This window comes from Sulfitobacter sp. AS59, assembly GCF_038899995.1.
In the GTDB taxonomy this organism is placed as follows: Bacteria; Pseudomonadota; Alphaproteobacteria; order Rhodobacterales; family Rhodobacteraceae; genus Sulfitobacter.
Genome location: NZ_JBBMQK010000007.1, coordinates 114,858 through 162,951 on the forward strand (window position 1 = coordinate 114,858; position 48,094 = coordinate 162,951).

The window sequence follows — 48,094 nt, forward strand, 5'->3', positions numbered from 1 at the left end:
CCCGACAAACGGTGCCGTCGACCCGACGGTTGCCAACACGGGCAAGCCCTTTTGCAGTTTTTCCGCCTCCTTGGCGATGGCCACATCCATCGACCGGTCAATGCGCGCCGTGGCACCGGGGATCAGATCACCATCATCACGATGCGACCTGCGCCATTCCGTCATACCTGCGGCAAAAATCTTTTCCGCCGCACCGTCCGGATCAGGCCCGATTGTGTCGTACAGACCATCCAAAGGCTCGCCCGACCAGAACGCCCGATCAAAGGCATCGGCCTCGGCCCTGAACCTGCGATATTGAAGAATTTTCTGAACAATGATCGACCACGACCAGAAGGATGCAACCAGCAAACTGATCATGACTAATTTCACGGTGAATGTCGCGCGCAGGAATAACCCCAAGAGCGAGAAATCAATCTCGCTCGCCGCCGCCAGCGTCTCTGCTTCCATCGGTTCTGCTCTTTACTAAAGGCCCCTTCCGGGGCTGTTCCGCCTCAACGGCCCTGTTTTCCAAGGCGCTATTTGGCACAAGCTTAGCCGAGTGCAATGTCGATTGCTAGGATTATGGCATCAAACCGCGTGTCACAGCGGCAGTGAGCGGAGTTTCGCTGGCAATCTACAGGGTTTCCCGCTGGCGGCGATGCAGACAATCGTGACGGCGGCACGAAACAGCAACGTGTCACCGCGCCAGACCTCTTGGGCCATTTCCATACGTGCAGGTCCAATGGATGTCGCCCATGTGCGCACCTCAAGCAGATCGTCAAAAACCGCTGGCGCGATATAATCCGCCTCGACCCTGCGCACGGCGAAAACCACGCCGTCTGCTTTCATCTCAAGCTGGTCGATCCCGATCTCGCGCACCCAGTCGCTGCGCGCCCGTTCAATATAGCGCAGATAATTTGCGTAATAGACGATGCCCGCCATATCGGTGTCTTCATAATAAACGCGAATGGGCAGGACATGGGTCATTGGGGTTTGTTTAACCTCGCGAAAAGGCGCAGCGCATGGGATGCGTCCTGTGCAACAGGCGGCAGCACCGGATCATAAGCGGCCCGCAAAAGTGCTGCAACATCAGGCCGCAGGATCGTCGTGCCCTCTGCCACGGCCAAGGGCGATTTATCTTTAAATGCCGCATCGGACCAAAGCAGAAAGGACTGCACAATCTGGCTCAGCGCCAAGGTTTGTGCAGGAACTGCGCTTAGATGCTCGTCCATGCGCAGGAAGACAAAACAGGCTTTGATCGCGCCATCCTCGTCAAAACGGAACAAACGGTACTGATTTGCATCCACCGCCTTCAGTTTCTGGACCAAAGGTGCCATATCGGGCACCAGACGATCAAGCCCCGGCACCTCCGGCAGCTCGTCCCATTCCTTGAAAAAGAACATCATCAGGTTGCTGCCCAATTCCGGATCGGTCTCGGCAATCTTGTGACCAGACAGCACGCAAACCGCCTCAAGCGCGCCTTTGATGACAGACAACGTCGCATCATCCACCCCGAACACAACCGGGGACACAGGCCGCCCCCAGCGTGCAAATGCAAAACCGCCGCTACCCCGTGTGAACAGTTTCTCGATATCTTGTGGTGTCATCAGGTCTTCCAAATGGTCTAAAATCCTCGCCGAAGGCTGCGCTGCGTCAGCCAAACAGATCTGCCCGTGGTTTTGGCGGTGCCATCCCCAAATGGGTCCACGCCTTTTGCGCCAGCATCCGCCCACGTGGCGTGCGCTGGATCAACCCTTGCTGCAGCAAAAACGGCTCGATCACTTCTTCCAGCGCATCGCGCGACTCTGACAGGGCAGCGGACATTGTTTCAATGCCAACCGGCCCGCCTTGGTAATTCTCGGCGATCAGCCGCAGATACCGGCGGTCAGCACTGTCCAGCCCCAGCCGGTCTACGCCCAGCCGCGTCAGCGCCATGTCGGCCAACTCCTGCGTCACGCGACCGTTGCCTTCGACAACTGCAAAATCTACGACGCGGCGCAACAGACGCCCTGCAATCCGCGGCGTGCCACGGGCGCGTTTTGCGATCTCGCGTGCGCCCCCTTCATCTGCGGGTGCACCCAGCTTGCGGGCATTGCGGTCCACGATGATGAACAGCTCGTCCTCGGTATAAAATTCCAGCCGCGTAGGGATGCCAAAGCGGTCGCGCAGGGGCGTGGTCAGCAGGCCCATGCGTGTCGTGGCACCCACCAGCGTAAAGGGCTGTAGCTCGATACGCACGGTCCGCGCGGCGGGGCCCTCGCCGATCACCAAATCCAGCTCGAAATCTTCAAGCGCGGGATACAGCACTTCTTCGACAGCGGGGTTCAGACGGTGGATTTCGTCAATGAACAACACATCGCGTGCTTCAAGGTTGGTGAGGATCGCGGCCAGGTCGCCAGCCTTGGCCAACACCGGCCCAGAGGTCATGCGAAAGCCCACGCCCAATTCACGCGCCATAATCTGCGCAAGCGTCGTCTTGCCCAAACCGGGGGGGCCATGAAACAACGTGTGATCCATCGCCTCTTCGCGTTGCTTGGCGGATTGGATGAACACCTTGAGGTTCGAACGCGCCTCGGCTTGGCCCACGAATTCATCCAGCATCTGCGGTCGCAGCGCACGATCAAAATCCTCTGGCAGCGGGTCGGGCCGCAGGGTGGGGTCGCTATCGATCATTCAATTTCCAAAACTCTGGGGCGGTCGTTTGCCAATGGCCCCACTCTACCCTTTGGGCGCAAGAAGTTTCAACGCCGCGCGGATCAAGGCCGGCGTTTCCGCATCAGGGTTTTCACCAGCGGCTTGCGCCACCGCCCCTGCGGCATCGCCGGGGCCGTATCCCAGATTGCCAAGCGCCGAAAGTGCCTCTGCCTGCGCGGATTGGTTCGCCGATGGTTTGGATCTGCTTCTCGGTGCGGATGGCTCGATCACTTGTGCGGCTTCAACCTCGCCGTGGGCTTCGGCCAGCGTGCCTGTCATTGCCATGACACCCGGTGCTTTGTCTTTGAGGTCCAGAACCACGCGCTGTGCGATTTTCGGGCCGACACCTTTGGCCGCTTTGACGGCATTCCAATCCCCCAATGCAATGGCGCGGCTGACACCGTCAGGGCCAAGGGCCCCCAAGATCGCCAATGACGCTTTGGCCCCGACCCCTTGGACGGACGTCAGCAAGCGGTGCCATTCCTTTTCCACAAGGGTCTGGAAGCCGAACAATTGCATCAGGTCTTCGCGCACAACCAGATCGGTGAACAGGGCAACCGCCTCTCCCACACCGGGAAGGGCGGCCAATGTACGGTCAGAACAATACACCAGATATCCAACGCCGCGCACATCGATCAGCACGTGATCAGGGGCGCGGTAATCGATACGGCCTGTAATCTTGCCAATCATGCGCTTGCCCTCGCCACGGCTTGCGCCAGCGTACTGGCCCCACCGTGATGGGCGTGACAGATCGCAATCGCCAGCGCATCGGCGGCATCCGGGCCTGCGATTTCGATGCCCGGCAGTTGCATGCGCACCATATGCATCACCTGCCCCTTATCTGCATGGCCCACGCCCACAACTGTCTTTTTTACGGTATTGGGCGCGTATTCCCCGACCGTCAGACCCGCTTGGGCAGGGACCAGCATCGCGATCCCCCGTGCTTGCCCCAGTTTAAGCGTGCCTGCACCGTCCTTGTTGACGAATGTCTGCTCAACGGCGGCGGTTTGTGGACGATAGGTAACCATTATTCTGGTAAGCTGGGCATGCAGCGACAATAGACGCGACCCAAGATCGGGGCCCTCGGACACACAAACACCATTTGCGACATGGCTGATCCGGCTGCCGGCGACATCGATGACACCCCACCCCATGTTGCGCAGCCCCGGATCGATGCCAATTACCCGTATCATGTGCTTATTTACCTCAGTTTTTACTTATTTTGAGAACTAGCACAAAACACGAACATCCACCAAGGTTTTTCCGACATGCCTTGAAAACGCCGCAATTGCCCACACTTGCGGCAAAAACAGCGCAAAAGCGACACTCGGCACGCTGTGCGCGTCGCCAGCACCTGTCGCAGATTTACCATATTTTATTAGAGGTTTCGGATTTATGCTGCCATGCAGAAAACGCAGATCACACATGCAAGTCTGGGTGTTGTCGGAAGTTTTCAAATTGCCTAGTTGCCGAGCATAACGATGCAACTATCAGCTTTTTGAAATCCAAGGATGACGACAATGTCTATGTTCTACACACCTACAACCAACTACGCGACGGCTTCCACAGTCAACCGCGCATTCTCCCACCTGGGCGACATCATCGCCAGCGTTATTGCCTGGAACGATGCTCGCGTCACACGCAACGCTTTGTCTTCTCTGACAGACCGTGAACTGGACGATATCGGCCTGACACGCGGCGATATTGAAAACGTCGCGCTGAACCACTTCGTTCGCTAACGCGCTATGCCAGACCCAAGCCCCAAGGGCAGTCCGGTGGACAGAAAATAGCCACGCTTACCAACCGGTAGCGTGGCTTATTTTTTGGGGTGTTCGGGTTTGGATGGGGAGTTTCGGGGGCGCAGGTGACGTTTCCTAATGTCAGGTTCGAGCCCAGATTAATCAATGCGGCATCATCGACGAAGGTTCGGTTAACTCAGATTTTCGTGTCAACATGATGCACCACGATATTGAATCCTTCCTCTGATGAAGGAGCGACGAAGTGTTTCGAAATCTGTCGAAATTGCGCTTCGGTTGCCGCAAACGGATGATCACCTTGCTCATTACGAGCATGAAGCCGTGCGATACAGACTTCATCAGGGACATCTAAAAGGTGAAGTTTGTGTGCAGCCTGCGTCTGTTCCAAGATGGCCCGCATCCATTCACGCGAAGAAATCGTGTTTGCTTGGAAGTCCAAAACGACTGAAATTCCCTTATTTAACAATGAGACGACGTGTGGTCCCATGACCTCGCGAAACTTTGACATGCATCGCATGTAGTCCGAAATCGACGACATTTCTTCAGAATAAAGACCATTCAGCCACTCATCTTCAGCAATCACAATAGTTCCAGCCGTGCGACTAAGTTGGGCAGTCAGAGTGGATTTTCCAGAAGCAATTTTTCCGCACAACAAGTGCAGAGTTGGTGTTGTCGAGGACATATGAATAACCTTGTTCAGCGCGGCGTGCGCAGTTGACGTTCAAATACGAGTTAGCCCGGCCCGGTTTTCAGACCGGGAGGGTAATTCGATTTTGGTCCTGACGACCAAAGTTCTGAACGAAGGTTTTCATTCACCTATAGTGACACGTGGGGATCCTAATGTCTATCGGTGGAGCGGACCTTAGCGCAGTTGCAGCGAAAGTTAACAAAGTCCCGCTCAGCGGACCAACGCAATATGCAGCCCCACAAATTTTTAACACTCAAACGATAAGTATCTTAAAACTTCACACTCATGCAGCTAAAGCCGCGCCGTCCCATTGCCAAATACCAGCCCAACCTTGTTCGACAGCGCCTGTGTCACTGGATCGACCTGCAAGAACCACGCGCCTGCACGCTCAACCAAGGTACCGTCGCTCAGGGAATTGAGCCGACTTTGATAGGTTCCCGCCCCGGCGGTTGCCAGCACCAATGCCTTGAAGATGAAAAACAGAATCACCAGCGCTAGAAAGTATTTAAGCGGCGCGCCTCTATCGCGGCGGCGTGGGTGCGCGATGACAAGCCCATCGTTGCGAATGGTGGTGTAATACCCGTTTGCCAAAGCTTTGCGCTGACGATCCAATTGATCAATGCGCGTTCCGAATGGTTGATTAATATCGGCCATAATCGCCTCAAATTGCTGTAGGTCCCCACCTTTAGCGATTCAGACAATACAACAGGAATGTGGCTTTTTCTACAAAATTAGATCAATTAAGTCATAAAAAGACGGTCAATTATGGCATCTTTTGGACGGTAAGTGTTGTCCAGTCGCCAATCATCTCTCTGTTCAATAGATTGATGCCAGATTGTGCATAAACCTCAATCACGTCATCCGCCTGCTCGTTCAGGATGCCTGACAGAATCGCTTTGCCGTTTGGGGCCAGCGCGGTTGCCATGTCAGGGGCCAGTGCCACCAAGGGGCCTTTGAGAATGTTGGCAAAGATTAAATCAAAGGGTGCCTTGGCCGCCAGATCGGGATGGTCAAAGCCCGCTGCCTCTACGCAGATCAACCGGTCGCTCAACCCGTTTGCAGCCGCATTCGCGCGCGCCACGTCAACGGCGACCTCGTCAATATCACTGGCCAAAACGGGGTTGGGCCAAATACGCGCGGCGGCCATCGCCAGCACCGCAGTCCCGCAGCCGATATCCGCAACGCTTTGCCCGACCATGCCGTCATTGGCCAAGCGGTCCAGCGCCCGCAGACAGCCCAGCGTTGTGCCGTGGTGCCCCGTGCCAAATGCCATCGCGGCCTCGATCAGCAGCGGTTCGCAGCCTTCGGGCACCTTATCCGCATCATGGCTGCCATAAACAAAGAACCGCCCGGCCTCGACGGGGGAAAGCTCACGGCGCACATGGGCCACCCAGTCGGTTTCTGGCAGTTCTGAAACGACAAAATCCTTTGCGCCCATCGTCGTCGCCAAAATCGCCAAAGCGGTCTGGTCGGGGGCTTCCTCGAAATAACCGCCTACTTCCCACAGGCCTGATCCGTCTTCCATCTCGAACACCCCCACACCTGTCGGCTCTGGGGTCAGCCGTTCCATCGCCTCGCCCAAGGCATAGGCGGGTTTGCGTCCTTCAAGAGTGGTCAGGGCTGTGAATGTCGGCATAACGCTCTCCGCAGTGTTGTTAACGCGGCCTACGCAGGCGCGCCAATCGGGTCAAGGGTGGGCTACTGCGCGGCCACGGGCAGCGGGCGCGCAAAAATCGTCTCGTGGCCCGGCATCGGGTGGCGCGGGATCATCAAGGACAGTGCCAATGATATACCCGCCATCGCCGCCGCCAGAACAAATACCGCCACGGGCGATATCAGCCACAGCAGCCCCAGACCGACGGGCAAAAACACAGCCGCGATGTGGTTGATGGTAAAGGCCACAGCAGCAGTTGGCGCGATATCACCCGGGTCCGCAATCTTCTGGAAATAGGTTTTCAACGCCAGCGCCAATGCAAAGAACATGTGATCGATCACATAAAGCGTCGCCGCGACGACAACGCCCCAGCCCAGATAATACACACCGCCATAGGCCAAAAACACGATGATCAACCCCAGATACTCAATCGCCAACGTACGGCGCTCGCCGAAATATCCGACGGCCCGGCCCAACAGCGGCGCAAATAGCATGTTCGCGATCAGGTTGATCAAATACAACATCGTGATTTCGTGCACGTCAAAGCCGAAGCGTTCAACCATCATGAAACCAGCGAAAACCACAAAGATTTGCCGCCGGGCACCCGACATGAATTGAAGCGCATAATACAGCCAGTACCGCTTGCGCAGCACCATCTTTTTGATCTGCGGATGCGGTGCCTCAAACTGGGGATAGGCAAACAGCGCGAACAGCGCGATCACCACAGTGACACTGCCCCCGATCATGTAAACGATATTATACGACAGCGACAGCGTGTCCCACAGCGCCATAATCGCCAGATAAGCCACAAGGGTCGCAGCCGACCCCGCGGCCATCAGCCAACCGATCATGCGCGGCGCATCTTCGATCTTGAGCCATTGCAATTGCAGCGACTGGTTGACCGTCTCGTAATAATGAAACCCGATCGAGCTGAGCATGGTGATCGTCAAAATCCCGCCCATCGACGGGAACCAAGCCGTAACCGCCGTGGCCGCGCCAAGCAGCACAAGCGACACCAATCCCAAAACCTGCTCGCGCACAAAGATGATAATCGCGATGACGCCAACCGCCAAAAACCCCGGAATTTCGCGCACGGTATGCAGCAAACCGATGTCAGAGCCGTCAAAATGCGCGACCTCAATGACAAAGTTATTCAGCAGCGCCGACCACGTATTAAACGCAATCGGCATGGCCAAGGCCATCAGGAACAACAGCGCTACAGGGCGGCGCCAAAACGGTTGATGCTTGGCATCCTCAAGGGTCACATATTGGGTCATACTTCACCCTTTACGCCCCAATCCAAACCTTGACGAGGTCAAATAAACGGATCCCGCGCAAAAGCAGCACAAGGGCCTATATTCCAAATGGAAACAAATCCTCGCCGAAGGCATGTTTTGCCGATCAGGCAAAACCAATAAAGACTCAGTAAAAGCTCTGCGGATCAATATCGACGGCAATCCGCATATCACCCTTTAGCCGCAGCTGCCCGACCCATTTCGCCAGCGCCTCTTGCAGGGGCACCGACTTATCCGCCTTGACCAGCAACCGCACGCGGTGCCGCCCGCGTACCCGCGCAATGGGGGCAGGGGCGGGTCCGTACACTTGTGCCCCCACAGCCCGCAACGGAGCGTCTTGGCGCGCCAGTTGATTGCCCGCGTCGAAAATCGCCGCCACATCCGGCCCGCTTAAAATGATACCGGCCATGCGGCCATAGGGCGGGACACCGGCCTGTCGACGCTCACCTGCTTCGGCCTTCCAAAACATCTCTTCCTCGCCCGCAAGAATGGCGCGGATCACCGGATGGTCCGGCTGATAAGTCTGCAACAACGCCGCACCCGGTGCCTCTGCACGCCCTGCCCGCCCCGCAACCTGCCGCATCAATTGAAAGGTCCGTTCGGCCGCGCGCAGGTCCGATCCCATCAGCCCAAGGTCGGCATCTATCACCCCCACCAATGTCAGGTTGGGAAAATTATGGCCCTTGGCCACCAGTTGCGTGCCGATAATGATATCTGCGGCCCCGTCAGCGATGCCTGCGATCTCGGCCTTCAGCGCGCGCGCCGATCCGTACATGTCCGAGCTTAACGTGGCGACCCGCGCGTCGGGCCACAATGCGGCTGCTTCTTCCCCCAAGCGTTCAACCCCGGGGCCAACAGCGGCCAGCTTCCCCTCAGCCTCACAAGACGGGCAGGCATCCGGCATCGGTTTACTCTCCCCGCATTGATGGCAGACCAAACGTTTGAGGAAACGGTGTTCCACCATGCGCGCGTCGCAGTGGTCGCAACCGATCTGGTGGCCACAGGCCCGGCACAAGGTCACAGGTGCATAACCACGGCGGTTGATGAACAGCATCGCCTGCTCGCCGCGCTCCAGCCGCTTGTCGACTTCCGCCCGCAAGGTCAGCGATACCCATTTGTCGCTGGGCAACCCTTCGCCGCGCATATCAATCGCGCCCATTTCCGGCATCACTGCTGGCCCGAACCGCGAGGTTAGCTCAACCCGCGTGTATTTCCCTGCCTCGGCATTGGCCCAGCTTTCCAAGCTTGGCGTGGCCGAGGCCAGCACCACCTGCGCACCGCAGATCGACGCGCGCAACACTGCCATGTCGCGGGCATTATACAGCACACCTTCTTCTTGTTTGTAGGACGTGTCGTGCTCTTCATCCACGACGATCAGACCTAAGTTCTGAAATGGCAAGAACAGCGCCGATCGCGCCCCGATCACCACTTGCGCCTGACCTTGGCCAACCATGCGCCAAATGCGGCGGCGTTCGGTCATGGTCGCCCCTGAATGCCATTCCGCAGGCTTAGCGCCAAAACGCGCCTCGACCCGGTGCAGGAATTGTTCGGTCAACGCGATCTCGGGCAACAGTACCAGCGCCTGACGTCCGGCGTTCAACGCGGCGGCAACGGCCTCAAGGTACACTTCGGTTTTGCCCGATCCCGTCACACCGCGCAGCAGGGTTGTGCCATATTTTCCCGACTGCACCCCTTGGGCCAGCAGCGCCGATGCATCTGCCTGATCTTTCGTCAGCTCCTTGCTGGGCAGGCTTGGGTCCATCCGCAAAAACGGCAGATCACGCGGGCTGTCTTGTTCAACGACGGCACCTTGGGCCACCAACCCTTTGATCACGGATGATGTAACCCCAGCCATCTCGGCCAGCTCTTTGAGGGTAAAGGACAGATCACCATATTCCGCCAAGGTTTCCAGCACCCTACGCCGCGCGTCGGTCATGCGGTCCGGCTCTGACATCCCGCGCCGGTAAATCTTGCGCATGGAGGGCGGATCACCCAGCCCCGGCGCGCGGGTGGCCAGTCGCAACATGGCAGGCATGGGCGTCAGCGTATAGGCGGCAGCTTTGCTTAGGAAGGTTCTCAGCTCCTCGCGCATGGGGGCGGCGTCCATCACGCGTATTACGGAGCGGATTTTCGACAGCTCGTAATCGCCCTGCCCAGCGCCCCAAACGACGCCCAGCACCTTGCGCGGGCCCAGCGGCACCTCAACGAAAGCACCCAGATGGCAGCCGCCTTCGGGTGCTTTGTAATCCAGCGCCCGACCCAAGGGTTGGGTCGTCAGAACCGCGACCAAGTCACCTTGGTGAAAAAACTCTTGCGATGTCACCAACTGCTCCGGCCTTGGGTTGCGGGAATTAGGGTTTAAGCAGCGCCGCTCATGCGCTAAAGCCATTGCCAACAGACATAGCCATTCGACAACCCTATTCCAACCGGAAGGAAGTAATATGAAATTCTTTGTAGATACTGCTGAAATCGACGCGATTGCGGAACTGAACGATCTGGGCATGGTCGATGGCGTCACCACCAACCCATCGCTGATTCTGAAATCGGGCCGCAACATTCTCGAAGTCACCAAAGAGATTTGCGATCTGGTTGAAGGCCCTGTCTCGGCCGAGGTTGTTGCCCTTAAGGCAGATGACATGATCGCCGAAGGCCGCAAGCTGGCCGAGATTGCTGACAACATCGTCGTTAAGCTGCCCCTGACTTGGGATGGCCTCAAGGCGTGTAAGGTGCTGTCGGGCGAAGGCAAAATGGTCAACGTAACCTTGTGCTTCTCCGCCAACCAAGCATTGATCGCCGCCAAAGCTGGCGCGACATTCATTTCGCCCTTCATCGGCCGCCTGGACGACATCAACATCGATGGCATGGATCTGATCCAAGACATTCGCGTCATCTATGACAACTACGGGTTCGAAACCCAAATTCTGGCCGCGTCGATCCGCACGGTTAACCATGTGCTGGAAGCCGCACGCATTGGTTCCGACGTGATGACCGCCCCACCAGAGGTGATCAAAAAGCTGGCCTCGCACCCGCTGACGGACAAAGGTCTTGAGCAGTTCATGGCGGACTGGGCGAAAACCGGTCAAAATATCCTGTAAGACATCTTTGCGTGCGCGGCTTGACCCTGCGCACGCAACATTTCCGGGCCGCGTAGGTTTTAATTAAGACGCTGAAGGCCGGCGGTTGCGCACCGAATAACCGCTCTATTCAGTCCCCTCTAAAAACCTGCCTGCCCCTTAACGCCCCCCATCCAGCACGAATTTTGGCAGAAAACTGCCGCAGTCCCATCAAAAAGTTGCAGATTTCGGGCTGCGCTCGTGTTATTGCGTATAAAAATAAAAATGAGACGAGCATGAGCAGCAACCACAAAATCGAAGATTCTCTTCGCGAAGCGATCATTTCGCAGCCTGATGTCATCCTTGACGATAATGATGTGATGCAGGCCCTCATCGCGGCCAATGAACGCGCGATGGGCGGCAATATCGTCGACCTGCGCGGCATCGCGATGGACCGTTTGGAAACCCGGTTGGACCGGCTAGAGGACACGCACCGCAGTGTCATTGCCGCAGCCTATGAAAACCTTGCTGGCACCAACCAAATTCACCGCGCAATCTTGCGGATGCTGGACCCTGTTGAGTTCGAAACATTCCTGCGCGATCTGGGCGGCGATGTCGCGCAAATCATGCGGGTGGATGTTGTTAAGCTGGTTCTAGAATCCGTCCAAAGCGATAATGACCCTGCTGTAAAGCGTCTTGGTGATGTGCTCAGCGTGGCTGATCCCGGCTTTATTGACGAATATCTGACATCCGGGCGCGGCGGGAATGTGCGGCAGGTCACTTTGCGCGGCGTTCAGGACAGCCCGGCAAGCGTTTATGGTGACAAGGCCGAATGGATCAGATCAGAGGCCTGCCTGAAACTGGACTTTGGCGATGGCCGTCTGCCCGGCTTGTTGATCCTAGGATCAGAAGACCCGCATATGTTTGGCCCCCAACAAGGCACCGATTTGCTGGGCTTTTTCACCGGTGTATTCGAGCGTGCCATGCGCCGTTGGCTGTCTTGAACGCGAGCGCAAATTCGCTTTTGATCAGCCCGGCCGCACGGGATGCGTTGCAAACGTGGCTCGATCATCAACGCGCCTTAAAAGGGGCCGCAGAAAATACGATCACGGCCTATCAGGGCGACGTGATCGATTTTCTGGCCTTTATGACCGTACATAAAGGCGACAGTCAGGGATTGGGCGCGCTGGTCAAGCTGACGATTTCCGACATGCGCAGTTGGATGGCCAATACACGCGGGCCGGATGTCGGCTCCCGGTCTTTGGCGCGCAAACTGTCATCGGTCAAAGCATTCTATCGGTGGCTGGCCGAACGTGAAGGGTTTGAACCCACGGCCGTTTTATCAACACGTTCGCCGAAATTCTCGAAAAAGCTGCCGCGCCCCTTGGCCGTGGATGCCGCCAAAGCGATGATTGATTGCGTCGAGCTGCAGTCGCGCCATGCATGGGTCGCTGCGCGCGATGTCGCGGTACTGACCCTGCTCTGGGGCTGCGGGCTGCGTATCTCAGAGGCGCTAGGCCTCAAGGGCGCAGATGCCCCTTTGGCCGATGTTTTGCGCATTGTCGGCAAGGGTGGAAAAGAACGCGTGGTTCCGGTGCTGCCCGCAGCGAAAGACGCTGTTGAGGCCTATCTGCGGGTCTGTCCCTTCCCCCAAGAACGCGATGCTCCGCTGTTCAAAGCGGTACGCGGTGGCCCCTTGGCGGCGCGGTCGATTTCGCAAGTCATGATGGATGCACGCATGCAACTGGGGTTGCCCGCGACCGCGACACCACATGCCATGCGCCACAGCTTTGCGACACATCTGCTGGACGCGGGTGGCGATCTGCGTGCCATTCAGGAACTGTTGGGCCACGCGTCACTTTCCACTACGCAAGCCTATACGGCGGTGGATACCGCGCGCTTGATGGAGGTCTATAACAGCGCCCATCCCAAGGCTGCTCGCTGACCCTCACACCAGCGCCCGTAGCCGGTTTTTTTCAAAAAAATCGTTCCGGAATTTTTCAAAAATTCCGCCGCGATCCTAGCGGTCCAGCTGCTTCACAAAATCCTGCGCAGCCTTCGTCGGGTCTTCTAACCCCTGTGCCACGCGGTCACCCAATGTCTTTAGCGCGGCTTTGGCCTTGGGCGCGTCGAGCTGCGCCAACAGCTCGTGTTTCACCGATTGCTCGAACCAGTACCGAGCTTGGGCCGCTCGGGTGCGCTCCCAAAATCCTTCGGCCCTACGCCAATCGGTCAAGGTCTGAATTTCGCTCCAAGCCTCAGATAAACCGTTCTCCTCCAGCGCTGACACCATCATTGCCTTGGGAAACCCGTCAGGATCTTGCGGCCGTTTGCGCAGCAACCGCAACGCGCCAGCATAGTCGGCACATGTCCGCGATGCCGCCGGTTTTAAATCGCCATCGGCTTTATTGACCACAATGATGTCGGCCATTTCCATGATACCGCGCTTGACCCCTTGCAATTCGTCTCCGCCAGCGGGGGCTAACAGCAACAAAAACATATCAGACATTTCGGCCACAACGGTTTCAGACTGACCAACCCCTACGGTTTCGATCAACACGACGTCAAAGCCCGCTGCCTCGCACAAGGTGACCGCCTCGCGGGTGCGGCGGGCCACGCCGCCCAGATGGGTCTGGCTGGGCGACGGACGAATAAACGCGGCCTTTTCGCGCGACAGCAAATCCATGCGGGTTTTGTCACCTAAAATGGACCCGCCCGAACGCGACGAGGATGGATCAATCGCCAACACCGCCACGCGCAACCCGCGCTGGATCAGCATCATGCCAAAGCTTTCGATAAAGGTCGATTTACCGACCCCCGGCGTGCCAGACAGGCCGATCCGCAGGGCCTCGCGGTCTTTAGGCAGCGCGGCCAAAAGGGCTGTGGCCTGAGCGCGGTGATCCTCGCGCGAGGATTCAATCAGTGTGATCCCCCGCGCCAACGCCCGGCGTTCGCCTGCAACAATTCCCTTGGCCAATTCATCGATATTCATGCGCCGCCCCCATGCCTTGGCCTGCATCTTTCAAGCGATGCGGCACAAATGTCCAGACCAACGCAAGGGTTGGCGGCGCAGGCCATTTGTCCCATAAGCTGCGTCATGGCCTATGACCTTCCTATTGATGATGTGATGCCGCAGGTGATTGACGCCCTGCGCGCGTCTGGCCGTGTGGTTTTGCAAGCGCCCCCGGGGGCCGGTAAAACCACGCGCGTTCCGTTGGCGATGCTGGATGCGGGCCTGACCAAGGGCAAGATCATCATGCTGGAACCCCGACGCCTTGCCGCACGGGCCGCCGCTGAACGGATGTCGGCGACCTTGGGGCAGGATGTCGGGCAGACCGTCGGTTTTCGCGTGCGCGGGGCATCGGCCATTAGCGCACAGACACGTATCGAGGTCGTGACCGAAGGCATTCTGACCCGCATGTTGCAGCGCGACCCTGACTTGCCCGGCGTCGGTGCCGTGATCTTTGACGAATTCCACGAACGATCGCTTAACGCCGATCTGGGGCTGGCTCTGTGTCTTGAGGTCGCCAGCGCATTGCGGAACGATCTGATGCTGGTGGCCATGTCAGCCACCTTGGACGCGGGCCCCGTTGCTGATTTGATGGACGCGCCCATCGTCACATCGCAAGGCCGTAGCTTTCCGGTGGTGCCCCATTGGCTGGATCGCCCCATTGGCAAGCAAAGGTTCGAACAGGCCGTTGCTGATTTAGTGGTCCATGCATTGAACACCTCCCCGGGTTCGGCCCTGGTATTCCTGCCCGGCGAAGGCGAAATCCGCCGGGTCGAGGGGGCCTTGAAGGACCGTATCCCTAACGATTGTACGATTGCCCCTCTATTCGGCGCGATGGAATTCAAGGCACAGCGGGCTGCCATTGCGCCGGCTGAGACAGGGCGAAAGATCGTTCTTGCCACTTCAATCGCAGAAACCTCGCTGACAATCGAGGGAATTCAGATCGTCGTTGATGGCGGCAAGGCGCGGCGCGCGCGGTTCGACCCTGCGTCGGGCATGTCGCGGCTGGTGACTGATCGCGTCACGCGGGCCGAGGCCACCCAAAGGGCCGGTCGTGCGGGCCGCGTCAGCGACGGGGCGGCCTATAAGCTTTGGACGAAGGGAGAGGAAGGTGCCTTAGCCGCCTTCCCGCCCGCTGAAATCGAAGTCGGTGATCTATCGTCCTTTGCGCTGGAACTTGCCATTTGGGGCGCGCAGGCTACTGACCTGAGTTTTGTCACGCCGCCGCACGAGGGACGTTTGGCCGAAGCTCAGGGCGTTTTGCAGATGCTCGGCGCATTGGATGCAAACGGGCGGATCACAAAACACGGTCGCGCGCTGGCAAAGCTGCCCTTGCATCCCAGACTGGCGCATATGGTGGCCAAAGGCGGGCGCAGCGCGCCGACCCTCGCCTCCATTCTGGCAGAGCGTGACCCGCTGCGCGGCGCGCCCGTTGACCTGTCGCTGCGCATGGATGCAGTCGCAGGCCAACGCACATTGGGAGAGGTCAACCACGCCACCCTCGCCCGCATCCGGCAAGAGGCCAAGCGCCTTGCGCGGGGGCAAAAAACCGACGGGCCAGACACATTGGGCGTGCTTGCTGCGCTGGCCTATCCCGACCGTGTTGCCTTGCGCCGCAAGGGCGACAGCCCGCGTTTTGTGCTGTCGGGTGGCAAGGGCGCGGTGATGCCAGATGGTGATCCGATGGCGAGCGAGCGGTTGTTGGTTGCGACCGATCTGGATGGCGATCCGCGCGAGGCACGCATCCGTCAGGCCGTGCGCCTATCCGACGCTGATTTGCGGGCGACCTTCCCCGAACAGATCGGCTGGCATGATGTTTGCACTTGGTCGCGCCGCGAAGGGCGGGTGCTGACACGGCAACAGGAACGGTTCGGTGCGTTGGTATTGGATGATCGTGCGTGGTCGGATGCCAGCACCGACGAAATCGCCTTGGCCATGCTGGACGGTGTTCGGCAATTGGGGCTGATGCCGGGCAAAGCCGCAAAACTCTTCCTTGCCCGCGCGCGGCTAATGGGCAGTGATTTCCCCGACTTCTCGGAACCTCACTTGATGGGGACCTTGGAGGACTGGCTGCTACCGCATCTTGTTAACGTCCGCAGCACCGCCGATTGGAAAGGCTTCGATCTGCACCCAGCGCTGCTCGCGCGGCTGTCGTGGGACGAGCAGCAGCAATTGGACAAGGCAGCCCCGGCGCATTTCACAACGCCATTGGGCCGCAAACTGGCGATTGATTATGATGGGGCGCAGCCGCAAATATCGCTGCGCCTGCAAGAGGTGCTTGGCGTCACGCAGCACCCGATGATCGCGGGCCAGCCGCTGCAGATCACATTGCTATCTCCTGCGCAGCGCGCCGTACAGGTGACGACTGACTTGCCGGGTTTCTGGGCGGGATCATATGCAGATGTGCGTAAAGACATGCGCGCGCGTTACCCTCGTCACCCGTGGCCCGAGGACCCGACGCAAGCTGACCCCACGCTGCGGGCAAAACCGCGTGGCACCTAGCCGTAAGATGCCTTCATCAACTGTGAATGGGGGGACAGGGCTGCCGAGCGTCCTGAACGTCAGGATGGCCCGGCAGATACTCGTTACCATGCGCTAAGCGCTTACAGGTTATCAACTGATCAACGTGGCAAATCGTTCCATGACGCCGCCAAACTCATTACCGTTGGCAACATTCCCGCGCCATCCAACGTGACCGACACGGGCAAGGCACGCGGCGACCAATATGCTGCGGTTTGTTTATTCACACGGGTTCGATGACAAATGGTTTCCATCGCAAAACAAAAAACGAATAGTTTTATGTTCTTTGCAGGTACAAACCCGACGCCGTGTTCGGTGCTAGGCCCGCAACGGTGGCGGAGGCAATACACAAGATCGGCCAGTTAAAGCCGCCAAGAGAACAAGCAGCGCGCATTGCAAGGGCGGCAAAATTGACGGCGCAACGGCAAAACTTGATGCAATCCCTATTGCGTCTGCCGCCCAAATCGCGTGCATATTTATTCAAGCGAACCCCGTGTAAGTGAAACGGCGCGCCCCGCGCCCGATGAAAGCCGAAATGTATGAACAGTTTGCATGCGTCCTATGACGTGGTGATTGTTGGCGGTGCCATGTTTGGATCGTCCTTGGCCTGGTGGCTGACCCAGACGCCGGGGTTTGACGGGACTGTTTTGGTGATTGAGCGCGACCCGACCTATGAATTTGCCTCCACCAGTCACACAAACAGCTGCATCCGGCAGCAGTTCAGTTCGACGATCAATATTCAGGTGTCCCAGTTCGGGGTTCAGTTCATCAAGAACTTTCGCAAGTTTATGGGCGACGACCCAGTGGTGCCGCATCTCGCACTGCAAAGCTTTGGCTATATGTATCTTGCCGACACGCCCGAGCTTGCTCAGACGCTTTTGCGCAACCAGAGAATTCAGGCGTCCCTTGGCGCGGGCACGCGACATCTTAGCCGCGATGAAATCGCCGCCGCTTATCCGTTCTACCAGTTGGACGACATTCTGGCCGGTAACCACAACCTGGTTGACGAAGGGTACTTCGACGGCGGCACCATGTTTGACTGGTTCAAACGCAAGGCCAAGCGTGGCGGGGTTGAATTTATCAACGACGAAGTGGTCGCCATGACCAAATCGCAGGACGGTAAAACGATTGACGCTGTGGTGCTGAAATCCGGCAACAAAATTGGCTGCGGCACGGTCGTGAATGCGTCCGGCCCACGGGCGATTGCCACCGCGCAGATGGCCGGTATTTCCCTGCCGGTCGAGCCGCGCAAACGCTATACTTTCATCTTTGACGCCGCCGAACCATTAGACCGCGACCTGCCGCTGACGGTCGACCCTTCGGGTGTTCATCTGCGCAGCGACGGCAAATACTACATGGCCGGATGCCCGCCCGACGAAGACCCCGCAGTGGCGTTTGACGATTTCACCTTTGATCACAGCCTTTGGGAAAACAAAGTTTGGCCAGCGATTGCCACCCGCATTCCCCAGTTTGAACGGATCAAGGTCATCAATGAATGGGTCGGGCATTACGCCTATAACACGCTTGATCAAAACGCGATTTTGGGACGTCATAGTGACATACGGAATTTCATATTCATGAATGGTTTTTCAGGTCACGGCCTGCAACAAGCCCCTGCAATCGGGCGCGGCGTTGCCGAGCTTATTGCCTATGGTGAGTACCGCAGCCTCGATTTGACCCCCTTTGATTATCAGCGGATAGAGAGCAAACGCTCGATGGTCGAACAGGCTATTATTTAACTTAAAGAAGGATACGACAGATGTTGAAGAAATTGGTTTTGACCGGTGCTGCGGGGCGTCTGGGGTCCTATCTGCGTGAACCACTGTCGAAGATGTGCGAAGAATTGATCAGCACCGACATCGCGGATGACATCGGCACGCTGTACTCCAATGAACGTTTCGCCCAAGCCGACATTGCTGTTTACGATCAAATCGCGCCGCTGCTTGAGGGGGCTGATATGGTCGTCCATTTCGGCGCAATCGTAGATGAAAAACCGTTCGAAGAACTGCTTGGGCCGAATTTCGTCGGCTCCTACAACATTTGGGAGGCGGCCTATCAGCATGGATTGAAGCGGGTTGTTTATGCGTCGTCGATCCACGCGGTGGGCATGCATAAAAAGGCGGATTTCATTGGCATCGACGCGCCACATAAGCCAGATACCTTTTACGGTTTGGCCAAGTGTTTCAGCGAAGACCTTGCCAGCATGTATTGGGACAAGCGTGGGCTAGAAGCTGCCTGCCTGCGTATTCTTAGCTGTGCACAGGTCAACAATCCCCGCGCCTTGGGGTCGTGGTTGTCATATGATGATCTGATCCAGCTTGTGACCCGCGCCATCGACACGCCATCGGTTGGGTTTAGCGTTGTCTATGGTGTTTCAAACAATGACCGCGCGCCCGTCGATAACGCAAAGGCCTCGTTTTTGGGCTACCGTCCCAAGGACAACGCAGAGCAGTTTGCAGACGACATTCTGGCCAACGCGCCACCGGCTGATCTGACAGACCCCGGCGAGATGTGTCACGGCGGGCCGTTCGCATCCATTGAGCTGGGGCAAAGCGCCGTGGCGTCGATGAACATCGTTGACGATAAAAAGAAGACCTAAGTCAGGTCAGCATCGGTGGTTCGGGCGTTCCCTGATCCACCGGTCACTTCATGCGCAAACGGCTAGCCCGCCAGTTCTTGCCAGCGATGACAAGCGACCTTGTGCTCAACCCCTGCGCTTTCCAACTTCGGTTCCTCCACCCGGCAGCGATCAATCGCGACGGGGCAGCGGGTTTGAAACTTGCAGCCCGGGGGCGGATTGGTGGGCGACGGGATTTCCCCCTCAAGCTTTTGTGCCTTGCCCCGATCATCAGGGTCCAGCGACGGGATCGCAGACAGCAGCGCCTTGGTATAGGGATGGCGCGGGCCCGAAAATAGCGTGCGCGTTGGGGCGGTTTCAACGATGCGGCCCAGATACATGACCGCCACATGATCACAGACATGGGCAACCACGCTTAGGTCGTGGCTGATGAACAAAAACGTCAGCCCCATTTCCTGCTGGATCGCCTTGAGCAGGTTCAAAACATCGGCTTGAATAGACACGTCCAATGCCGCGACGCTTTCATCGGCCACGATAAATTTAGGGCCAGACACCAAGGCGCGCGCGATGGAAATACGCTGCCGTTGCCCGCCGGAAAACGCATGGGGAAAGCGGCGCAGGTGTTCAACGTTCAACCGGCATTTGGCGGCGATTTCGCGGACGCGTTCGTCTGTCTCGGCGCGGCTTTTAGTCAAGCCCATCACCTCGAGCGGTTCGGCGATAATATCGCGCACCGTCATACGCGGGCTAAGCGCGGCATAGGGGTCCTGAAAGATCAACTGCGCGCGTTTGCGGTAATCCTTAAGCTCTTTCTTGCCGAGCTTTTTCAGCGAATACGACACCTCGCCATCGTCGAAAACCACATCGCCCCGACTGATCGGCGCGGCGCGCAGCATGGCACGGCCCAGCGTTGTCTTGCCTGAACCGGATTCACCCACCAGCCCGAAAAAGCTCCCCGGTGCGATTTCGATATCGACGTTTTCAACAGCGCCTACATAGGGTTTCGGGCCGATGATATTGCCACGCAGGGCATAGTGGACGGACAGGCCTTTGGCGGCGATCAGGGGTTTATCGGTCATGCCGTGCCCTCCTTCGCATCGTAGAGATGGCAGGCGGCAAAGTGATCCGCGTCGACGTTATGAAATGCCGGTACTTCGGCAGCGCAGCGCGGGCCGATCACCTCTTGGCAGCGGGTGTTGTAAACACAGCCCGACGGGCGCTCCAACGGCGACGGAATGTCACCGGGGATCGGCGTTAGGGGCGCGTCGATGTCATCAAGCGTTGGCAAGGCAGCCAGCAGCCCACGGGTATAGGGATGCGCCGGCTTGCGGATCACGTCGCGCACCGTGCCTTGTTCGACCAAGCGGCCCAGATACATCACCGCCACCTTGTCCGCCGTCTGCGCAATCACGCCCAGATCATGGGTGATAAAGATGATGCCCATCCCGAATTCCGACACGAGGTCCTTCATCAGATCAATGACCTGCGCCTGAATGGTCACATCCAGCGCCGTTGTCGGTTCGTCCGCGATCAGCAGCTTGGGTTTGGTCGACAGGGCCATCGCGATCATCGCCCGCTGGCGCATCCCGCCTGACAGCTCAAACGCGTATTGGCCAAAGCGGGTGGAGGGATCGGAAATACCGACCCGGTCAAGCATCTCGATCGACACTTCCTTGGCCTGCGGTTTGGAGAAATTCGTGTGGATCAACAGCTGTTCCACCATCTGATCCCCAATTGAAATCGCAGGCGCAAAGCTGGCCATCGGTTCCTGAAAGATCAACGAGATCGACCCACCCCGCACGATCTTCATCTCGCGGTCAGTTTTGAGGGACAATACATCCACCGGTCCGTCTTCGAGATGCAAGGTGATCTTGCTGTCGGGGCCATACACTGCATTGCCGGGGTTCAGCTTCATCAGCGACTTGGCGGTCACGGATTTACCCGACCCGCTTTCTCCAACCAGCCCCATAACCTCGCCTGCCTCAAGGCTGAAGGACACGTTATCGACGGCGGTGATGCGCCCCTCGTCCGTGTCAAATTGCAAGGTCAGGTTTTCAACATCGATTAGTCTGCTCATTTCTTGGTATCCCCATAAGGATCAGCAGCGTCGCGCAGCCCGTCCCCCACAAATACAAACGCCATCACAAGGACGATAAAAAAGATCACCGGAATGAAATACCATTGGTAGTTCAGCAACACATCGGCGCTGGTGACGTTCTGCAACATGACCCCCAGCGAATTCACAGGGTCCTTGAGCCCCAGCCCGATAAAGCTGAGCGCGGTTTCAGACAGCACCATATACGGGAACGAAATAACCAGATCGACGATGATATAGCTGGTGAAGCTGGGCAGCAGATGCTTGCGAATGACATGCCCGCTGGACGCCCCGCACAGCCGCGCCGCCAATACGTATTCCTGATTGCGCTCGGTCAAAATATGCGTCCGCACACGGCGCGCCAGCGTGGGCCATCCGATAAAGCCCAAGATGATCGAGATAAAGAAAAACCTTTCTTCCGCGCTCCACGTGTCGGGGATAAAGGCGGCCAGCGCCATGAACAGCGGGATGGCCGGAATGGTGCGTACCGCGTCCGTCGCCATTTGGATAATGGAATCCGCCCAGCCCCCATAAAAGCCGGAAACACCCCCGATCACGAGGGCCAGCACAAATGCGATCAACACCCCGATGGTACCCACGGCAAGCGACGTGTTGATGGCGTGGAACGTCCGCGAGAAGATGTCCTTGCCGGTTGAATCGGTGCCAAACAGATGGATATACCCCTCGTCCACGCCAAAAAGATGCGTGTCGAAGGTCATGAAAAACAGCGAATATTCGGACCCTTCGACAAAGAACTGCACATAATGGCGTTTGTCTTTGTTGACCGTCGTGACCCATCTGAAATTGGTTTTGATCGATCTTTCGCGTTCAAGCCCATAGATGAAAGGCCGAAACGAACATCCGTTGTCGTCGCAGAAATGCGGCATCGTCGGTGCGCCGTTCAGATAGTCTTTGTCACGGCCCGCAATCGTCGGATCGTAAGGCGTGAGGAACGGCGCGAATATCCCCGACAGGATCAACACCACCAAGACCCAAGCCGCGATCATCGCCGCCTTTTGTTTCTTGAAGCGGGTCCAGATCAGCTGCCCTTGGGATGCGGTGAAATAGGCATCTTTGGCGGTTTGGTCGACGGCGGCGTCATAGCTATTGGTATCTGTCATTTTTATTACCCCAATATGCTGCGACGGATGCGCGGATCGACCAAGGCCAATACGATGTCCGTGATGAAGTTAATGGCCACGATGCTCCCCGTTAGGAAAAAGATAATCGCGCCGGCAAGCTGTTGGTCATTTGACCGCGCCAATGCCTCGATCAGCAGCGACCCCGCTTCTGTCAGGGTCAGGATCAAGGCCACGATGGGCAGTTCGTTAAAGATGCGGTTCAAATCGAACCCCAGCGAGTTGATGATCGGGCTTAGCGCGTGCCGTGCGGGATAGCGCAATAGCAGGCGACGCCCCGATACCCCCCGCGCGGCGGCGGCGGTGACGTAAAGCTTGCTGATCTCGTCCGACATCAGGGCGCGCACGGTTTGGATCGCGAATGCGGTGGCGGACCAGCCTAGGATGAAGACGGGCAACCATACGTGGCCTAAGAAATCTTTGATCTTGCCCGCATCCCATGGGGCGTCTCGATACTCGGGCGAGAAAAGCCCCGTTAAACTGTCGCCGAACATCACTGTTGAGAAAAGCATGATCATCAGGGCCAGCAGGAAGTTCGGCAATGCCAGACCCAGATAGCTGACCAAACGCAGGCCGTTGTTCAAGAACGGGTTGCGCGAAGTCGCGGCGATGATTCCAACGGGAATGGCAATGATATAGGCCAAGAGCAGGGAGCAAAGGCAGATGCCGATGCTCAACCAGACCTTCTGGCCCAGCAGTTGATTGATGTTGAGGCGCAGAATGCAGCTGTCGCCAAATTCGCCTTGGAAGGCGTTGAATATCCAACTGGTCCAGCGTTCCAGAAAGGGCCGGTCAAGGCCAAGGCGCACGCGCTCTGCCTGGATATCAGCGATCGAGATTTGCGCGCCCTGACTGTTTTTAAACGCCAGATAACGTTCGGCACAGTCACCGGGGACCATCTCCATCAAAGAGAAAACAATAAATGAAACGAGGCATAGCGTAAAAAACGCAAGCACCAAGCGTATGAACGCAAACCTTAAGAATTGCACCATGAGTGTATTTGCCCCGTAGCAGATCGCGACCCATTTGGGTTCGATGTTTTAATGGCTGCGGGCCAGTCTAGCTGGCCCGCAACACGGCTTCATTTCAACGAAGGTTGATTATTCGTCAAAGAACCACTGCGACGGACGGTAAGGGTATGTCCGGTAGTAGGCATAAGATGCGGTCTTGAACTCGGGGAAGTTCTTGAGCGAGTTGGAGTGGTAGATCGGCTTTTGCTCTTTCACCGTACCGATGAAGAGCAGATTGCCGGTCATCGCCTCGACCAGTTTCAGACCCAAAGCATCGGATTCAGGGGTGCCAACGGGCGTTGCTTGGAACGCTTTGACATCTTCCATCATCTGCTTGGCATAGGCAGGCGGTTCAACACCGGATGCGCCATCTGAATCAACATATTCGCCCCACAGCATCGCCGTGCGCATGTTGAAGTAGTTGTCATAGGGCGGGATAAAGATTTCCGCGTTGCCCAAGACTACAGCCAAAGGTACCGATTTCTCCCAAAGCGTCACGTCCAGTTGGTTAGACGATTGCGAGGACCGGTATTCGTCCGAGGTGACTTCCTTGACCGTGTTGTTGATCCCCACGTCGCGCCAGCTTTGGCCAACCAGTTCAACAATCTTGATCGAAATCCCTTGCGTTGCGACTTGCAGGTTCAGGGTCAACGCTTCGCCATTTGGCAGTTCGCGCATACCGTCGCCGTCCACGTCAACAACACCGATTTCATCCAGCAAGGATTTAGCCATTTCAGGATCGAACTGCGCGTAGTGCTGTTCCCATTCCGGTGTTACAAAGTCGGGTGTGGGGGAAAAGCCGACATATTGCTGCGGCGTCCCCAGACCGAACATTGCGACCTCGTTGATCTCGTCGCGGTTCATTGCAACAGACATGGCCTGACGGAATTTCAGATCGCCAAACACTTTGCGTTTTTCCAGATCTTCCGACGTCACGTTGAACGCAAAAGTGGGCATTGTGATGTCAGGCTTCAGATCGACGGTAAAGCCGGATTTCTCTTGGTTTTCCATCAGCAATGGCACGTAGTCGATTTGCAAAGCCTGCGCTTTATAATCAACTTCGCCATTCACCAGCTTCAGCAAGCGTACTTCGCTTTCGCCAACGAAAATCTCGTCCATTTCGTTGATATAGGGCAGTTGCTGGCCCGCTGTATCGACCATGTAGTAATAAGGGTTCGCAACGAATTGGCGGCCCTCGGTCGTCTCGGAAATCACGATGTGGCTTTCCAAGGTCGGTGCCGCATCCAATGGCAGGTTCGCAACCTTGTCGGGATGCGCCAGCATTGGCGTTGGCGTGTCCATCCAGTCAGAGCTGCCGTAATATGCCTTGATCAGGTCATAACCGCCCTCGAAACCCAGCGATTGCGCAAGCGTGTCGGCATCAGGGTTGATATCGGGGTGATACTGGCCAAGGAAGTGCTTGGGCTGGAAGCCTTGGGCGTAGTGGTTGGCGAAATGCGCCAAGAAGCCGGGCTTGGGCGATGGCATGGTGAAACGCACGGTCAGCGAGTCGATAACATCCACCTGCATCGGTTCGCCGCCAGCTAGAACATAATCCTTGGGGCTTTCGATGACGTTGGAATCCAGCGCAAGGTTTTCATACCAAAACGCTACATCCTCGGCACCAAAGGGTTCACCGTCAGACCATTTGTGGCCTTCACGCAGAACAAATGTCAGCTGGGTGAAATCATCATTCCATGACCAGCTTTTGGCCACGTTCGGCACAATCGTGGTCAGGTCATCGGCATAGCGCACCAGATTTACGTGACGCACAGACATAAAGTCTGACGTACCGGCTTCGGTCGCGTTGGACAGCGCGTTGAACATGCCGCCGTAGCTGCCGATCATGTCATAGGGTGCAACGACCAGCGGTTCGGAAGGCAAACGATCAGCCAGCGCGGGCATGTCGGGGTTGCCGCGGATACGGCCGTTCAGTGCGGCGATATCAGGGTTTTCCGACATCTCGAGCGTACAGTCGGCCAATCCTTGAAATTCAGCCAACTCGTATTGTTGGGGGAACGCGCCAGCGGCGACGCCCATCGGGTCGGATACGGTGACAGCCGGACAGGCCGCCATCGCAGCGCCAGCAACAAACGTCATCGCTGCGCTGGATAATAGTACCTTCTTCATTCGTCTCTCCTTGTTGGTGGTGATCTGCGTGTCCTTTGTCGGATCGCTGGGCTTTGTGCCCTTTTTTCTCCGATTGCGTTTTTCGCAATTTTTTAGTGTTAGTATGCCAATGTAAAAACCCTGCGACAGATAACCCGATCACTGCACAACATTTTTGCGCCTTGATTGAGGATTTTCGTAAGATTTGGAAAAACTGCCGCATGATGAGGCAGATATCGCGCGAAACGTGGCATGGATAAGCACCGGAATGCCTGCCACAACGTTTGGCCGTGGCTCCCCACGGCGAATGTTAGCTTTTCGAATGTTGCATTGGTCGGTGCCTCTTTTACAGGCGCGCACAATGTTTTTGACATGAAGACATCCCAGTAGATGGCCAAGCGTGCGGTTTTTCTAAGCCACCTGTCAACAGTTTCCATTCACGCGGCGACGCCGTTGCCGCCAACAGAAAATCGAGCGGATGGGTGGAATTGGGATTTTTTTGCATAATTGGGCGTGAGCCGCTTGCGCCGCAGGCACGCCTGCAACCTCAGTTAATTCTTATATCGCTTTTGAACACGCGGCCCTTCGTTCGTGATCGTGGCCAGTGACAGGGTATTATCCATATTTTTCATACGGTGCTGCAGCATCATCCGGGTCAACCGGTACAGATCGCCTGCAAATTCGGTGCGTTCGACCACATTTTCGGCCTCACCCCGGCCTTGGTGATCATAAAGGATCGGCGGCAGATCAGCGGCAAACATCACGAGGGTAAACCGGTCGTCGCGCAGGATAGACAGGGATGAATCGCTGGGACCAGTGCCTAGGGTCCGCTCCCACAGGGTGGGTTCCTCGGGTTCGGAAAAGTCGAGTTCGGAGAACGAATAGGTGCGCCAGTCCTCAGGCGTCTTGCCTGCCAAGAGCGGCAGCAGCGACCGTCCGTCCATCGCGTTGGGAATGTCTTGGCCCACCCAATCAAGAATGGTTGGCGTGATGTCGATGGTTTCCACGGGCGTCGTGACCACCGCCCCTGCCCGATCCTCGTTGCCCGGTTGGCGTATGATCAATGGCGTGTGAAAGGCCGCGTCATGAGGGGTAAACTTGCTCCAACAATGGCGGTCGCCCAACATCTCGCCGTGGTCGGCTGTCACGATCAGCAAGGTGTCATCATATTGACCGCTGTCTTTCAGGAACTGCACCACCCGCCCGACATGCGCGTCCACTTCGGTGATCAGTCCGAAATACACCGCACGCAGCGCTTGGATATTTTCGTCTGACGGTTCCAGATCGGGAAAGCCAACGACATTCCCCGCCGGGGTCTTTTGCGCAATCGTCGGGTCGAAAAACGGGTGCTGCGCAATCTCGGTCGCTGGATCAGCGTGGCGTTCGGGCAGCGGTATGTCGCAAGGGGCGTACATATCGTTATAGGGTGCGGGGGCCACAAGCGGCGGATGCGGCCGGATATAGGTCAGATGCGCGAACCAGTCCTGATCGCGGTAAGCTGGCATCGTTGCAAGGAAACGGTCGGTCAGAAACGCCGTATCGCTGTCAGCCGCATCATAGAGCGCAGGATCATTGACCTTTGGTGCCTCTCCCTTGGGCGAAACCGGTTTAAAGACATCTTGATAGGTTTCGAAATGATACCCCTTATCCATCAAATGCGACCGCCACGGATAGGACATCTCGAACCGCATCTCCAAGGCTTCCTGAAACCCGTTCATCGGATATTCATAGCTGTGCATCGCGGGATCATTGGGTGGAAAGACACGCGGGTCTTGGGTCGTGTCCGTATAGCCGAACAGCATCGGCACATAGCCGGATTTACGCATTTCAGTCGCGACATTGGGTACATCATGGCGTAGCGGGGTGCCGTTGCGTACTGACCGATGGTTCATCGCATATTGCCCCGTCAGCAAAGACGCGCGTGACGGGCCGCAGGGGGATACGACCGAAAAATGACGCTCAAACGTCACAGCATCCGCCATCAGCGCCCGCAGGTTTGGAATGTCGATATGATCCGCCAAGGCCCCAAAGACGCAATCGGCACGCAATTGATCAATGACGATAAAAAGAACGTTTTTAGTGCTGCCCATGATGGTGCCCTCTTGATGCGGTTCCCTCATCTAGCCTCAGAAAGGTCACTGCTGGAAAGAGGGTAAATCGAAAAATCGCTACGCCGGCATCGGTTGCACAATTTACGCGCAGCTTGCCAATCTGGTCTTTTGGGTAAATGCTTGTGTCAGGGCGAATGTTGCGCGGTTCTATTGCGGCCGCTTTTGCCCCTAACTAATTTTCCGAAAGACCCATATGTCGCCGTTCATTATCGCAATTATCCTTTCGGCGGCCCTGCTTCATGCGATCTGGAATGCCATTGTAAAAACGGCCGCTGACAGAACAACGACCCTTGGGTTGGTCGCTTTGGGGCAGGTGCTGCCGGGGTTGGTCATGATCATCTGGCTGCCCCTGCCCAACATGCAAAGCGCGCCCTATATCGCCATGTCGACGGTTGTTCATTTCGGATATTTCTATCTGCTGGGTCGCGCCTACCAATACGGGGACCTCAGTGTTGTTTACCCGATTGCCCGTGGCATCGTCCCCGCACTTGTCTCGCTTTGGGCATTCCTATTGCTGGGCGAAGTTCTGTCGCTATTGGCATGGGCCGGCATTGGCCTGATCGCCGCCGGTATCATCCTAAGCAACTGGGGCGCGCTCAGATCGGGGATCGGCAAAGCAGCACTGTTCCTGTCGCTTGGAACGGGCTTTTGCATATCCATTTATTCCTTGGTGGACGGTGTCGGCGTTCGCCTTTCGGGCAACACGCTCAGCTATTGGGCTTGGGGCGCATTTTTGCATATTTTCATCGCGGGGTTTATCGGCTGGCGCAAGCGCAGCACCCTATCACAGCTGCCGCTGAACGTGTGCTTTGTGGGCATGGCGGGCGGAATGGTGTCCATCATCGCCTATGGCTTGGTGCTTTATGCCAAAAACTTTGCCCCATTGGGCGCGGTTTCAGCCCTGCGTGAAACATCTGTCATCTTTGCCACCCTCATCGGCTTCATCATCCTGAAAGAGGGCAATTGGAAGCGCCGCTTGGGTGCGGCTTTCCTGATGACCATCGGGATCATTGTTATCGGGATGAACGCCTAGCAGCTTTGCAAAATTGACGGGATGACCCCTTGGCGCGGCTTTGCTAGGGTCCGTGAAATTCCAGACACATCTTCACCAGCAAAACTCCGAAAGCTTTACATGACCGAAACATCATTTCCCGCCGCTGCGGGCCTTGGCACTTTTGAACGCTGGCTTTCGGTATGGGTGGCGCTTGCCATCGGGGCGGGGCTGATCCTGGGCAATCTGTTCCCCAGCGTCTTTGCAGCCCTCGCCGCGCTTGAGGTTGCATCGGTCAACTTGCCTGTTGCTGTGCTGATCTGGGCGATGGTTTACCCGATGATGGTTGGCGTCGATTTCACCGCCCTGCGGCAGGTTGGGAGCAAACCCAAAGGGCTGGCCGTGACACTGGTGGTCAATTGGTTGATCAAACCCTTCACAATGGCGGCCCTTGGGGTTCTGTTCTTTGAGCATGTCTTTGCCAGCTTTATCCCGGCCGATGATGCCCAAGCTTATCTGGCTGGGGTGATCTTGCTCGGGGCTGCCCCCTGCACCGCGATGGTGTTTGTCTGGTCGAACCTTACGCGCGGTGACGCCACCTATACCTTGGTGCAGGTCAGTGTGAACGACGTGATCATGGTGTTTGCCTTCGCTCCAATCGTGGCATTCCTACTGGGTGTGACGGATATCGTTGTACCTTGGGATACATTGCTGATTTCAGTGGGCCTGTATGTGATGCTGCCGCTGCTGGCGGGGTATCTGACGCGCAGCCGCCTTGTGGCCAAAGGTGGGACCGCCGCGGTGGATGCTTTCAAATCCCGCGTTCAACCATTTTCAGTCATCGGTCTGTTGGTCACGGTTGTGCTGCTCTTTGGCTTTCAGGGCGAGGTCATTCTAGACCGCCCGCTTGTCATCGCGCTGATCGCTGTTCCGCTGCTGATCCAATCCTACGGCATCTTCTTTCTCGCCTACGGTGCCGCGCGCGCTTGGGGCATTCCGTTCAACGTCGCGGCCCCCTGCGCGCTTATCGGCACCTCGAACTTTTTTGAACTGGCAGTCGCCGTGGCCATCAGCCTGTTTGGCCTAGGCTCCGGTGCGGCCCTTGCAACCGTCGTTGGTGTTTTGGTCGAAGTGCCTGTCATGCTATCGCTTGTCGCCTTTGCGAACCGGACCCAACACTGGTTTCCGAAAGATACCCCGCCCGCGCCCCGGTAATCGCATCATGGTGCCCCACACTTGGAGATGCCAAAGCCCTACGAACGTCATCGGAAAACTCTCATTGAATTTGTTCGCTTTTGGCTCTTGCTCCCTTGGGAACCTATCGCTAAACGGGTCAGCGGAGACGTGGCCGAGTGGTCGAAGGCGCTCCCCTGCTAAGGGAGTAGGCCCGGAAGGGTCTCGAGGGTTCGAATCCCTTCGTCTCCGCCACCATAACTTTTTGTTGGATTTGAATGGGCCGCTTTAAGCGGCCTTTTTCTATTGTTTGCATAGACTTGATGGCGCTCTTCGATTGCCTTGAGTTTCTTTCGATAGCGCCTATATTCATTCCTTGAGTGGTATGGAATGTGGTATTTTTGAATGGCCTTATCCGGCAAATTGACGAAGAAGCTGGTTGAGCACCTCGGCGCTGGGAGGCATGGCGACGGTAACGGTCTATACTTGGTGGTCGATCCCTCAGGCGCACGGCGCTGGATCGTGCGTGTGGTTGTGAAAGGCCAGAAAAACAAGAAAGGCGCACCGTTGCGCACGGACTTTGGTCTTGGCGGCGCTGATATCGTCACCATCAACCAAGCGCGCGAGCGGGCGCTAGAATACCGCCGCATGGCCAAGCAAGGCTTGAACCCACGTTTCAACGCTGCTCGTGAAATCCCGACCTTTCAAGAGGTCGCCCAGCAGGTGCATATCGACCGAATGCCGACGTGGAAAAACGCCAAGCATGGGCAGCAGTGGATCAACACCTTACGCGATTATGCCTTCCCCAAGATTGGGCGCATGCCAATTGATAGCATCGATCAGCCCGAGGTTATGATGTGCCTTGCGCCAATCTGGGCGGAAAAGCATGAAACCGCAAAGCGATTGGCCCAACGCATAAAGGTGGTGCTGGATGTAGCGCGGTCTAAAGGGTTCCGTTCGGGGGAGAACCCTGTGACGTTGATCAAAGATGCCAAGGTCTTGCCCAAGGTGAAGGCGAAGGTGAAGCACCACAAGGCGATGGCTTGGCAGGATGTGCCGACCTTCTATGGTGATCTTGCAAGCCGGGATGCTATGGCCGCGAATGCACTACGATTTACCTGCCTGACAGGATCTCGCACCACTGAGGTGCTTAAGATCCGTTGGGAAGAGATCGACTTCGATGCGGGTGTTTGGACCTGCCCTGCGGAGCGCATGAAGGGGCATGAAGAACACCGTGTCCCCTTGACCGACCAAATGCTGGAAATCATCGAACCTTTGAAGGCGCTTAAATCGGATTTTGTTTTTGAGGGGCAAAAGCGCAATCACCCCTTGTCTAACATGGCGATGCTGATGTTGTTGCGCCGGATGGGTATTGAAGGGGTTACCGTGCATGGCTTTCGATCGACTTTCCGGGACTGGGTCTCTGAGACTGGAAACGGTCAGTGGGAAGTCGCAGAACGGAGCTTGTCTCACAAGGTCGGCTCAAAGGTCGAGAGGGCCTATGCACGGTCTGATTTGCTTGAGAAAAGGCGGGCCTTGATGGCGCAGTGGTCTGATTTTGTCACAATTACAAAGCTCTCATTGGAGCGATCATGAAAACAGTGTCTATCGATGGTGCTCAACTTACATCCCTAGAGCTTTATCGGATGGCATTGAGTGAAGACAGTCAAGAGAAGCGCCTTAGGGCGATCGAGGTTGTGACCCATGATGTCGTCGCCAGGCAATTGAATTTATTTGCCTCTAGCAAAGGTAAAGGGTGGCCATCCGATCCAAAATATTCAGAATTCTCAAATTTGGTAATGCAATCGGCGGGTGAGAGGTACGAGGCCGCCATCGAGCTTGGGGAAATCTCGCGGCGATATGATGAAGGAACGGACCGAAATCTCTATGTAGCCGAACTTGTCGGCATGAATATTTTTATGTCTATTAAGGCTCAAAGCTTCCAAGGGCTTCACACCGAGGGTGGGATTTTTGAGCAAGTGAGAGCCTATGCGCGAGCCAATGAAATCACAGGGGCAAGAAACAAAGCTCTGCTTTTGGAGCATTGGCGTACGTATCAGGGCGTCGTGCATTTAGGAATGGCAATGCGGCTCTGCGCTGCGAACCCTGAACAGGGCTATGATGTACTTGATCTTGCTGAAGGGATTCGCCTTGCTCTGAATTCGCACGGCCCGAAAAACAGGAATACCCCGTACGTAAACGAAGAAATTCAAATTTCATTTGTATTGAAAACAATAGCTTAGATAATTGTTGCGGAGTCCCACTTTTTTTGGGGGAATTACGAAAGCAGGGAAACTAGCCGTATCCATCCGTTGTAACTCAAAGCAATGGAAGGAATTCAGGTGGTGCCCAATCTCTTCGACAATGATCGCAACTACGTCTTGGGCGATCCCGAACTCAACATTATTGGTGATCGCGCCAAGCTGGCGCAATGGCGTCACAAGATGAAGGGCCCTGCCTTTTACAAACTGGGTCGTAAAGTTATCTACCGCGGCTCCGATCTCAATGCCTGGGCAGAAGCTAATCGCACCGATCCCAACGAGGACGGGGTGGACTAATGTCTGCGCGCTTTCCCATCCAAACGTACCAGAAAGACTTTTCCGGCACCTGGACCAACGCTCTGGGGTGTTGCCCCTCAGCTGATTTTGGGTGGGCTTAAGCATGCCGACCAAGTCAGAGCCCAGGCAGCTAGGTCTGTTTGAGGGGCTCGCTCCGTATCCAAAGCCGGAAGCTGACGCACCCAATGAACTGCCAGCGACCTGCACTCATTGTGCAGAGCAATACTTGTCGGACCATCAGGTAGCGGCGCGCTTCGATATCTCAAAGGCGACGGTATGGCGTTGGCACGACAGCAATCCGCATTTTCCTCGGCGGATCAAGCTGAGCCCGGGCACCTCCCGCTGGAAGCTGAGCGAGCTAATCGGGTTCGAGACGAAAATGCAGGAGGCGTGCACCGCGAACAATCTGGCCAAGGCGAAGGGTCGTCCCAGATGAGCAAATCTTACAAAGGTATACGTCTCAAACAGCACAGAGTGTACTCTGTCGAGCAGTTGATGGCAGCATATTCAGTCACCGCAAACACGGTATCTAATTGGGTTGGAGAAGGCTTGCGACCATCCGATAACAAAAAGCCATATTTGTTCCGAGGCGCGGCAGTTGAAGAGTTTCACAGGCGCAAGCGTCTGACGGTCAAAAACAAGTTGCAGCCCGGGCAGTTCCAGTGCTGGGGATGCCAGACCTCAGTGTTTCCAGCTGTCGAAACGGTCGTTGATTATTTAGCCGAAAATGGGCGGCACATGTACACTGCCGTCTGTCCCTATTGCTCGACTAAGCTTCAAAAGATATCAGGTGAGACTGATCGAGACTTGGTTGAGGATTGTCGCAATCCAAATACCCCCATGGACTGCCTACACGAAGAAAAGGCCTCAGTTCGTGGGGGTATTTGGATTAAAGCGGAAAATGATGCCCCAAATTTCCATGCGGAGAACGACAGGATCATCCACAAATGGCAAACCTATGCTGGTGGTTATAGCGAAAAAACCATCGATAAGCATCTTGCGGCGATCCGCTTCTTCGAGAGCAATTTGAAAGGCAAGCCTTTTGCCAAGCTCACCACAGATGATTTTGCGGCTGTGCGCGATGAGCTGAAAAGGCTTTCGAAAGCGCAAGCCCCGAATAATTTGTCCGCATCAACGATCAAACATTACGTTTCCCATCTCAAAGCATTCTTCGATTGGTTGTTAAAGCAGGAGGGCTACAGACGCTTGCCAAGGGATTTTGACGGGTATCTCAAACTGTCAAAGGCTGTCCTTGCGCAAGCCGCGCAGGTTAAACAGAAAGATTACCCTACCCTTTCCGAGGCCGAAGAGCTCTTGGACGCTATGCCGTCCAAGTCTTTGGTCGATCTGCGGGCTCGTGCGATTTTTGCTCTGGCCTTTCTTGGCGCATTGCGAGCAGATACTTTGGTATCTCTTCTGGTCAAACACGTCGATATCGAGCGGCGGTTGATCTTGCAGGATGCCAGCATCGTCCGGACAAAAGCAGGCAAAAGCCTGAATATCATCTGGTTCCAGATCCCTACGGTTTTTGAAAAATCGGTCGTTGAGTGGGTGGTAAGGCTCCAATACTTAGGCTTTACGGGAGAGGACGCCCTGTTTCCTGATACGAAAAACTTGAAGCATCGCATCCGTGTAAATGGACGCAACGCGGCCCCAGTTCCGGTAATGTCCACAACGCATGCCGTGACCGATGCATTCAGCATCGCCAGCCGAAATAGTGCGGCCAAATACACGCCACATGCCGCGAAGCACACGATCGGTGCCGAACGTGATGTGCGCTCTCTTACCCACGAAGAGCGTAAAGCTTGGTCTCTCAACATGGGGCACGATAGCGAGCTCACCACTGAACGTCACTACGGGACGATGCCAGATGATAGGCGCTTCGAAGTTCTGGAGAGCATTGGCAGTAAAAAAACAATTGACCCTAGAAACCTGTCCGAAAGTGAAAAAGCCAAGGTCTTCGACAGTATACTCGAGGCATTCAGCAACGGTAGATAGGAAGAAGAGTGTCGTCAAACTATTGCCCCGCCCGGTTAGGGAGGGCTGTCTGACGTCAGCGCCCCTGGGGCCAAATAGCCCTATTTGATAAGAGAGTGCTTTTTGCTCATCGTAATTTTCTCACTTCAGAAATCTGTGCATTATTCAGGATAGCATGAATTAACTTCATAGTGCCAAAGTCATAGTTAGAAACAATTTTCTACTTGACCGATAGCTACTCCTCAATATACACTTATTACGTGTGTATACATTGAGTATATACCGCATTGAGCGGACGCGAATTTGGCTTAGTTTTTTTGCATATTTCTGCCATCAGCCATTTCCGCTCGCTTCACTTAGGATCAAGCGAAATAGGAGTTTTTTGCAATGGCTAATGGCTCAATAGATATCACGATTGTGGAACCGCAGTCCGGGATGGACCCAGATCTTCGCAGTCTTAGAATAGAAATGAACGAACCCGATGACGGCTCAGATCCGGTTGACCATTTGCGATCGGTCTTGGGGAACGATGTCTTTAATAAATTTTTATGGATAGCATCATTTGATGGAAGCATGAATCTCGTGCTTTCCACGGTACGCGAACCCCTACCCGTAGATGAATTCAACGACGTGATGGACGCCCTGAAAGCGTGCCCTACAGTTGCCTCGGTCCAGTTGATGTATCAGGAACCCGACGATTTGGTCGGGCTCGAAAAGGCAGAGGACCGTATGGCGGGCTACGATTCCAGTTGGTACTGGCCGACCTCCGAAAGATTGCCTAGATCTTCTTATACTGCACCCGCACCGATCAGAATCGCGCAGGCGGACTCTGGAGTGTCGATGCAGCCATGTTTGATAGGTGGGTTTGATCCCGCAAAGAGCATGAGTTTCTTCTTCCCGCCAGGTCAGCGCGAAGGTAAAGGTGTAATCTGCTGGGATCACGGCGCGCCGTATTTCATCGGCCATGGTACCAGCACAGCTGGGCTGGTTATCGGACAACCCGCGGATGGCATGAAGCTTTACGGGATGACGGTCCGGGACGTGGTCGATCTGGTGCCATGCCGTGTCGCCGACAGCGTACTGTTGGCCCCGCCCGATCTTAAACGCCTAGCTGAATGCATCGACTGGGCGGTGGGCGAAGGGATTAAGGTGATCACAATCAGTCTTGGCGCAATCGCCGCTCCGCAAGATCCGGCCCTGATTACTCTGACAAAGGCGGTCGAGAATGCGTTCAAGAAAGGCGTAATAATTTGCGCAGCCGCCGGACAGATTGCACCTGGTATGATCTGGCCCGGGGTCTATTCTCTAAAAGGTTGGCTGATCGCTTGTGGTCCCAGCAAAGCAGACAACCTTCCGTCGGCGCAAAGCATCTGGCCCGGTTTTCAGGACGGCTATGTGACGATTGCCGCCCCCGGGGAAAACATGCCTCGAACGGGGTGGAAAGACGACCGCTGCGCCACCAATATTCCCGAGTTAGGAGTAAGTGAAGGATCTTCCTACTCCACCGCCTATACAGCTTCGGTCGCGGCATTGTGGTGGGCATACAACTACGATGCTTTGTCCAATATGGATCCGCGCCAGATCGTGCCGCTGTTCCGCAACACGCTGCAGAAAACCTGCACTCCCTGGAACGGTAAGTACAACACGTCCAAATTCGGCCCAGGTATCGTAGACCCAAACAAAGCCATTTCGTCTATGAAAGCTCCTCAGGATTTGAAGATTGATTCAAGCGGCTCAGGCCATGTGGAACGTGTTTCTGGAGGCACCTATCGCAACTTGACCTTGCATGCGCATGGCTCTGGGTCGATCCACGTAATTGACCCAGTATTTGTCGAAGGTAAACTTACACTGATCAGCGAAGCCTCGGCGGCAATTAATATGTCCGGAACAATTATCTGCAAGGAGCTCGAGATTAAAGTCAAAAACTCGGGGCGCATCAATGCTGACGACCTCGAATACTACGACAAATGCCACGTGGATATTTTACATGCTGGTGTGCTGGAAGCCTACATCGCCGCCGAGGGTCCGATGAGCGGCAGCGTCAAGGGGCCCGAATTTTTTAACGGATCGACTCTTAGGGCGTGGATTCACTGGCGCAGTGGACGCAAGAAAGTCTCAATCTCCAAGGATTGGATGTCCACCGTGGATATCTCCAACAACTGGCCGGGACGCTGGGCCTGAGACCCGAGTGAACAGCTTTTTAAGAAAAGAAGTCCCTGGCAGCCCTATGTAAATCAGCAGATGGCTGCCAAAATTCGCATACCGTGACTTCGTAACAGGGCAGCAAAGAGGGTCGAAATGCGCGCTCACAAAAATGCAATTTTTTTTGAATACCAAGCAACAAAAATCCCGTCCACTTTCCTGATTGTCGGTAATCCGAGAGCGGCCATTTCCTTCGGGCAAAGCACAGGTTTGTAGCCGGGGCGTAGAAGCCGGATCCTAACACCCAGAATATCAGCTTTTCCAAAGTTTAGTCTGCGATTTCAAGTGCGCGGAAAAGGTAGGAAAACCGTCCATGTCGTTTTTAGCCGCACCCGCGTCAATCGAAAGCGGCCATTGGCGCAACCGCAGCGAAATCGCAGTAAGACCAATATTGTAAGTATCGGCGCAGGATGCAGAAAATGATAAGTTCGAGCCCATGACTGGGGAAACCATTGATTTAAAACATGGGCCAAGCTTGTTTCTAAATTGCTAGGCTAAGCAACAAAATACGCTTTTTATGATCTCAAAGACTTGTACACGGTGGCTCGCCCAATCCCAAGCTCCTTGGCAATTGCAGTTGCACCCATGCCTGATTGGCTCAGCTCTTTGACTTTAGCGTCATCGACAACCTTCGGACGCCCCTTGTAGAGTCCCTTTGCTTTTGCTTTGGCGATCCCCTCTGCTTGGCGTTTACGAATGATGTTTCTCTCAAATTCAGCGAAAGCCCCCATCATTTGAAGTTGTAGTGTTGCAAAGGCATCGTCTGACTTAGCTGAAAATGTCAGACCTTCGGTTTTGAAGGTAATCGAGACGCCTTTGTCGTTCAGTCTCTGAATAATCGATTGCAGATCCCGAAGATCTCTGGCCAGCCGGTCGATGCTATGGACAACAACAGCGTCATCTTCTCGAACCCATTCAAGCATTGCGTTGAGCGCTGGGCGGTCTTTGGCGCTTTTTCCAGATAGCTTTTCTTCAAACAGCTTATCAACGTCCCCCAAGTCCTGCCGATCGAAGTTTTGCTCTACGGTGCTGACACGTCGGTAACCAACTATAGACATAGTTGTCTCCTTTAACATTAGACCTTTTAAGAATACCGTCTCTTAATTCAAAAACAAGTCTAAATGTACGCCCCCTGCTAGGATTTCCGCTGTCTCGGCAGGGTAGACCTTTTTGGACACGTAAACTCAAAGGACTTGTGGCAATGAAGATCCGATTTGGATGAAGGTCACTCAATCGTACGCACACGGCCGAGATATCGTAATGTATCAATGGCCTATGTTTTGATGCTTCACCTGAATGGCTTCATGGAGGCAGTTTGACGCAATAGCGTGTCTAACCACAAGATTTCGTTAAGGATTGGACTTCCCACTCACGACACCAGCTTCTAGGGTGCTCTGAAAGAAGATCTACAAGCAAAGCGGGTATATAGTGGCGGATGCGAAAAAAAGCGATCTCGGCTTCGAGGCAGAGCTATTTAAGGCCGCCGATAAGCTGCGCGGCAACCTTGAGCCGTCTGAATACAAACACGTCGTCCTCGGTCTCGTCTTCCTGAAATACATCTCCGAGGCATTCGAAAGCTACCATGCTAAACTGACCGAAGACGAGTACGCAGACCCCGAGGATCCCGAAGAATACCTCGCCGAAAACATCTTCTGGGTTCCGACAAAGGCGCGCTGGTCCAACCTGCGAAACAAGGCGCGTGATCCCAACATCGGCAAGATCATAGACGACGCGATGGAAGCGATCGAGCGCGTACCGGCCAACGAAAAGCTTAAAGGCGTCTTGCCCAAGAACTACGCGCGCCCCACGCTCAACAAGGAGATGCTGGGAGACTTGATCGACCTCTTCTCCAAGATTGATATGCGCGGCAACGCGACCGAGGCCCGCGACCTGCTGGGCCGCGTCTATGAATACTTCCTATCGGGTTTTGCGTCCTCCGAAGGCAAGCGCGGCGGCGAATTTTTCACGCCCCGTTCGGTCGTCAAGACCCTCGTCGCCATGCTGGAGCCGAAAAAAGGCCGCGTCTATGATCCCTGCTGCGGCTCGGGCGGCATGTTTATTCAGTCTGAGAACTTCATCGAAGACCACGGTGGCCGCCGCAACGACATTTCGGTCTATGGGCAGGAAATCAACCACACCACATGGCGTCTGGCGATGATGAACCTTGCCGTTCAAGGCATCGACGCCGAGATCAAGTGGAACAATGAGGGCTCCTTCATCCGCGATGAACTGCCCGACCTACGCGCCGATTTTGTCCTCGCCAACCCGCCCTTCAACATCTCGGACTGGGGCGGCGAGCGGCTTACGGATGACGGGCGCTGGAAATACGGCACTCCGCCCAAGGGCAACGCCAACTATGCCTGGCTGCAACATATCCTGCATCATCTGGCCCCGCGTGGCACGGCAGGTGTGGTGCTGGCCAACGGTTCCATGTCCTCGCAGCAATCAGGCGAGGGTGACATTCGTAAGGCCATGATCGAGGCGGACAAGGTCGACTGCATGGTCGCCATGCCGGGGCAGCTGTTCTATTCCACGCAAATTCCCGCCTGCCTGTGGATCTTGGCCAACGACAAATCCGCCAATGGCCACCGCGACCGTAAAGGCGAGGTGTTGTTCATCGACGCGCGTCAGATGGGACATATGGTCGATCGTGTGCGCCGCGACTTCGACGACATCGAGATCGACAAGATCGCTGAGACCTACCACCGCTGGCGGGCCAAAGCGCCGGATCAGCCCTATGAGGACGAAGCGGGCTTCTGCAAATCCGCCGATCTCGACGCGATCCGCAAGCATGATTACGTCCTGACGCCGGGCCGCTATGTTGGTGCTGTGGATGAAGAGGATGACGGCATCCCGTTTGAGGAGAAATTCGCAGCCCTCGCCGTCCGGCTTGACGCGCAAATGACTGAAAGCGCCCGCAAGGCCGGTCTGATCCGTCGCACCCTTGGACGCATCCCGGGAGGGCCGCAATGAAGCTGGAGCTGTCATCTTTTGAAAAGGCGCTGTCCTCGCTTGGTGAGGCATTGGCGGAATACGACCGCACCCAAAGCCAGTTCGTCAAGGACGCCTGCATCCAGAGGTTCGAATACACCTACGAACTGGCCCATAAACTGCTGAAGCGGCAGTTGGAGGCGATGTCGGCCAACCCGTCCGAGATCGACCAGATGAGTTTTCCCGACATGATCCGGTCAGGCGCGGAACGCGGGCTGCTGGCCAATGGTTGGGATGAGTGGCGTCGCTTCCGTGATGCGCGCAACGCGACCAGCCATGCCTACAATGAGAAAAAGGCGAACGAGGTCTTCGAGCGCATCCCCGCCTTTCGGGATGAGGCGGCGTTCCTGCTGGCCAGTTTGCAAGAGCGTAACGCGGAATGACCGCCAAGATCGATATCAGCCCCGAACAATTGGCCATCGTGCAGCGGATATTGAAAGATCATCTGCCCCTGGGAACGCTGGCATGGGCCTTTGGCAGCCGCGTGACATGGACGGCCAAACCCTTTTCCGATCTGGACATAGCGCTGGAAGGGGCCGCGCCCTTGTCCCCCGATGTGCTGATCGATCTGGAGGAGGCTTTTGATTCCTCGGACCTGCCATGGAAGGTGGACGTGATCGACCTGAACGCCGTGTCGCCGGAGTTTCGGACGATTGTAGAGCGGCAGAGGGTGCCTGCGGATTGGAAAGACGTCACGCTTTCCGATGTTTCTGATCCGTCTAGAAAGATCACATACGGAATTGTCCAACCGGGGCAGTTGCACTCAGAAGGCGTGCCGATTGTTCGGGTGAACAACTTCAGAGGCAATAGCTTAGACCTCACTGATCGGCTGGCTGTTTCACCTGAAATAGAGGAAAAATACCGCCGCTCTCGACCTAGGCCCGGTGACCTTTTGATTTCGCTTGTAGGCTCAATCGGCCAGCTTTCTATTGCACCTCCCGAAATTGAAGGTTGGAACTTGGCCCGCGCTGTTGGGCTAGTGCCCTTCGCAAATCAGGCTGTTGCCAATTGGTCGTTCTACTCTCTGCAATCGACAGCCTCGCAAGACTTTATGAACCAGCGAGCCAATACGACTGTCCAAACAACTTTTAACCTGAAAGATCTTGCGAAAATACCGATCCAACTGCCGCCAGAGTGGGAAATGGCTGGAATCTTGACCACCCTTCAGGCCCTCGACGACAAGATCGAGTTGAACCGGCGGATGAATGAGCCGTTGGAGGCGATGGCGCGGGCGGTGTTTCGGGATTGGTTCGTGGATTTTGGCCCCACCCGCCGCAAGGCCGCAGGCCTCACCGACCCCGCCGCCATCCTCGGCGGCCTCCTCCCCGACCCGACCCAAGCCGCCCCCCTCGCCGCCCTCTTCCCCGACAGCTTCGGAGCAAACGGCCTGCCGGAGGGGTGGAAAGAGCGCGAAGTTGGCGACCTTAGCCCTGTTGTCGGCGGCGGAACCCCCAGCACCAAGGAATCCGCGTTCTGGGATGGCGGAACGCATAACTGGGCAACGCCCAAGGATTTGTCGAAACTCTCGGGCCTGTTCTTGCGCGAAACCGAACGGCAGGTAACAGATGCGGGCCTCGCCAAGGTCAGTTCGGGCCTGTCCCCCGTTGGAAGCGTCCTGCTCTCGTCCCGCGCGCCGATTGGCTATGTCGCCATCGCCGAGAAGCCTGTCGCGGTGAACCAAGGCTTCATCGTCATGCAGCCCACCCCGGCATTCCCGACGGAGTTTGCCTATTTCTGGACGCTGGAAAACCTGGACCTGATCAAGGCGAACGCCAACGGCTCGACCTTCCAGGAAATCAGCAAGAAGAACTTCCGCCCCCTGCGGGTCAACCACGCAGGCGAAGACTTGGTGGCAAAATTTGCTGAAGTCGCGGGACCAATGATGGACCTGATCCGCAACAACGAACAAGAAAACCAAACCCTCGCCGACACCCGAGACCTCCTCCTCCCCAAACTCATGTCCGGCGAACTCCGCCTGACCGGCGCGGAGGGTGTGGTATGAGGGGATCGCTGCTGCACAGCTTGCTGGAACTGGCCCATGCGACCTCGCAGAACCTCGGGTTCGCGCATCGGGACGACGTCCATGTCAGCTATGGCGAGGAGACGATCACCGAAACCAACCTGCTGGAACTGCGCCGCCGCCATCCGGCCATCATCACGCTGAACACCTTCGGCAAGAAGAAGGAGGCCAAGAACGGCGCGGATTGGGAATGGCACATCATCGGGCGGCATAGGACGTTCCGCATGCGCGTGCAGGCCAAACGGCTGCAGAAGGACGACAAGCTGAAGATTCCCCATAAGGTGAAATCATCGGGTGACCAGCAGATCGACCTGTTGATCAAGGATGCAAAAGCGAACCGCCTGAAACCGGTCTACTGCCTGTATTCCGCCGAGCGACAGCGCGACCACTGGAAAAAGGAAAACGTCGGCGGGGGCTATGAAGCCTTCGAGGCGGGCTGTCTGCTCGCGCACGCGCAGACCGTGAAGGCCATGATACCCAAAACGCTCGCCGATATCGAGACGGACTGCGTGCCTTGGCATTACTTGGTGGAGCGGCGGGACTACGCCCAACGGAGCCTGACTGACGTGTTGGCCCTAGACGGAAGCATTCTGCGTTTCATGGTCTCCTCTACCGATGTGAGGGTCGCGACCGGCTCTGACCGTTCGCGGGACAGCGCGGCTGCAGGAGGATTTCCCACGCTCGATGAATTGAACGCCCCTGATCGTCCGGAACGGGAGATCGAAGGCCTCGTAGAAGTTGACGAGCCGGAGTTTGAACGCCGAGGGAGCGAGGCAGAATACCGCGAGCGCGGTATCGGTCGTCTGGTCAAGATAGATGTTCGCGAGTTTCCGGAGCGTCCCGAGCCGAAGGGCCAGCCGGATGAGTGATACGAAGCTCACCATCGAGGACCTTCGCGCTAAGCTGGAGTCGTTGCCGATCTGGCCAGACTTCCGAGAAGGCGATCCAGCAGTCGACGGGCTAATCCCAACCTGCCGCGTTGAGAGCTGGGAGAAGTTCCTAGAGGCGATGCGTGATCCTCAGCACAACCGCGCAGCCAGCGAATGGGTCTATCGCGGGCAACGCGGAGGCGACTGGCCTCTTGCCTCGACCCTCGGGCGCAAATTCGACGGGGGCAGCATTCCCGCAGATAAGCGCCAGCAGCTCTTGTCGCAATTCGAGCTCGCCATGCGCGGTCGCGGATATGACCTGAGCGCCTTTAACGGCGATGATGCAGAGATCGAGAAATGGGCGATCGGCCAACACAACGGTTTGCTTACGCCCCTGTTGGACTGGACGCGATCGCCGTTCATAGCCCTGTTCTTTGCCTTCAACACTGCCGATGATGCAGAGAAGAACCCGTCTCGTGCTGTTTATTGCGTGAACATGTCGGCGCTACGGGATGCGCTGGGCGATCAGACCCTTTTCCGTGACCCGATGGGACATAACAACAGCCGCCTGGTCAATCAGGCGGGCCTGTTCACCATGATTCCCGATGACGACGACAATTTCGCCAGCTACGTCATCAATACACTGCAGGAAGAGGGTGTTGTCAGCGCTGAACCGGTTACTCAAACGGCGACTGTCGAAAGCCCTGATTCACAGGAATCCGTCGTTGAGTATACGGTCACGGACAATCTGTCAGATCAACTGAAACTGTACATCCAGAAGATTCATATTCCCAACGCTGGTCGTATGGATTGCCTCGCCACGCTTCGCAAGATGAACATTCACAACGGCACCTTGTTCCCTGACGCGCAAGGGGCCTCGCTTTATTGCAACGACTGGCTCGAACGCATCCTGCGCGAAGAAAAAGCGGAGCGTGAAAAAGCTGCCGAGCGGGCAACCCGTTCAACTTCGTCGGCAACGACGAGAGAAGTCATTGAGGCTGCACCTGACGCATTGGGGGCCGTCAAGGCCGTTCTTGGACAGATTCTTGGCGACGATTACTCGCCCGAAGACAAAGATGACTTCGCCACTCGCCTCTATGAGCGCTTTCAAAAAGATCAATCGTTTGAGTGGTATCTTGCAGATAGCAAAACCGCCAAGGTCAAGACCGGGCAACGTCGTTTGGCTGCGGCCTTCGGCTTTTCCGAAAGCCTCCGCGATCAAGTGGTCGATGAGTTGGTTCAGTTCTACAAAGCGACGGCGAGTGGAGATGCTGAGTAATGTTTAACGAAGACCTCGTCGAACAAGCTGCGCTGGCCATTTTGCAGGATCAGGGCATTCCCTATCTGGGGGCAGATGTGATCTCGCCCGATGGCACGGGCCCAGAGCGCGGGTCCTATGGCGAGGTACTGTTGATTGGGCGACTGGAAGAGGCCGTGGCGCGGCTGAACCCCCACATCCCCGAAGATGCCCGCCGGGACGCGCTACGCCAAATCACCGGCGCTGCTTCGCAAAGCCTGACCGAGGAAAACCGGCGCATCCATAAGCTGCTGGTCAACGGCGTGGACGTGGAGTTCCAGGCGGATGACGGTACGATCCGGGGCGACAAGGTCTGGCTAGTCGATTTCGAGGACCCGCAGGCCAACGACTGGCTGGTGACAAACCAGTTCACCGTGATCGAGGGCAAGCACAATCGCCGCCCGGATGTGGTCGTGTTCTTGAACGGTCTGCCTGTCGCGGTGATCGAACTGAAGAACGCTGCCAGCGAGGCCGCAACCATCGAGGATGCCTTCGCCCAGCTACAGACCTACAAGCTGCAAATTCCATCCCTGTTCCGCACGAACGCGGTGCTGATCAGTTCGGACGGGTTGCTAGCCCGGATCGGGTCGCTGACTGCGAATGAAGAGCGGTTCATGCCTTGGCGCTCTGTCACCGGCGGGGCGGGGGATTTCACACCCGAGGGGCCGCAGGAAATGGCGACGCTGCTAAAGGGCGTGTTCGACAAGGGGCGCTTTCTGGAGCTGATGCGTGATTTCACGGTGTTCGGCGATCTGGGCGAGGGGCCGTTCAAGATAATCGCGGGGTATCATCAGTTTTTCGGTGCGCAAAAGGCATTGGCCAGCGCGATCGAAGCAACGCAGCCGAAGGGCGACCGCAGGATCGGTGTGATCTGGCACACACAAGGATCGGGCAAATCGCTGCTCATGGCCTTTTTCGCCGGGCTGTTGGTGCGGAGCCCCGCGATGGAGAACCCGACACTTATTGTCCTGACCGACCGGAACGATCTGGACGATCAACTTTTCCAGACCTTTGCCATGACGAAAGACCTGATCCGGCAGACGCCCGAGCATGCGGAAAGCGGGGAAGAGCTGCGCGATTTGCTGGCCCGGCAATCCGGCGGCGTGATCTTCACGACCATGCAGAAGTTCGCCCCGGAGAAAGGCGAGGAGCGGTTCCCAACCTTGACAGACCGTCGGAACGTGATCGTCATCGCCGATGAGGCGCATCGCAGTCAGTACGGTCTGGGTGCAAAGGTGAACACAATGACCGGTGAGCGGAAATATGGATATGCCCACTATGTACGTCAGGCGCTCCCCAATGCCTCGTTTGTCGGCTTCACCGGTACGCCGATTGAGACTGCAGACGTAAATACCCCAGCGGTTTTTGGTGACTATGTCGACATTTACGACATCACCCGGGCCGTCGAAGACAAGGCCACGGTGCCGATCTACTATGAGAGCCGGTTAGCCCGGATCGAACTTGACGAAGACGAGAAGCCAAAAATTGACGAGGAAATCGCGGCGATCCTCGAAGACGATACGCTGTCTGAACAGGAGAAGACCAAGGCTAAGTGGAGCACCGTCGAAGCGCTGGTCGGTGCAGAAAGGCGGCTGAAGCAAGTGGCCGCCGATCTTGTAAAGCACCTGGAAGCGCGGACTTCTGCCCTTGGCGGAAAGGCCATGGCGGTCTGTATGAGCCGCCGGATCTGCGTGGCGCTCTACAACGAGATCATCATGTTGCGCCCTGACTGGCATTCGGACGACGATGGCGGTGGTGCAATTAAAATCGTGATGACGGGTTCCGCCTCTGACCCGTTGGAATGGCAAGCCCATATCGGCAACAAGAAGCGACGTGACGATCTAGCTAATCGGGCACGCGACCCTGACGATGGGCTGAAGTTGGTGATCGTTCGCGACATGTGGCTGACTGGGTTTGATGCCCCCTGCATGCACACCATGTATATCGACAAGCCCATGCGAGGTCACGGGCTTATGCAGGCCATTGCGCGGGTCAATCGTGTCTTCCGTGACAAGCCTGGGGGATTAGTCGTTGATTACATCGGTGTCGCCCAGAATCTCAAAAATGCACTTTCCCAGTATTCAGACGCTGATCGAGAGCGCACGGGCATCGACGAAGAACAAGCCGTCGCCCTGCTCGCTGAAAAACTTGATGTCGTACGCAACATGTTTAACGGACATGATTACGGCGCAGGGCTCGACGGAGCGGCACAGGACCGCCTAAAGGCGCTTGGAGATGCTGTAGACTGGATCGTCGGACAACAGACTGATTTCGCGCGGCGCAAGTCATCCGACGCCGACAGGAAGAAGGAGCTCTCACGTTTTCAAAATGCGGCGCTTGAGCTGTCGCGAGCTTTTGCTTTGGCCTCCTCATGCGACCTAGCAAAAACCGTTAAGGATGAAGTTGGTTTCCTCCAGGCGGTCCGTGCCGCAATGACGAAAACCACGGTTAAGGGAAAGCTTTCTTCTCGAGCGAAACAGTTTGCGATTGAGCAACTGGTGAACAAGGCGGTCGCAGACGCTGAAATTGTTGATATTCTCAAGGCCTCAGGCATCAAGACGCAGGACATCTCAATTCTCTCAGATGAATTTCTACTCGAGATCCAGTCGATGGAGCGCAAAAATCTCGCCTTAGAAGCCCTCAAAAAACTTCTAAACGGCGAAATCAAAAGCAAAGCGAAGCGCAATGTTGTTGAAAGCCGCGCGTTCAGCGATCGCCTTGAGGATGCAGTAGCACGTTACCATTCAAACGCAATTTCCACTGTCGAGATGATTCAAGTGCTTATCGACCTTGCCCATGATGTCAAAGCGTCAGAGGCTAGAGGTGAAACACAAGGCATGTCTGATGAGGAGTTGGCCTTTTACGATGCCTTGGCGCAAAATCAGAACGCAGTAGATGTTATGGGCAATGCGCAACTTCGTATCATTGCCCATGAGCTTCTCGAACAGGTACGCGGGAACGTCACCGTGGACTGGCACAAAAAGGAAAGTGCTAGAGCCCGGATGCGAATCCTAGTCAAACGAATTTTAAAGCGATTTGGCTATCCCCCCGATTTATCATCAGAGGCTGTACAGATTGTCCTTGAGCAGGCCGAAACACTGCTCAAGGAGGTTTATTGACCGTGCTTTGAATGTCGGGTTGGCTGCCGTAAAATTTTGAATATTGCAAAATGGCTTATCGAAGAGATGAATCCCCTTGCAGCAATTACCTAGCGAGCGAACTAAGTCGTTCGATATTTTCAGAGGGCATGGGAGAGCAGCGTGGAGCTTTTAGCTGAAACGATTGGAGGAGCCAACATCAGGCTAGTTGGCGACAATCGCTACCGGCAAATCTTAGTCCGTCGACACGCCAGCTGGCCGGAGGTTAGACGGACCGTGCTATGGGTCGGTATGAATCCATCGATCGCGGACAAGCGGATTGATGACAACACTTGTCGTCGGGAGCAGCAGAAATCGAGAATCCTTGGCTTTTCCAAGTATTTCAAAGGAAATGTCTTAGACATTATGCAGACTGATCCAGGCTTGATCCCACGCGAATTAGGGGCTGCTCGCACGGATAACAATTTGGATTGTATTCGGGAAATGGCACTTAAGTCAGATTGGGTTTTTCTGGCCTACGGTTCTATGCCTGCTAGGTTTCGCCCTGCAATTGATGAGACCCTAGCCGTATTGTTTGCTACTGGGCGGCCAATGGCTTGTTTTGGTCGCAATGGTGATGGATCACCTAAGCACACCAGAGCCTTAGCCAATGTCGAGATACCGTCTCAGCCCCAACAGCTAGTAGACATTCGTTTGGAATATGAGCCTTAAGATCAAATTTATGTAGTTCTTTAAAAAGGTCTTGATTGAAGGCGTGGGCTCGCAAAGTGAGCTTTCTCATCCCGTGGTGTAAAAGGTGGTATGTTTTCTATAGTGAAATCTTTTTCCCTTTTTAATCAGTTGCTTTCAGTTTATAATGGGCGGACTTCGTCTCCGCCATTTTCCTGGCACTAAAAATCACCTTACCCGTTGTATTTAAAGTAAAATATGGGGGTTTGGCTTTTTTTACGAACCCCTTTTGGCTGTTTTTGCTATACATTTCGCTATACAAATTGATATACATCGTCATCTTCTAGGTGGTTCAAATATGATCAAGTTGCGCGGCAAATCCTATCAGCTCTACAAGCGCGTGCCTGCTCGATATGCCGAGGTCGAAGAACGATCGCTTATTTGGCAAAGCCTTCATACTGACTCGGTATCCGTTGCTAGTGAGCTACCCCCCGAAAATCGGACACTGACGTAAGCTGCGATTTGTAGTTTGCTGATCTTCAACACGAAGGAGATCA

The 48,094-nt window shown here is 55.9% G+C and carries 40 protein-coding genes and 1 tRNA gene (1 of these 41 running past the window's edge); 22 read left to right on the forward strand and 19 right to left on the reverse strand.

The window, feature by feature from the left end; genetic code table 11:
* From tolQ to ruvC, 6 genes are all read right to left on the reverse strand, one after another.
* Nucleotides 1-447: the 5' portion of a protein TolQ gene (gene tolQ, locus WNY39_RS15200; protein ID WP_342846845.1), read on the reverse strand. Its footprint begins 249 nt before the window's first position; only the first 447 of its 696 coding nucleotides appear in the window; the start codon lies at nt 445-447; its stop codon lies beyond the left edge, outside the window.
* Between the two features lie 132 nt (nt 448-579).
* A complete protein-coding gene (gene ybgC, locus WNY39_RS15205; RefSeq protein WP_342846847.1) occupies nt 580-966 on the reverse strand; it encodes a tol-pal system-associated acyl-CoA thioesterase in 387 nt (128 codons plus the stop codon).
* On the reverse strand, nt 963-1,586 hold the full coding sequence (locus WNY39_RS15210) for a hypothetical protein (protein WP_342846849.1): 624 nt from the start codon (nt 1,584-1,586) through the stop codon (nt 963-965). Before WNY39_RS15210 ends, ybgC begins: the two co-directional genes overlap by 4 nt.
* Nucleotides 1,587-1,632: 46 nt before the next feature.
* Nucleotides 1,633-2,652, reverse strand: a complete 1,020-nt coding sequence (gene ruvB / locus WNY39_RS15215) for a Holliday junction branch migration DNA helicase RuvB (RefSeq protein ID WP_341233390.1) — start codon at nt 2,650-2,652, stop codon at nt 1,633-1,635.
* A gap of 45 nt (nt 2,653-2,697) precedes the next feature.
* A complete protein-coding gene (ruvA, locus tag WNY39_RS15220; protein ID WP_342846851.1) occupies nt 2,698-3,363 on the reverse strand; it encodes a Holliday junction branch migration protein RuvA in 666 nt (221 codons plus the stop codon).
* Complete coding sequence (gene ruvC / locus WNY39_RS15225) at nt 3,360-3,866, reverse strand: crossover junction endodeoxyribonuclease RuvC (protein ID WP_339760465.1); 507 nt, start codon at nt 3,864-3,866, stop codon at nt 3,360-3,362. The genes ruvA and ruvC overlap by 4 nt, the downstream gene beginning before the upstream one ends.
* A gap of 327 nt (nt 3,867-4,193) precedes the next feature.
* Between ruvC and WNY39_RS15230 the strand changes: the two genes are divergently transcribed.
* A complete protein-coding gene (locus WNY39_RS15230) occupies nt 4,194-4,412 on the forward strand; it encodes a DUF1127 domain-containing protein (protein ID WP_219578825.1) in 219 nt (72 codons plus the stop codon).
* 196 nt (nt 4,413-4,608) lie between these two features.
* On the opposite strand, the gene WNY39_RS15235 is transcribed toward WNY39_RS15230, so the two are convergent.
* From WNY39_RS15235 to WNY39_RS15255, 5 genes are all read right to left on the reverse strand, one after another.
* Entirely contained in the window at nt 4,609-5,112 is a 504-nt protein-coding gene (locus WNY39_RS15235; RefSeq protein ID WP_342846859.1) for an ATP-binding protein, read from the reverse strand.
* A gap of 297 nt (nt 5,113-5,409) precedes the next feature.
* The gene (locus WNY39_RS15240; protein ID WP_342846861.1) at nt 5,410-5,772 is read right to left on the reverse strand and encodes a hypothetical protein; all 363 of its coding nucleotides are present in this window, start codon (nt 5,770-5,772) and stop codon (nt 5,410-5,412) included.
* Nucleotides 5,773-5,881: 109 nt separating this feature from the next.
* Nucleotides 5,882-6,754 (reverse strand): 50S ribosomal protein L11 methyltransferase, encoded by an 873-nt coding sequence (locus tag WNY39_RS15245; RefSeq protein WP_342846863.1) that lies wholly within the window; start codon nt 6,752-6,754, stop codon nt 5,882-5,884.
* 62 nt (nt 6,755-6,816) lie between these two features.
* On the reverse strand, nt 6,817-8,049 hold the full coding sequence (locus WNY39_RS15250) for an MFS transporter (RefSeq protein ID WP_342846865.1): 1,233 nt from the start codon (nt 8,047-8,049) through the stop codon (nt 6,817-6,819).
* Between the two features lie 145 nt (nt 8,050-8,194).
* Nucleotides 8,195-10,390: a primosomal protein N' gene (locus WNY39_RS15255; protein WP_342846867.1), complete on the reverse strand. Its 2,196-nt coding sequence runs from the start codon at nt 10,388-10,390 to the stop codon at nt 8,195-8,197.
* Between the two features lie 118 nt (nt 10,391-10,508).
* Here WNY39_RS15255 and fsa point away from each other — a divergent pair, with 118 nt between their 5' ends.
* The 3 genes from fsa to WNY39_RS15270 all read left to right on the forward strand — a co-directional run bounded on the left by fsa (nt 10,509) and on the right by WNY39_RS15270 (nt 13,065).
* The gene (gene fsa, locus WNY39_RS15260; RefSeq protein ID WP_341233383.1) at nt 10,509-11,162 is read left to right on the forward strand and encodes a fructose-6-phosphate aldolase; all 654 of its coding nucleotides are present in this window, start codon (nt 10,509-10,511) and stop codon (nt 11,160-11,162) included.
* Between the two features lie 254 nt (nt 11,163-11,416).
* A complete protein-coding gene (locus tag WNY39_RS15265; RefSeq protein WP_342846870.1) occupies nt 11,417-12,124 on the forward strand; it encodes a DUF484 family protein in 708 nt (235 codons plus the stop codon).
* Nucleotides 12,121-13,065, forward strand: coding sequence for a tyrosine recombinase XerC (locus tag WNY39_RS15270; protein WP_342846872.1), 945 nt, complete (start codon nt 12,121-12,123; stop codon nt 13,063-13,065). The genes WNY39_RS15265 and WNY39_RS15270 overlap by 4 nt, the downstream gene beginning before the upstream one ends.
* Before the next feature lie 75 nt (nt 13,066-13,140).
* Here the strand turns inward: WNY39_RS15270 and meaB are convergent, their stop codons facing one another.
* A complete protein-coding gene (meaB, locus tag WNY39_RS15275) occupies nt 13,141-14,112 on the reverse strand; it encodes a methylmalonyl Co-A mutase-associated GTPase MeaB (protein ID WP_342846874.1) in 972 nt (323 codons plus the stop codon).
* A 105-nt stretch (nt 14,113-14,217) separates the two neighbouring features.
* Between meaB and hrpB the strand changes: the two genes are divergently transcribed.
* The 3 genes from hrpB (at nt 14,218) to WNY39_RS15290 (ending at nt 19,249) form a co-directional block, all read left to right on the forward strand.
* Nucleotides 14,218-16,632 (forward strand): ATP-dependent helicase HrpB, encoded by a 2,415-nt coding sequence (gene hrpB, locus WNY39_RS15280; RefSeq protein ID WP_342846930.1) that lies wholly within the window; start codon nt 14,218-14,220, stop codon nt 16,630-16,632.
* Between the two features lie 557 nt (nt 16,633-17,189).
* A complete protein-coding gene (locus WNY39_RS15285) occupies nt 17,190-18,389 on the forward strand; it encodes an FAD-binding oxidoreductase (protein WP_342846876.1) in 1,200 nt (399 codons plus the stop codon).
* A 20-nt stretch (nt 18,390-18,409) separates the two neighbouring features.
* Nucleotides 18,410-19,249 carry an NAD(P)-dependent oxidoreductase gene (locus WNY39_RS15290; protein WP_342846878.1) on the forward strand — a complete coding sequence of 280 codons (840 nt, stop codon included), beginning with the start codon at nt 18,410-18,412 and terminating at the stop codon, nt 19,247-19,249.
* Nucleotides 19,250-19,311: 62 nt separating this feature from the next.
* On the opposite strand, the gene WNY39_RS15295 is transcribed toward WNY39_RS15290, so the two are convergent.
* From WNY39_RS15295 to WNY39_RS15320, 6 genes are all read right to left on the reverse strand, one after another.
* Nucleotides 19,312-20,307 (reverse strand): oligopeptide/dipeptide ABC transporter ATP-binding protein, encoded by a 996-nt coding sequence (locus WNY39_RS15295; protein ID WP_342846880.1) that lies wholly within the window; start codon nt 20,305-20,307, stop codon nt 19,312-19,314.
* On the reverse strand, nt 20,304-21,305 hold the full coding sequence (locus WNY39_RS15300) for an ABC transporter ATP-binding protein (protein WP_342846882.1): 1,002 nt from the start codon (nt 21,303-21,305) through the stop codon (nt 20,304-20,306). Before WNY39_RS15300 ends, WNY39_RS15295 begins: the two co-directional genes overlap by 4 nt.
* Nucleotides 21,302-22,444, reverse strand: a complete 1,143-nt coding sequence (locus WNY39_RS15305) for an ABC transporter permease (RefSeq protein WP_342846884.1) — start codon at nt 22,442-22,444, stop codon at nt 21,302-21,304. The genes WNY39_RS15300 and WNY39_RS15305 overlap by 4 nt, the downstream gene beginning before the upstream one ends.
* A 5-nt stretch (nt 22,445-22,449) precedes the next feature.
* The gene (locus WNY39_RS15310) at nt 22,450-23,454 is read right to left on the reverse strand and encodes an ABC transporter permease (protein ID WP_342846886.1); all 1,005 of its coding nucleotides are present in this window, start codon (nt 23,452-23,454) and stop codon (nt 22,450-22,452) included.
* A 108-nt stretch (nt 23,455-23,562) separates the two neighbouring features.
* Nucleotides 23,563-25,602, reverse strand: a complete 2,040-nt coding sequence (locus WNY39_RS15315) for an ABC transporter substrate-binding protein (protein WP_342846888.1) — start codon at nt 25,600-25,602, stop codon at nt 23,563-23,565.
* 530 nt (nt 25,603-26,132) lie between these two features.
* A complete protein-coding gene (locus WNY39_RS15320; protein WP_342846890.1) occupies nt 26,133-27,671 on the reverse strand; it encodes a sulfatase-like hydrolase/transferase in 1,539 nt (512 codons plus the stop codon).
* Nucleotides 27,672-27,885: 214 nt separating this feature from the next.
* Between WNY39_RS15320 and WNY39_RS15325 the strand changes: the two genes are divergently transcribed.
* The 8 genes from WNY39_RS15325 to WNY39_RS15360 all read left to right on the forward strand — a co-directional run bounded on the left by WNY39_RS15325 (nt 27,886) and on the right by WNY39_RS15360 (nt 36,572).
* Nucleotides 27,886-28,725, forward strand: a complete 840-nt coding sequence (locus tag WNY39_RS15325) for a DMT family transporter (RefSeq protein WP_342846892.1) — start codon at nt 27,886-27,888, stop codon at nt 28,723-28,725.
* A gap of 99 nt (nt 28,726-28,824) precedes the next feature.
* Nucleotides 28,825-29,898, forward strand: coding sequence for an ACR3 family arsenite efflux transporter (arsB, locus tag WNY39_RS15330; protein WP_342846894.1), 1,074 nt, complete (start codon nt 28,825-28,827; stop codon nt 29,896-29,898).
* 123 nt (nt 29,899-30,021) lie between these two features.
* Nucleotides 30,022-30,111, forward strand: a tRNA-Ser gene (locus WNY39_RS15335).
* A 150-nt stretch (nt 30,112-30,261) separates the two neighbouring features.
* Nucleotides 30,262-31,452: a tyrosine-type recombinase/integrase gene (locus WNY39_RS15340; protein WP_342846896.1), complete on the forward strand. Its 1,191-nt coding sequence runs from the start codon at nt 30,262-30,264 to the stop codon at nt 31,450-31,452.
* Nucleotides 31,449-32,099 carry a hypothetical protein gene (locus WNY39_RS15345; RefSeq protein ID WP_342846898.1) on the forward strand — a complete coding sequence of 217 codons (651 nt, stop codon included), beginning with the start codon at nt 31,449-31,451 and terminating at the stop codon, nt 32,097-32,099. The genes WNY39_RS15340 and WNY39_RS15345 overlap by 4 nt, the downstream gene beginning before the upstream one ends.
* Before the next feature lie 102 nt (nt 32,100-32,201).
* Nucleotides 32,202-32,414, forward strand: coding sequence for a MerR family transcriptional regulator (locus WNY39_RS15350; RefSeq protein ID WP_342846900.1), 213 nt, complete (start codon nt 32,202-32,204; stop codon nt 32,412-32,414).
* A 432-nt stretch (nt 32,415-32,846) separates the two neighbouring features.
* Entirely contained in the window at nt 32,847-34,412 is a 1,566-nt protein-coding gene (locus WNY39_RS15355; protein ID WP_342846902.1) for a site-specific integrase, read from the forward strand.
* 447 nt (nt 34,413-34,859) lie between these two features.
* A complete protein-coding gene (locus WNY39_RS15360; protein WP_342846904.1) occupies nt 34,860-36,572 on the forward strand; it encodes a S8 family serine peptidase in 1,713 nt (570 codons plus the stop codon).
* Nucleotides 36,573-37,108: 536 nt separating this feature from the next.
* Here WNY39_RS15360 and WNY39_RS15365 read toward each other — a convergent pair.
* Nucleotides 37,109-37,651 (reverse strand): recombinase family protein, encoded by a 543-nt coding sequence (locus tag WNY39_RS15365; protein WP_342846906.1) that lies wholly within the window; start codon nt 37,649-37,651, stop codon nt 37,109-37,111.
* 370 nt (nt 37,652-38,021) lie between these two features.
* Between WNY39_RS15365 and WNY39_RS15370 the strand changes: the two genes are divergently transcribed.
* The 7 genes from WNY39_RS15370 to WNY39_RS15400 all read left to right on the forward strand — a co-directional run bounded on the left by WNY39_RS15370 (nt 38,022) and on the right by WNY39_RS15400 (nt 47,579).
* A complete protein-coding gene (locus WNY39_RS15370) occupies nt 38,022-39,566 on the forward strand; it encodes a class I SAM-dependent DNA methyltransferase (RefSeq protein WP_342846908.1) in 1,545 nt (514 codons plus the stop codon).
* Complete coding sequence (locus tag WNY39_RS15375; protein ID WP_342846910.1) at nt 39,563-39,967, forward strand: nucleotidyltransferase substrate binding protein; 405 nt, start codon at nt 39,563-39,565, stop codon at nt 39,965-39,967. Before WNY39_RS15370 ends, WNY39_RS15375 begins: the two co-directional genes overlap by 4 nt.
* Nucleotides 39,964-41,586 (forward strand): restriction endonuclease subunit S, encoded by a 1,623-nt coding sequence (locus tag WNY39_RS15380; protein ID WP_342846912.1) that lies wholly within the window; start codon nt 39,964-39,966, stop codon nt 41,584-41,586. Before WNY39_RS15375 ends, WNY39_RS15380 begins: the two co-directional genes overlap by 4 nt.
* Nucleotides 41,583-42,473, forward strand: coding sequence for a DUF6615 family protein (locus WNY39_RS15385; protein WP_342846914.1), 891 nt, complete (start codon nt 41,583-41,585; stop codon nt 42,471-42,473). Before WNY39_RS15380 ends, WNY39_RS15385 begins: the two co-directional genes overlap by 4 nt.
* Nucleotides 42,466-43,752 carry an FRG domain-containing protein gene (locus WNY39_RS15390; RefSeq protein ID WP_342846916.1) on the forward strand — a complete coding sequence of 429 codons (1,287 nt, stop codon included), beginning with the start codon at nt 42,466-42,468 and terminating at the stop codon, nt 43,750-43,752. The genes WNY39_RS15385 and WNY39_RS15390 overlap by 8 nt, the downstream gene beginning before the upstream one ends.
* The gene (locus WNY39_RS15395; protein ID WP_342846918.1) at nt 43,752-46,889 is read left to right on the forward strand and encodes a type I restriction endonuclease subunit R; all 3,138 of its coding nucleotides are present in this window, start codon (nt 43,752-43,754) and stop codon (nt 46,887-46,889) included. Before WNY39_RS15390 ends, WNY39_RS15395 begins: the two co-directional genes overlap by 1 nt.
* 141 nt (nt 46,890-47,030) lie before the next feature.
* The gene (locus WNY39_RS15400; protein WP_342846920.1) at nt 47,031-47,579 is read left to right on the forward strand and encodes a DUF1643 domain-containing protein; all 549 of its coding nucleotides are present in this window, start codon (nt 47,031-47,033) and stop codon (nt 47,577-47,579) included.
* Nucleotides 47,580-48,094: the final 515 nt, after the last annotated feature.

What these genes read in the sequence shown, in the direction of transcription:
- ybgC (WP_342846847.1), bottom strand. Translation starts at nt 966, where the DNA reads ATGACCCATGTCCTGCCCATTCGCGTTTATTATGAAGACACCGATATG.
- WNY39_RS15210 (WP_342846849.1), bottom strand. Translation starts at nt 1,586, where the DNA reads ATGACACCACAAGATATCGAGAAACTGTTCACACGGGGTAGCGGCGGT.
- ruvB (WP_341233390.1), bottom strand. Translation starts at nt 2,652, where the DNA reads ATGATCGATAGCGACCCCACCCTGCGGCCCGACCCGCTGCCAGAGGAT.
- ruvA (WP_342846851.1), bottom strand. Translation starts at nt 3,363, where the DNA reads ATGATTGGCAAGATTACAGGCCGTATCGATTACCGCGCCCCTGATCAC.
- ruvC (WP_339760465.1), bottom strand. Translation starts at nt 3,866, where the DNA reads ATGATACGGGTAATTGGCATCGATCCGGGGCTGCGCAACATGGGGTGG.
- WNY39_RS15230 (WP_219578825.1), top strand. Translation starts at nt 4,194, where the DNA reads ATGTCTATGTTCTACACACCTACAACCAACTACGCGACGGCTTCCACA.
- WNY39_RS15235 (WP_342846859.1), bottom strand. Translation starts at nt 5,112, where the DNA reads ATGTCCTCGACAACACCAACTCTGCACTTGTTGTGCGGAAAAATTGCT.
- WNY39_RS15240 (WP_342846861.1), bottom strand. Translation starts at nt 5,772, where the DNA reads ATGGCCGATATTAATCAACCATTCGGAACGCGCATTGATCAATTGGAT.
- WNY39_RS15245 (WP_342846863.1), bottom strand. Translation starts at nt 6,754, where the DNA reads ATGCCGACATTCACAGCCCTGACCACTCTTGAAGGACGCAAACCCGCC.
- WNY39_RS15250 (WP_342846865.1), bottom strand. Translation starts at nt 8,049, where the DNA reads ATGACCCAATATGTGACCCTTGAGGATGCCAAGCATCAACCGTTTTGG.
- fsa (WP_341233383.1), top strand. Translation starts at nt 10,509, where the DNA reads ATGAAATTCTTTGTAGATACTGCTGAAATCGACGCGATTGCGGAACTG.
- WNY39_RS15265 (WP_342846870.1), top strand. Translation starts at nt 11,417, where the DNA reads ATGAGCAGCAACCACAAAATCGAAGATTCTCTTCGCGAAGCGATCATT.
- meaB (WP_342846874.1), bottom strand. Translation starts at nt 14,112, where the DNA reads ATGAATATCGATGAATTGGCCAAGGGAATTGTTGCAGGCGAACGCCGG.
- hrpB (WP_342846930.1), top strand. Translation starts at nt 14,218, where the DNA reads ATGGCCTATGACCTTCCTATTGATGATGTGATGCCGCAGGTGATTGAC.
- WNY39_RS15285 (WP_342846876.1), top strand. Translation starts at nt 17,190, where the DNA reads ATGAACAGTTTGCATGCGTCCTATGACGTGGTGATTGTTGGCGGTGCC.
- WNY39_RS15290 (WP_342846878.1), top strand. Translation starts at nt 18,410, where the DNA reads ATGTTGAAGAAATTGGTTTTGACCGGTGCTGCGGGGCGTCTGGGGTCC.
- WNY39_RS15295 (WP_342846880.1), bottom strand. Translation starts at nt 20,307, where the DNA reads ATGACCGATAAACCCCTGATCGCCGCCAAAGGCCTGTCCGTCCACTAT.
- WNY39_RS15300 (WP_342846882.1), bottom strand. Translation starts at nt 21,305, where the DNA reads ATGAGCAGACTAATCGATGTTGAAAACCTGACCTTGCAATTTGACACG.
- WNY39_RS15305 (WP_342846884.1), bottom strand. Translation starts at nt 22,444, where the DNA reads ATGACAGATACCAATAGCTATGACGCCGCCGTCGACCAAACCGCCAAA.
- WNY39_RS15310 (WP_342846886.1), bottom strand. Translation starts at nt 23,454, where the DNA reads ATGGTGCAATTCTTAAGGTTTGCGTTCATACGCTTGGTGCTTGCGTTT.
- WNY39_RS15315 (WP_342846888.1), bottom strand. Translation starts at nt 25,602, where the DNA reads ATGAAGAAGGTACTATTATCCAGCGCAGCGATGACGTTTGTTGCTGGC.
- WNY39_RS15320 (WP_342846890.1), bottom strand. Translation starts at nt 27,671, where the DNA reads ATGGGCAGCACTAAAAACGTTCTTTTTATCGTCATTGATCAATTGCGT.
- WNY39_RS15325 (WP_342846892.1), top strand. Translation starts at nt 27,886, where the DNA reads ATGTCGCCGTTCATTATCGCAATTATCCTTTCGGCGGCCCTGCTTCAT.
- arsB (WP_342846894.1), top strand. Translation starts at nt 28,825, where the DNA reads ATGACCGAAACATCATTTCCCGCCGCTGCGGGCCTTGGCACTTTTGAA.
- WNY39_RS15340 (WP_342846896.1), top strand. Translation starts at nt 30,262, where the DNA reads ATGGCCTTATCCGGCAAATTGACGAAGAAGCTGGTTGAGCACCTCGGC.
- WNY39_RS15345 (WP_342846898.1), top strand. Translation starts at nt 31,449, where the DNA reads ATGAAAACAGTGTCTATCGATGGTGCTCAACTTACATCCCTAGAGCTT.
- WNY39_RS15355 (WP_342846902.1), top strand. Translation starts at nt 32,847, where the DNA reads ATGAGCAAATCTTACAAAGGTATACGTCTCAAACAGCACAGAGTGTAC.
- WNY39_RS15360 (WP_342846904.1), top strand. Translation starts at nt 34,860, where the DNA reads ATGAACGAACCCGATGACGGCTCAGATCCGGTTGACCATTTGCGATCG.
- WNY39_RS15365 (WP_342846906.1), bottom strand. Translation starts at nt 37,651, where the DNA reads ATGTCTATAGTTGGTTACCGACGTGTCAGCACCGTAGAGCAAAACTTC.
- WNY39_RS15375 (WP_342846910.1), top strand. Translation starts at nt 39,563, where the DNA reads ATGAAGCTGGAGCTGTCATCTTTTGAAAAGGCGCTGTCCTCGCTTGGT.
- WNY39_RS15380 (WP_342846912.1), top strand. Translation starts at nt 39,964, where the DNA reads ATGACCGCCAAGATCGATATCAGCCCCGAACAATTGGCCATCGTGCAG.
- WNY39_RS15385 (WP_342846914.1), top strand. Translation starts at nt 41,583, where the DNA reads ATGAGGGGATCGCTGCTGCACAGCTTGCTGGAACTGGCCCATGCGACC.
- WNY39_RS15390 (WP_342846916.1), top strand. Translation starts at nt 42,466, where the DNA reads ATGAGTGATACGAAGCTCACCATCGAGGACCTTCGCGCTAAGCTGGAG.
- WNY39_RS15395 (WP_342846918.1), top strand. Translation starts at nt 43,752, where the DNA reads ATGTTTAACGAAGACCTCGTCGAACAAGCTGCGCTGGCCATTTTGCAG.